Below are 54,589 nucleotides of genomic sequence, written 5' to 3' on the forward strand. Positions count from 1 at the left end.
GAAATGATTAAATCTTATCACGAAGCTAACCCTATTTCAGCTGCATTATATGATTTATTGATGATTGACTTATCTATGCCAAATGAATTTTATAAAAATGTGAAGGAAATGCTGTATGAGCCAGAGTTCTTTTTAACAGAAGAAACGAGCAGTATGATCGATATGATTGTAGCGTTAGATGAAACGAAATGGCCAGTATTAAATGAAGTTCAAAACGATTGGAAGGGGGGAGTTGAATCTTGAACATACTCATGGTTTGTACAGAGAAATTACCTGTCCCTCCTGTATTAGGGGGAGCGATTCAAACGTATATATCTGGAGCCCTCCCCTATCTTCGCAAACAGCATGAAATTACAGTGTTAGGTGTAAATGATGCTAGCTTACCGGATAACGAGACGATGGATGATGTGCACTATGTCCGAGTCCCAGGGAAAGTTTTTGAAGTCTATCGAGAAGCGGTTGCAGCATACGTTGCAAAGCATAATTTTGACCTTATTCATATCTTCAATCGACCACGCCTTGTTCTTCCTATACGCAATGCTGCACCAGAAGCAAAAATCACTTTAAGTATGCACAATGATATGTTTAAGCCAGAAAAGATAGACCCTCAACAAGCAGAATTAGTCGTAGAAGAAGTATCAAGAATTGTAACAGTAAGCGACTATATTGGGGATGTTATTCGAGGCTTCTACCCTAAAGCAGATCATAAAATAAGTACCATTTATTCTGGAGTGGATACGACTCGTTTTCTACCTGGGACTGATCCAGAAATGCGATCTATTCGGAGCCAAATACGAAAAGAGAACCAAATAGAGGATAAAACCGTGTTAATGTTTGCAGGGAGATTATCGAGAAATAAAGGAGTAGATAAGCTCGTTTTAGCGTTACCAGAATTAGCGAAAAAACATAAAGACCTCGCTTTAGTTATCGTAGGAAGTAAATGGTTTAGTCAAGATGATGTCACGGACTACGTTGCATATGTTCGAGCACTAGCAAATCGTTTATCCATTCCAGTTGTTACAACAGGATTCGTATCTCCGGCTAATATTCAGAATTGGTATGCTGCGGCAGATATATTTGTATGTACGTCAATCTGGCAAGAACCATTGGCGCGAGTTCATTATGAAGCAATGGCAGCAGGATTGCCAATTATTACAACAGCTCGTGGTGGTAACCCAGAGGTAATGGAAGAAGGAAAGAATGGCTTTATCGTCCATGATCCCGAAAACCCTGAGCATTTTGCAGAAAAGATAAATCAATTGTTATCAAATCGCTCTTTGCTGAAAAGTATGGGTAGTTATGGTAGGTCACTTGCTGAGTCGAAGTATGAATGGAACCGAGTAGGTGCACAAATTCTAGAAGCCTGGGCTCAAGCGAAACAGGACGATGTTATGTTAGGAGATAGTTCCCATGATGAGGGGGGCGTTGAAACAGTTGAAACAAATGCAGAAGATAACGACGAACAACAGCAAGAACAAGTAATAGAACCCCAAATGCAGCCACAGCAAGAAGAGTCTAAATTAAATAAAATAGTTATAGAACATATGAAAGAACAAAAGATGCCGATAATGGAAGAACAGGTGCAAACAAATGAAATGAAGAAGGAAACGGAAGTTCAATGGACGCTCATGAAAAATAAGGTAGAGGAGAGGCAGAAATCAGCTCATAAGCAAGCAAAACAGCCATCAAAACTGTCTATAGCTAGTGATGTAAATAATGGTAAATTAATTAATATATGGGGAGAACCTATTGATTCTAGAAGTATGGAAGCAGAAGGTGATATATGGGGAGATAATGTAAAAGGAAACACTCCGGTGGTATATGATCCGTTTGAAACAGAATATTCTAACCCTTTCGATTGATAACATTCTAGTAGGAGTAGTAGATTTGTATAATTATAGTCAGTTAAGTTTATAGTGATAACGTTGTGGGGATTTAACGAATCAATAATCCCCTCCCTTCTTTGTAATGGAGTAAGTAGATTTTTTATTTTACAATAGAAACAGAGGAGGTTAGGTTGATGAAACGAGGTATATTATCGTTAGGGGAAGCGTTAGTAGATTTTGTTCCCTTGGATTTAACAAATCAGCAGTATCAAAAGAGTCCAGGTGGTGCACCTGCAAATGTAGCAGTTGGTGTTGCAAAATTAGGGGGAAAAGCGACCTTTATTGGCAAGGTTGGTAATGATGGATTAGGTTCTTTTTTGTATGATACTTTCATGCAATACGGTGTTCGGACTGAGCATATGAAATTTACGAAGGAAGCGAAAACGGGATTGGTGTTCGTATCAAATACAGCAGATGGAGAGCGGAGTTTTGAATTTTTGATAGAACCGAGCGCGGATCAATTGTTTAGCGTTGAAGATTTAGATGTAACGGAAATTAAAGAGCATAAAATCGTACATTTTGGTTCTATTTCATTGATACATAAATGTGCGAGAGCAGCAACGTTGGAAACAATCAGATTAGCGCAGGAGCATGATGGGATTGTGTCATTTGATCCAAATGTGCGTCTTGATTTATGGCCATCAGAGGAAGTCGCTCGTGAAATGATTCAAGCAGTGCTGTCTAAAGTAGATGTATTAAAATTATCGAAGGAAGAATTAGTGTTTCTTACGGGGGATAGGGATATTCAACAAGGTGTAGCCGCGTTGTCTATATATGATATTCCGATTATTCTCGTAACGATGGGAGCTGAAGGTAGTTACGTTTGTATGAAAGATAATGTGCAGTTCGTTCCAGCGACGGCAGTTGAAGCGGTTGACACGACAGGTGCCGGGGATGCATATATGTCTTGTATACTGTATTTACTTGATCAGTATGAGGGGGAGTGGAGTCTTGTATCTATAACAGAACTTGTAGAAATGGCGACGTATGCTAGTGTTTCCGGGGGATTAGCTACACAAGCAAAAGGTGCAATGACAGCACTTCCGTCGTTAGCGGAAATCGAAGAAAAATTAGATGGAAGGTTGTAGAAACCTAACACCTAATATTTTTTGAATTTTTGCAATGATGGCATGTACGTCTGTAAAATAGAATGGTAATCTAGTAGTAGGACAAATAAAATAGAGATATATAGGAAAAGGGGAAAAGTATGACGCCAAATTACGAAGCTCAACTATTGGACTGGTTTCATCACTTCCACAATCATCCTGAAGTAAGTTGGAGGGAAGTTGAAACCACAAATACATTAGCACGCATATTGGATCAGCTAGGCGTTTCGTATCAGCGTTTTGATGATATGACTGGTTTAGTGGCAGAAATTGGTCAAGGAGATGGAGTTATTGCGGTACGTGCCGATATTGATGCGTTATGGCAAGAAGTCAATGGTGTGATGCAAGGGAATCATTCCTGCGGCCATGATGCGAATATGTCCATGGTGCTCGGTGCATTGTTATACGTGCGGGAACATGCCATACATAAGAAGGTTCGATTTATTTTTCAGCCAGCCGAAGAAAAAGGGGAAGGGGCACTCGCGATGATGGAGCGTGGCGTAATGGAAGGGGTCACTCATTTATACGGCGTTCATTTACGCCCGCAAGAAGAGCTGCCTTTCGGTAAAGTTGCACCGTCCATATACCATGGAGCTGGTAATATGCTAGAAGGTAAAATAATAGGTGAAGATGCCCATGGAGCGCGTCCACACCAAGGGAAAAATGCAATCGATGTCATAGTGGCACTGCATCAGCGCTTGAAGTCGATTTATATTTCGCCCTTTGAAGCACACTCGGTAAAGTTAACGAAGTTAGTGGCTGGTGGAGATAGTTTGAATATTATACCAGGTATAGCGTCGTTTGCGTTGGACGTTCGCGCGCAAAAAAATGATGTTCTACATACTATGCAGCATCGTATTGAAGAAGCGCTTACAGGATTGAAAGCGCTGTATGACGTGGAAATTGAGTATGAGTGGAAAGAGTTCACACCAGGTGCTGAAGTGTCTAAAGAAGCAGAAGCAATTACAACGGAGGCAATTCAGCAAGTAATAGGAGAAGAACGCACCGCACCTCCAGTTGTTACTTCAGGTGCTGATGATTTTCATTATTACACCATTCGTTATCCGGACGTGAAGGCGGCCATGATTGGAGTAGGTGCTGATTTAACACCTGGTTTGCATCACCCAAAAATGATGTTTAACACGAAGGCTCTAGACATTGGGGCGAGAATTTTAGCAGAGACGATACAACGTACACCATAAAGGAGAGAAACTGTTATGAAAATTACAGCTGTTCATATTTATGCGATTCGATTACCGTTACGAGTACCATTTGTTATTAGTTATGGCTCATACGATGATATGCCTGCCGTTATTGTTAAGGTAGAAACAGATGAAGGGTTTGTAGGTTATGGAGAAGGAGTGGCTGATGAGCACGTAACAGGTGAGTCTTGGCATAGCATTTATCATGTCCTAAAGCATACACTAGCTCCGGCATTAATTGGTGCAGACCCTATGAACTTGGAAAAAATCCATGATACGATGAATAAAGCGATTTACGGTTGTCCAACAGCGAAAGCGGCACTAGATATTGCTTGTTATGACGTGATGGGTAAAAAGCTAAATCAGCCTGTTTACCAATTAATTGGTGGACGCTACCATGAACAGTTCCCTGTCACGCACGTGTTAAGCATTGCCGAACCAGAACAAATGGTAGATGAAGCAGTAGAAATGGTGGCAAAAGGGTATAGTTCGTTAAAAATGAAAGTCGGAACAGATATAAAGAAGGATGTACAACGCATTCGCGCTGTTTGTGAACGAGTTGGCGACGAAGCAGCTATACGCGTCGATGTTAACCAAGGGTGGCGCAATAGTGCTAACACATTAACGGCTTTACGAGATCTTGAAGGCGTATCGATCGATTGGTTAGAACAGCCTATCGTTGCCGATGATATAGATGGCATGGCATTCATTCACCGACAAACGTCTGTCTCGCTTATGATTGATGAAGGGCTAAAAGGATCAAGGGAAATGCGAGAAGTCATCCAAAAAGAAGCAGCCGATAAAATTAACATTAAGCTCATGAAGTGTGGTGGGATATACCCAGCGGTTAAGCTTGCTCATCAAGCAGAATTAGCAGGTATAGAATGTCAAGTTGGTTCGATGGTAGAGTCATCTGTCGCATCTTCCGCAGGCTTTCATGTTGCTTTTTCGAAAAAGATTATAACAAGCGTTGAGTTAACAGGCCCGCTTAAATTTACGAAGGATGTCGGTAATTTGCATTATGATATTCCATATATTCGTTTAAATGAAGAGCCGGGGTTAGGCATTGATGTAGATGAAACAGTACTTCAACAATTAACTCAATTTCAAGATGTGGTAAAATAGGAGGTAGTTGATGGAGCATTTATATGAAGGTACGTTACAACGAGGAAATGAAGCCTACTACGTGAAACAATTGCAATTGAAAGATGTTGAAGAAGTTCTAGCTTTGCAAAGTGAAGTGGTGGAAGCATTGGAAGTTAAAAGTTCCCTCTCTGCTTTAAGTAGAGAAGAATACCAATACATCTTGAGAGGAAAAGGCGTCATGATAGGTGCATATGTGGAGAACAAGCTAATTGCTTTTCGAGCACTATTAATTCCTCAACTTGATGATGAGCATCTAGGGCGAGACATTGGACTACAGGAAGATGAATTAAAAGAAGTTATCTATCAAGAAATATCGAATGTGCATCCAGCCTATCGTGGCAATCGATTACAGAAAACGTTAGCAGTCATAATCATGCAAGTGTTGCAGCAACAAATGAGTCAATATCGCTATGTTTGCTGTACAGTAGCACCATTTAATATTCCGAGTTTAAAGGATAAATTTGCTCAAGGGATGGAAATTGCTGCGTTAAAGGAGAAATATGGCGGGAAATTGCGTTATATTTTCGTGAAAAAGTTAGATGCAGCTACGCAAGAATATCGAAACGAATTAGTGTCTATCCCGATGGAGGATATTGAACGTCAACAGCAAATGATTGCTCAAGGGTTCCGCGGAATACAAATGGAGAAGCGGGATGAAGCATATTGGGTGAAGTATGTTAAGTAATGGAGGTCTTGTATGAAAAAAGATATTTACGTCGTCGGAGCAGTGATTATCGAAAACGGAAAAATATTATGTGCTCAGCGTGGCTCGTTGAAGTCGTTACCTCTAATGTGGGAATTTCCTGGTGGGAAAATAGAACATGGAGAGTCGCCCCAACAAGCATTGCAACGTGAAATTGTCGAAGAAATGCAATGCAAAGTTGAAATCGGTGAGCAAATTGAACATACAGTACATGAATATGACTTTGGCGTTGTTCACTTAACGACATTTTATTGCACGTTACTAGAAGGAGAACCGATACTTACAGAGCATATTGCGTTTAAATGGTTAGCTGCTCATGAATTACCTTCCTTAGATTGGGCTCCGGCTGACATTCCGGCAATTGAAAAACTGTCTAAAGTTACCTTATAGAAATAGACGAAAAGCCACTCCTTTTACGGGTGGTTTTTCGTTTTAACAAGATGTTCTAGGTTGCGTTGTTTAATTTCATCATAAAGAAGCTCAATAAATTCATCATCGATCTTCGGGTCTATTTTCGCTTTCTGATATGCTTCTATTAATTGTTCATTGGTTAATATATGTAGGGTCATTGGCTTGCTCCTCGATGTTTATTCCGTATTATTATAGGGAAAGTTATAGCACATGAAACGTGGCAAATGAGCCACATAGAAGTTTAATCCAAAGGGAAGTATGAGGGAGTGAGGAAGCAAGTGAAAAAAAGAATATGGTTAATTCGTTTAAGAAATAGAAAAAACTTGACACAGCAAGAGGTTGCTGAGAGAGCATTTATTGATCGTTCTTATTATGCACAAATCGAATCAGGAGAACGTAAACCTAGTATAGATGTAACACAAAAAATAGCTGAAATTTTACATTTTCACTATTCTAGATTTGAATTAGAGGCGAATCCTTTTCGCTTTGCGTTAGAAGACACTCCCATGTCCCTTTCCCATTGTGATAAAGAGTTACGTTATACTTGGCTGTTCAACCCTCATGATGACTTCAATGCTGAAGATGCGATTGGAAAAACCCCAATTGAGTTAGCGGATAATGACGGAACAAGAGAATTGACACAGTTGAAGGTCGATGTATTAAATGGACAGTTTCCGGTTAGAAAAAGAATCCCCTTCCCTTTATCAACCGGTGTTGTGATATACGACGTGTACGGCCACCCTTTACTGAATGAACAAGGAGAAGTGATTGGTGTTGCAACAGCTTCTGTACAAAGCCCTAGTATAGAAAGGAAAGCCAGGTAAATGGGCAAACCTTCTATTATTGCCTATTTTTCTAGTTGGTAGTAAAATTAAGTAAGTTGTATAGGTAATATTGGGGGAAGAGCGTTGGGGTTAAATAGTAATGTACGAATATTGAAGTTAAGAGAAATTCTATTTGAAGAAACCGATGAAATGGTTGAATTAAGTATGGAAGAGATAATAGAAAAGCTTCAGTTCTATTTCGGCGAGGAGTTTGATAAACGAACAATTAACAAAGATATGGAAGTTCTAGAAGAGAGTGGTTTTGACATTGTGCGTAATAAAGGAAGATTCGGGAAACTTTACTATAGTTGTCAAGATCGAATATTTGAGACGTATCAAATCCGGTTGATTAATGATGCGGTTTTGTCTGCGCGTTTTATTACGGAGAAGGAAAAGAAGACGTTGATTAGTAAGGTGAAGCAATTAACGAGTAAGCATATTGCTAGAACATTACCTGATCCGTTGCTGTTCTCCCAATCTTCTAATGAAAGCTATGAAATGGTAAAGCTTAATATAGATCATGTCCATCGGGCGATTACAGACGAAGTCGTTCTACATTATAAATATGGACGATATAATATGGATAAAGAGTTTCAATATAGTCGTGATGGAATGACGTATGAGGTAGAGCCTTACGCTTTAATATGGCAAAATGATTATTATTATTTAATTGGATATTTTCCTTTAACAGAAGAAATGCGCCATTATCGCTTAGATAGGATGAGAGAGGTTCGGTTAACAGATAAACATTTTCGTAAACACCCTTTTCCTATTCAAGATTACGTTGATCAAAGCTTTCATATGTTTGCTGGTCAACAGGACAGAATCAAAATACAATTCCATGTTTCACTGTTAAATGTTGTGTTAGACCGCTTTGGCATGGAGGCATGTATTCAGCGAGTGGATGAGGAGCATTTTCTGTTGTCAACGAAAGCGAAAATGAGTAAGGGGCTCGTTAGTTGGGTTATGCAATGGGGAAGTAAAGCGAAGGTGATTTCACCAGCCAATTTAGTAGAGGATGTGCAAAAAGAGGCGGAAGCGATGTTTCGTTTATATACGTAATGGAAGAGGGTGTGCATAATAGTGTACACCCTTTTTGTTATGCTATTAGTACAACAAATAAGGGAGGAACGAACATTGGCTAAGTCAAAAAAGAGTGTATTTAAGAAATGGTGGTTTTGGGCATTAATGGTTATTGTGCTAATAGCGGTATCACCAGGATATAGTGAGACAGAATCAGAGCAAGCGGATGAGCAACAAACAAATGAAGGTAAAGCACAAACAGAAGAAAAGAGTCAAAAAGAAGAGAAACAGCCTGAACAAGAACAACAACCAAAGCAAGAAACTACCGATAAGGAACAACAATCGAAGAAGCCAGAAAAGCCGACCTACGCTTCTGGTATGTATGAAGTAGGGTCGGATATAGAACCGGGTTTATATCAATCGAGTGGATCTGTTATCTATTGGGAGCGTTTAGCCGGATTTAGCGGGGAATTCGATGATATTATTGCTAATGGAAACCCTCAAGGACAAGAATATGTACAAATTAAACAATCCGATGCAGCGTTCACTAGTCAAGGATCTGGGGAATGGACGAAAGTGGAAGAAGATTACAATCCGAAGCCAAAAACGACCTTCGGTGATGGTACGTATCTTGTAGGGAAGGACATCGAGCCTGGGCGTTACAAAAGTTCTACAGGTGATGGATTAGGCTATTGGGCGCGATTAAGTGGCTTTAGTGGTGAATTAGCAGAAATCATTGCTAATGGCAATCCATCAGGTCCGACGATGATTGAAATTTCCTCTTCAGATAAAGGATTTCAAACGTGGGGAAATGGTGAATGGAGGAAGGTAGATTGATAGAAAAAGTTCAAGGAAAGGGCCGAAACATGATATGGCACTTTCTATGAATTTAGGAGGAGTAGAATGAGCGAGAATGAATGTAAATACGCAAATAAAATGGAAAGTGTAGAGCTGGCTTATCATTCTCAATTGAATTTGGCTACGAATGTCATAGAAGGTTCGGCAAATATCATTCTTAGTAAAGGGAATGAAATAAGGAACACGATTGGGCAAATTCAACTTCGTTATTATGTAACAAAGATTTATAAAGATGAAATAGATCTATTAGATGCAGCTGCTACGTATTCTATGGAAGAAGAGCACGGCATGCTAGTATTAGGGAAGTATTATGGTAAAGCAGTCATGACTAAGAAAATCGTATTACTTTCTCATTTCATCATTGATGATCTGTATCGAAAACAAGGATATGGATTGCAGGCGATGTATGAGTTGCTCAAATATCTCACATTATTTGAAGTAGACGTGATTGCTTTATCAGTATCACATGCAGAACAAGAAAGTAAAAACGATTACAATTTATCAGTAAAACAACTTGAGTCCTTTTACAAGCGCTTCGGATTTCGCTACATACATGAATTGGAAGATGAAAGGGTACATCCCCACTTAATGTTTTTAGAGATGACATTCGATTGTTTTAGTAAAGGGAATCTAGGATAATACTAGAAAAACCGAACAACGCTTAACGTGCGTCGCTCGGTTTTTCTTCTGGTATAATTAAGTTTAGGAATAACGTTGCAAATGCACCAACAGTAATGCCAGAAGATAATATATAATTTGCATAATCTGGTAAACTGTATAGAACTTCCTTAGGTAGAATGGTAACCGCAATGGTTAGTAAAATAGGTACACCGATAACAATCATATTACGGTCATCGATTTGGAATGGTTGAATCACTTTCAAACCATTTGTAACGATGGCTACACAAACGATGCCGAAGATTCCATTAATAACAGACTCTGGAATGCATGTGATGGCGGTAGATAATTTAGGGATGAGTCCTAAGCCAACTAAAATAACCCCTGCTGCCATAATAGCCATGCGACTAGCCACACCTGTAATAGCAATCAAACCAGCATTAGAAGCATATCCTGTCATTGGTGTACTTCCGAATAAGGAACCAATGAAACAGCCAAGTCCTTCTCCAAACGAAGCACGATTTAACCGCTTCTCACCTAAGTCTTTCCCAGTGACAGAAGACACAACAAACCACGTGCCTGTCGTTTCAATTAAAATAATGAAATAAACAAGTACCATCATTATAATTGCCTGTGGATCAAATACCGGTTCACCAAATGGGAATAATGTAGGCAGAGAAATCCAATCCGCTTCTTTTACTGGAGAAAAATCAACAACTCCAAAAAAGCTTGCCGTAATCGTTCCAACTACGATGGCAATAATAACCGAGATTAACCGGAAAAACGTACCTATGTAATTATTTCTTCTCCCTAACAAAATACAAATTACTAACACAGAAGCAGATACAGCTGCAACGGCAACATTTTCCCCTAAAGTCCCTTCCGCATTGTAAATGTTCGTCACTCCTATTGGCATTAAGGCAATACCAACGATAATGATAACTGTTCCACCAACTAATGGCGGAATGAGTTTACGAACGGCCTTGGCAAACACACGAAGTGGATAGCCAATAATGGCGATTAAAATAGCACCTGGAATTAAACTACCGGCAATTGCCCCAAGACCAAGCTTGCTCCCGATTGCACCAATCGCTCCAATCGGCACATACGATGGTCCTTGTACGACTGGATATTTGATACCAAATCCTGTTTGAATGAGTGTTGCAACCCCTGTCGCAAAGAAACACATTTGAATGAAATAAGACGTATTCTCTGTACTTAATGCGAGTAATCCCGCAATGATAATCGGTGCGATGTATAAGTCCATGGCTAATACGTGTTGTAGCCCTAATACGAACGCCTTTCCAATTCCAATCTTGTCGTCTACCCCAATTAGTACTTTGTTATTTTTCTTACTCAATGATTATCCCCCTCAGTGATTCTAAGATGAAAAAACGTATGTTTGAGAAAGATTATAAGCTAATTCATATAAAATGTATACAAAAAACGTACAAATAATATATTTTTTATATAAATGTTCGTTTTTTGCTTGATGAATGCCGTTTGGTCACATACAATATACATAAATAATGATGAAGTGAGGGATAAGTTATGATGAAAGATGAAGCGCTTTTACAACAATGGATGGTTGCCTGTCGTGCTAGTGATGTGACAGAAGAGCCGTTGCAACTTGTCGTTATGGGGGAGAGAGTGGTACTATTTCGTACATCAACAGGCATAGCGGCGTTTAAAGATTTGTGTATTCATAGAGGGGCAGCGTTATCACATGGTAAAGTAGTGAACGACTGTCTTGTGTGTCCTTATCATGGGTGGGAGTATGAACAAGAAGGAGGTTGTGTACATATTCCTCAATTACCGGAAGGACGCGCGATTCCGAAGAAAGCGAAAGCAATTACATATGCATGTGAAGAGAAATACGGATTGGTTTGGGTTCATTTTGGCACGCCAACATCCAATATTTTAGATTTGCCTGAATACCAGGACGCAACGTATCATCATGTTGTGTGGGGAAATAATCAAGTCCATGCGAAACCACCTCGTATAATAGAAAACTTTCTAGATGTGGGGCACTTAGCCGTTGTACATGAAGGATTCCTTGGTGATGAAGAACATCAAGAAATTCCGGATTATAAGGTGCATAAAGAAGAAAATAGAATATATTCTAATGAAATCGCGATATTCCAGCCTGATCCAGATGGAAGTGGTCAAGCGAAATATGTGTATTACACGTATGAAATATTTAGTCCACTATCCGTAAGATTTATAAAGAGAGAACCAGAAACGAATCAGAAAATGAGCATTTTGTTAACGGTGCGTCCGCAAACAGAAGAAACATCTGTTGCCTATGGTCTATTGTCTTTTAATTACGATACAGGTCAAACTGATGAAGAAATCGTTCGCTTTCAAGACATGATTTTTAATCAAGATAAGCCGATTGTAGAAAATCAAAAACCAGAAGATTTGCCGCTTGATCTGCAAGTGGAATTATCGCTCGTATGTGATCGGGTGAGTATTGCTTATCGTCAATATTTACGTCAAATGGGTGTTGAATTAGGAACCAACTAAAGAGAGACAAGCCTTTACGTTTCAAGGAGCGTAAAGGTTTTTTTGTGATAAGAAAAGGGATAGGCTCGATTTTTTGAAAAAATAGGTGGAAATAACTATTAAAATGCCGTTATAATTCTAATAGAAGAAATATTTTGGTTATATTTCATATTAACTAGTGAGTATGACCTTATGTTATGGAGGGGTATCGTGCGTAAAAGTGTGGCCAGTTGGTTCGGCATTGTTATATTATTCGTTATATTTTTCATACCTTATACAGGTAATGCATCTTCTGAAATGGTTCCATTACTTAAGGGACATCATACGATAACAACACCAAAAGAAGAAGGCGAAGAATCAGGTAATAAAGAGGATAGCACTGACATGGATGATGAATCGGAAAAACCAGGCGGTGGCACAGACGCTGGGGATGGATCAGATAGCGCAGGAGATGGCACAGACGCTGAAGGTGGTTCAGATAACCCGGGAGGTGAGACTGACACTGGGGATGAATTAGATAACCTAGGCGGTGGCACAGATGCTGGGGATGAATCAGAAAACTCAGGCGGCGGCACAGACAGTAGTGAAGGCTCGGATAATTCTGATGGTAACGCGAGTAGTGGAGAAGATTCAGGTAACTCCGATGCTGAAGCGGAAACGGAGGAAGGCTCTGGTAATACAAGTGATGGCTCGAATAACGAAGAAAATGCAAGTAACTCTAGTGATTCTGGTAGTACTGACGATTCAGTAAATAATACGAATGGGTCGCAGTTTGATAACTCCTCAGATACCTCTAATCGGAATGGAAGTGGTAATCATTCTTGGGATAGCGACACAACTCCTGCACAGGAAAGGGCGTATGAACCTTCTCAGACTGAAGAAGTAACAGAGGAAGAAATGAAAGAAGAAATCGTTCCAGTTGAAGTCATCAAAGCGGAATTGGATGAGGATGAGGACGAGGAAGGGGATAAAGAAATAGAGGAAGAAAAGGATTATGAAGAAGTCCTCCCCATTATCATTGATCGAAAAACGATTGAACCAGTTCAGCAGGTGAAAGCGCAGCAAACAGTTTTAAGTAGTGATTATGTACAAGAGTGGCGTCAAACCGGATGGGTAGTCTTAGCGGGCTTACTCGGGTTAGCAGCGCTTATATATGGGGGATACTGGCTGTATCGAAGAAAGTAAATGATAACGACAGTGAACGCTAACGCACTGCCGTTTTAGTCAAGAATATTATGGTACTGCTTATACCATGTTATAAAGTGACGGACACCTTCTTCAATGGAAGTTGTTGGTTGGTACTGTATAGCTTGAATTAATGTTTGGAGGTTAGCATATGTTCTTTTTACATCTCCTGGTTGTATAGGAGTATATCGTTTATGAGCTTTTTTATTCAGTTCACGTTCAATCAGCTGAACAATATATTCGATTTGCACAGGGGAGTTGCTGCCAATATTGTGAATCTCATGGAGGGTGTTTCTGGTTTGGAGATGCCCTTTTTTCATTAAGCGGTAAATGGATTCGACAACATCATCGATATACGTGAAATCACGTTCCATCTTCCCGTTGTTGTACAGGGAGATTGGTTCATCTTTGAGAATGGAATTAGCAAATGTGTATAGTGCCATATCCGGTCTACCCCATGGACCATAAACGGTAAAAAAACGTAAACCAGTAGCTCGAAGGTGGTGCAAATGGCTATACGTGTAGGCGAATAGTTCATTAGATCTTTTGGTTGCAGCGTATACACTAATCGGCTGATCAACGCGGTCTGTCGTGCAAAATGGGATCTTATCATTACCACCATAAACAGAACTAGATGACGCGTATAGTAAATGTTGCACGTTAAATAACTGACAGCATTCTATTAGATGCATAAATCCGGTAATATTTGATTGTACATACGCGTGTGGGTTTTCGATGCTATAGCGTACACCGGCTTGAGCTGCTAAATGTAGGACGATTTTCGGTTTGTATGTCGTAAATAGGTGTTGAAGAAGCTCTATATTTTCTAAACTTCCTTTGACAAAATGGAAGGAAGGATTAGTTGTCAAAAGGTGAAGGCGATCTTGCTTTAACGTTTGATCATAGTAGTCGTTAAGATTATCATAACCAATTACTTGATATCCTTCTGTGAGTAACCTTCTAGCGGTGTGAAAGCCGATAAATCCTGCACATCCCGTCACGAGAATCGGTTCGTTCAATATTAAATCAGCCATGAATACCAACTCCTTCATAATGAAAGCCAAGTTGCTTCATATAATGTGGTGAGAGCGCGTTACGACCATCGAACAAATTCGACTCTTTCATGAAGGATTTGGCTTGTTTCCAATCGATATTTACGATCTCTGGCCATTCTGTAACGAGTATGGCTGCGTGTGCGTCATGTAAAGCTTCTAATGGAGTAGTAGCGCAATGAATGGTCGGAAATCGTTTCTTTATATGGGAGGTAGCTTGTGGATCATATACGGTTACCTGTACTTCTTGTGCTAATAGTTGAGAAATGACTAGAATGGAAGGAGCGGATCGAATATCATCTGTTCCCGGTTTAAAAGCGAGACCTAATAGCGTAATGTGTTTGTTGTGTAAAGAGCCTAAGCGTTGAGAAACTTTGTCTAGAAACCAGTTGACTTGTGTATGATTCACGTTTTCCACAGCTTGTAATATCGTCATGGGAGTGCCGTACTTTTGGCCTATTTGTTGTAATGCCTGTAAATCCTTTGGGAAACAAGACCCCCCATAGCCGACTCCCGCTTGGAGAAACAGTGGGCTGATGCGTTTATCCTGGCCCATACCTTCCGTTACAACGGTAATATCAGCATCTACTCGTTCGCAAAGTCGAGCTAACTCATTGACGAATGAAATCTTAGTTGCAAGGAAAGCGTTCGATGCGTATTTAATCATTTCGGCGTTGTTGATGGACGTAAACAGAATGGAATCATTCGTATCGTTATATAATTGTTCCATCACGGCTTTTGCTTTTTTTGAATCATATCCAATCACAATTCGATTTGGATAAAGAGCGTCATAAAGCGCTTTTCCTTCTCGCAAAAATTCAGGATTGGACACGATTTCAAAGGGAATATCGACGTTGCGCCTCGTTAATTCCATTGCGATGATTTCTTTTACGCGTTTACCAGTACCAACAGGGACGGTGCTTTTTATCACAATAGTTTGTTCGTTTTGCATAGTTTGCCCGATTTGTCGTGCTACGGCATTAACAAATGAAAGGTCTGCTTGGCCATTAGCTTGTGATGGTGTACCGACTGTAATGAACACAATCGAGCTATGATGTAATGTTGCTGTTAAATCATCGGTAATGGTAAGGTTTCCGCTGTCTACATGTGTCTGTAGTAACGCTTTCACTCCTTCTTCATAAAATGGTAATTGAGCATTGCTAAGGTGTGCTAGTTTATGAGGGTTATTGTCAACCAAGTAAACACGGTGACCACTATGTGCGAAGGCGACACTCGTTGTAACTCCAACATAGCCACCCCCAATAACAGCGATGTTCATATTAACCCCTCTTTCATTTTTTCTTCAATATATTCCCGTAATTTGTTACGGTAAGACGGATGTTCTAGGCCAAAATCAATGGTTGCTTGTAGGAAGCCAAATTTATTGCCAATATCATATCTTTTTCCTTGGAAAATATATCCGAATATTGCTTTTGATTTACTTAATCGTTGGATGGCATCTGTTAATTGTACTTCACCAGAATAATCTGGTTTAATATGCTGCATGGCGTCAAATAGCTCTGGCCGGAAAACGTACCTTCCCATAATAGCTAGGCAAGAAGGACTTTTTGCTTGTGAGGGTTTTTCGATTACAGTATCTATATTAATCAAGTTTTCTTCGATCGGTTCACCCTTTGGTTTAATCATTCCGTAATTGGATACTTCTTCTTGCTTTACTTGTTGAATGGCGATGACAGACGTATGGTAACGGTTATATACATCGATTAATTGTTGTAGGCATGGCTTTTCTCCTTTCATTAAGTCGTCTCCTAGTAAAACAGCGAATGGTTCATTTCCAACAAAACTTTTAGCATGGTGGACAGCATCGCCTAGCCCTGTCACGTCTTTTTGTCTTACGTAATGAATGGTTGCTAAATTAGAAATGTTTCGGACTTCTTCTAGCAAGTCGTCTTTGTTTTGTTTGGCTAGTGTATCTTCTAATTCATACGATTTATCGAAATGGTCTTCTATAATCCGTTTATTCCGTCCGCTAATGATAAGGATGTCTTCAATCCCAGAAGCAATCGCCTCTTCAACAATATATTGGATGGTAGGTTTATCAATGATGGGGAGCATTTCTTTCGGTAACGCTTTTGTTGCGGGTAATAACCTTGTACCGAATCCTGCTGCGGGAATAATAGCTTTGCGTACCTTCATCGATTTCCCTCCTTCAAATCATTATTTGATATCGTATGTTACATTCGTATCCAATGCTTGTGTACTCGTTTAGTTCGCAAAAAAAAGCCAGCTTATATACATAATTAGAAAGAAGCTCCACCTTAAGCAATAGGTTGTGCGTGCGATATAATATAGAAGTAATTAAAAAGAAGATGTTTATGATTTCTTTTTAATAGGACGAATCGGACGCATTCGTTTAATTAGGACATCTTCCGACTGGCGCGTAGGGTATTTTTTTGTATAAAAATGCGGTTTGTAACGTGTTTGTAATGTGTGAAATGTAATTGTTGCTGTTCTGTTATTGGGCTGTGAAAAGGATATGATATAGTGTCCCCAACGTTTAAAAAAGCGTTATGTGGTGTGTGGTGATTAGCACCACTATTCATAAAGGAGGCTGAATAACATGAAAAAATTAATGTTATCCTTAGTAGCGGCTGTTACGATGCTAACAGCTACAACCGTAGTATCTGCCAGCGCAGAAGAAGTTATTGTTCAAAAAGGTGATACGTTATGGGGCATTGCGCAAGAGAAAGGTGTTTCCGTACATGATATAAAAGAAATGAATAACTTACATTCTAATCGGATTTATCCTGCTCAACGTTTAGCTGTTAGGGTGGAAGAGGAAGTCACTCTAGAAGCTTATACGATTAAAGCAGGAGATTCATTATGGGATATTGGGCAACAATTTGGTGTAAGCGTGCATGCTTTGAAGCAATGGAACCATTTAACGTCCGATTTAATCTATGCAGGTGATAAACTTATTGTTAATGGAGAAAGTATTCCAGTAGAGCCAGCCAGCCAAACTTCAGCAAAGGCAAAGCAGCCAGCAACAAAACAGACAGCAACAGCAGAACCAAAGCAATCAACTACTCAACAAGAAGAACAAAAAGTAACCGCATCTGCATCTAAGGAACAAACTGAAACGGCAGAAGCTAAGGAAGCCACAAGTGCACCTAAACAAACTGCTGATCAACAATCAGGCAACACAATTGCGATGCAGGCGACCGCTTATACAGCGAATTGTTCAGGATGTTCTGGTGTCACTGCTACTGGCATTGACTTACATGCAAATCCTAATCAAAAAGTAGTAGCTGTTGATCCCAATGTGATTCCATTAGGTACGAAAGTGCACGTAGAAGGGTATGGAACGGCAATTGCGGGGGATACTGGTGGCGCCATTAATGGCAACAAAATTGATTTATACATGCAAAGCAAACAAGATGCTCTTCAATTTGGGCGTCAAACTGTTCAAGTAACGATAATCGAATAGCCAATTAGAAAAAGCGGCTGTGACAGAAGTTAAGATATTAAAGAAATTTCTGATTTTCCCAAAATAGAAAGTGCATGAAATCAAAGTATTTAGATTTGATTTCATGCACTTTTTTGATTTCCGCTAGGTTATGTCCCAACCTCTTTTCATTAACAAACATGCAAATAATATTAAATGCATTCGTTCGGATATTCTGTTGTACGAAGCAATGGAGAAATTGGTTTTATAATAAAGCTGGATAAGAAAAACAGATTGAAACGTGATAAGATGAAAGGAAGGAGGTGGGATTGATGAGGAAGAAAAGATTGATAATTACGCTGTTAATAGCGACAATGCTATTAGCAGGCTGTGCTCAAGGTACTGCGCATATTACGGTACATAAAGATGGAATGGTTGATGTTCAGATGGATGTCGTGTTACCAAGTAGTGCTCAAGTAGTAGTTCGCGACAAGATGATACATGGGATTGAAAGAGACTTAGATGGACAAGGAATTCAATTTGAAGAAGTCCCATCAGAAGAAGGGTTGCATTACCGAATGAAAAAGCGCATTGATTCTTCACAACTCGAGCAAAGCAATACGAAAGAAATCGATCTGCTTTCCTTACAAACGGAGGAACATATCTTTACTACGACTTACATTGTAGACGGGGAAGTTGATGTGATGGAAGCATACGGTGGTATTCTACAAACCATTAATACGTACGCTCCTTTCGATATAATGGAGAACATGTTCAAAAGTCTGGATTTTCAAGCAAAATTAACGTTACCTTATGACATTGTAAAAGACCATAATGCTAGCGTGAAAGAAGGGCGCACCTTAACTTGGGATGTGTCGTTAACAGAGCCTAATTCTATATATATGGAGTTATCTGTACCAAATATACGGAATATCGTTATTGCAGCTGTTGGAGTGTTAATAGTATTGATTACTGCTGTTATATGGTGGCTCCGACGTAGAAAAAAAGCCTTAACATGATTCGTTAAGGCTTCTCACATTTAATATGTTCTTCTTGGAAACAGCGAACGGTATTTCTGCCTGCTGCTTTTGCTTTATACAATGCTTTATCGGCATTATTGATTAAGTATTTACTATCAACATCCTTACTAGGTGTGATGGTCGAAATGCCAACACTAATGGTGACAACCGATGAAACGGGTGAATAATCATGTACTAGTGCTGCTTTTTCTACTGCTGAACATATTGATTCTGCGACATTCTTTCCTTCATATTCATTTGTATTGGGTAATAATACGGTAAACTCTTCTCCCCCGAAACGAGCGAGGAAATCATCAATCCTTATAGTTTGTTTCGCAATTTCTGCTACTTGTTGTAAACATTGGTCCCCTTGCAGATGTCCGTAATGGTCGTTATACAGCTTAAAGTAATCGATATCAAAAAGGATAAGCGATACTGGTTGTTTGTTTCGATGTGCATCCTCCCACAGATGGCGAAGCTTATGGTTAAAATAGCGTTTGTTCGCAACCTTTGTTAACCAATCCATATTAGATAAGTACTTTAACTTTTTATTTTTTTCCCCTATTTCTTGTTCTAACTGTATTCGTTTCGTTTGATCTCTAGAGAAACAGAGAATATCCTCCATTTCCATCCCGATTGTATTTACTCTCTTTACGTTCGTTTCTAACCAAATGTATTCCCCATTGAGATGACGAAAACGATAAACGACAGAAGAATGAAGGTCGTCTTGAATCGGAGTTATGTTATTTTCTACATCATCTGGATGCAAGAAGTAGTTTAGCGGTTTTCCGATTAAGTCATTAGCGGTATAGCCTGTGATTCGTTTGCTAGATGGGGAAACGTATTTAAATGTTCCATCTTCATAATGGGAAGATATTAAATCCATTGCGTTATCAGCAATATATTTGTAATAGCGGATGTGTCGATTGTTTACGTTCATTTGCTTAATATATTCTGCCATGTAATAACTCAAAGCTGTACTAATAACAGTAATAAATAAATAATAAATCAATGGAAATTGCGCTTTTGGATTGTCGGCAGTTAGAAGGTAAATAGCACCTATATTTACGATGGTGAACAAAGTGCTTGCAGTAATAAACTGATAAAGTCGAGTTGTAATGTGTTTAATAACAAGCGGTAATAGGAAAGTCATACTAAACAGGATACATATTGAGATGAAGGCAGCCGTACTAAAGCCGTAATAAATAACACGTACGAAACTAATTATGAGACTAGCTATGAAAGCGGAAATTGGACCGCCATATATAACAGCAACGATAATGCTAATTTGTCTAACATCCACAATAATGGTATGCGTAACAGCAATCGTATGCACCATCAACAAGCTCCCTAACAGTCCACTCCCAATACCAGCGTAAATTTTAGTTGATATGGCAGATTTATGGCTAAGTGGTCGATTTTCAAAGAAACGCCCTGCTATAAATAAAAAAGCAACGATAATTGTAATGGTACTTATGAGATCAATAACCATAGAAAAACCTCTTTCTGTATTGTGTTGAGAAGCGGGATGTAGAGATTTTAAACGGGGGTTCCATTTCCTTTATTATACCAATCAGGAGATCCAATTTAAATTTTTTCATGAATTTTTTGTCGAAAGGGTTGCAATAGCACTTATACCTGTATAAACTGTACTATAACAACACGAATATAATATAAATTGTTATATAAGAGAGGTGAGGCAAATGAATCAAGCACAAAAAATGATGACCACTTGTCCTGAATGTGGAGAGCAAATGGACCAAATGAATCAAAAGTTTATGATGGAGTGTGAACGTTGTTTGTCAAAACGGGAGGAGTAAATTTTTTTGCTTATACTGTTATATAACTGATTACTAATGATGATATTGTTTTGTAACAAGGAAGGTGGATGGAACCATGGAAACAAAGCACAGCACTATTCAAGTTCAAGGGGAAATGTACGAAGGATTCGAGCGTATGTTATCCGAAGAGGCACTACAGTTTATTGAACAACTGCATCATCAGTTTGAAGAGCGTCGACAACAATTATTAACGAAGCGCCAGCAAGTGCAACAACAAATAAAAGACGGCCAAATGCCAGACTTTTTACCAGAAACAGAATCGGTTCGGAAGGGGAGCTGGACCATTGCTCCTTTACCGGCTGATTTAAAGGATAGAAGGGTTGAAATTACAGGACCTGTGGATCGGAAAATGGTTATCAACGCTTTAAACTCTGGTGCAAAAGCGTTTATGGCTGATTTTGAAGATTCAAACGCACCTACTTGGTACAACACGATTCAAGGACAAAACAATTTATATGATGCGATTCGTCGCACGATTTCCTTTCAAAATGATAAAGGAAAAGTATATGAATTGAAAGAGGAAACAGCAGTGCTGATGGTGCGGCCTCGTGGCTGGCATTTAGAAGAGAAGCATATTACAGTCAATGGTGAACGAATGTCCGCAGCGTTAGTCGATTTTGGATTGTACTTTTTCCATAATGCGAAAGCGTTAATCCATCGTCAAACGGGTCCATATTTTTATTTACCAAAAATGGAAAACCATCTTGAAGCTCGTTTGTGGAATGATGTATTCGTATTTGCTCAACAACAATTAGGAATTCCTCAAGGTACAATAAAGGCGACTGTGCTTATTGAAACGATTTTGGCTACGTTTGAAGTAGATGAAATATTGTATGAATTAAAAGAACATTCAGCTGGATTAAATTGTGGACGTTGGGATTATATATTCAGTTATTTGAAGAAATTTCGATACAATCCTGGTGTTATTTTGCCAGACCGCTCTCAAGTAACGATGGAATCTCCATTTATGCGTGCGTATAGTATGTTTGTTATTCAAACTTGTCATAAGCGTAACGCACCGGCTATTGGAGGCATGGCTGCGCAAATTCCAATCAAGGGCGATGATGAGGCAAATGCGATTGCTTTCCAAAAAGTACAACAGGATAAAGAGCGAGAAGTGAAAAATGGACATGATGGTACTTGGATCGCCCATCCAGGAATGATACAAGCTGCAATAGATGTATTTGATTACTTTATGCCTGAGCCAAATCAAATTTCTCATAAGCTACTAGATATATCCATCACAGCGAAAGACTTGTTACAGGTTCCAGAAGGGGATATTACAGAAGAAGGCTTGCGCACGAACATAAGTGTTGGCATCCAATACATTGCTTCTTGGCTATGTGGTAGAGGAGCGGCGCCTATTAATCATTTAATGGAGGATGCGGCAACTGCCGAAATCTCTAGAGCGCAAGTGTGGCAATGGATACGCCATCCGAAAGGACAAATGAAAGATGGTCGATATATTACGTTTAAAATGGTAGAGAAGATACAGCAAGAAGAATTGCAAAAGATTGCTGAGCAAGTTGGGGAAGCAACATATAAGCAAAATCGTTATGAGGAAGCGGCGGAACTTTTCACACAGCTTATTCAGGAGGATGAATTTGCAGAGTTTCTAACCATTCCAGCTTATGAGCGTTTGTAAGTCTATATTTATATATAAATGACTAGGGAGGAATTGTTGTGAATCAGGAAAGGGTAGAACAATTAAATAAAGCATGGCAAAATGAAAAACGCTGGGGTGGGGTGACTCGTCCATATAAAGCAGAAGATGTCATCCGTTTACGTGGTTCCATGGATATTGAGCATACGTTAGCGAAGAAAGGTGCAGAAAAGTTTTGGAACCTATTGCAAACAGAAGACTACGTACATTCATTAGGTGCACTGACAGGGAACCAAGCGATGCAACAAGTGAAAGCAGGACTTAAAGCAATATATTTAAGTGGCTGGCAAGTAGCTGCAGATGCTAATCTGTCTGGCCAAATGTATCCTGATCAAAGCTTATATCCAGCCAATAGTGTACCACAAGTAGTAAAACGCATTAACCAAGCTCTACAACGTGCAGACCAAATTCATCACATGGAAGGCGATGACAGTGTGGACTGGTTTGCTCCGATTGTTGCAGATGCAGAAGCAGGATTCGGCGGTCAATTAAATGTATTTGAATTAATGAAAGGCATGATTGAAGCTGGGGCATCAGCTGTACACTTTGAGGATCAGCTTTCTTCAGAGAAAAAATGCGGACACTTAGGTGGCAAAGTGTTGCTTCCTACCCAAGTAGCTGTAAAAAACTTAATTTCTGCCCGTTTTGCAGCAGACGTGATGGGGACACCGACTGTACTTATTGCAAGAACCGATGCGAATGCAGCTGAATTAATTACAAGTGACGTCGATCCATATGATGAGCCGTTTATGACTGGTGAGCGCACACCAGAAGGGTTTTTCAAAACGAAAGCAGGACTCGATCAAGCTATTGCCCGTGGTTTGGCTTATGCTCCATATGCCGATTTAATTTGGTGTGAAACGTCTGAACCAAACTTAGAAGAAGCACGGCGTTTTGCGGAAGCAATACATGAACAATTTCCTGGTAAACTGTTAGCCTATAACTGTTCCCCATCATTTAATTGGAAAAAGAAATTAAACGAAGAAACGATAGCAACATTCCAAAAACAAATTGCACAGATGGGCTATAAGTTCCAATTCGTTACTTTAGCAGGGTTCCATGCATTAAATCATAGCATGTTTGAATTGGCCAAAAATTACAAAGATGAAGGAATGGCAGCATACTCTGCTTTGCAGCAAGCAGAATTTGCGAATGAAGAAAAAGGGTACACAGCAACTAGACACCAACGTGAAGTAGGAACTGGTTACTTTGATGAAGTTGCTCAAGTTATTACAGGCGGAACTTCTTCTACAACAGCATTGAAAGGCTCAACAGAAGAAGAACAATTTGAAGAGCAAACGATCCATTCATAACAGGAAAATCCTCCTTTTGTATTAAACAAAAGGAGGATTTTTACTTTTTGTTACAATTTTGTGTACAGTGATGTAAATGTTTTGTGAACTTTTGAATGATAATGGGGAGTCTTAACGAATTAAAGAGCTTATCGTGTATAATGAGATAGGTATATCGTTCTACTTTTTGCGGAGAACTACTTAAGTACGCAACTAATTATTTACAAGTTGGGGGGATAATTTTGTTTAAACCACTCATGCCCAAGATAAAACGGCAATATTGGCTAGAGAAGTCCAAGACTGTGTCTGTAACTCTAATCGAAGGAAATGCAGCATTAAAAGATAAACTCAAAATCATTCAAATGGATGCAACAGATTTACAACGTATGAAAGTGATTCAACCTATAGTAGAGGAGCATATCGATAAAGTTGTGGATCAGTTTTATGCAACCATTATAGAACGGTCTCGTTTAAAAGCGATGATAGAAGAAAATAGCTCTGTAGAGAAATTAAGAAAAACCTTAAAAGTGCACGTTATTGAACTGTTTTCAGGAGTAATTGACGAATCGTTTCTAGAAAAGCGTAAACGCGTGGCAACGAGACACTATCAAATCGGATTGACACCATCTGCCTATATGGGGGCATTTCAAAATTTACAGAACGCGCTCATGTATGTCATTGGCAAGGAGCTAGAAACGAAAGAAGAAGCCTACGCCATCATTGCATCGGTGATGAAACTATTGAGCCTTGAACAACAAATCGTTCTAGAACATTATGAAGAATTAAATCGTATTCGTATTATGCAACAATTTGATGAAGGCAAGCAATCACTTAAGGAACAAATCGTATCGATTGCAGAAGAATTATTATACTTAGTACAACAAACAAATCACTCGATGGCGTCATTAATAGAGTATAGCGATGATGCGAAACATCAAACTAATGCCTTTTTGGAACAGTCGAATAATATGCAACAAATCGTGAAAGAAGGACAATCTAAGCTAGAAATAATGGATGGTCGTATTTATGATGTCACAACAGATGTCGAGATAATGAAGACTTCAGTTCATGAATTAGTAAAATCTACACAAAATATAGAGAAAGTCGTCCACATAGTTTCAGATATTGCAGAACAAACTAACTTATTATCATTAAATTCAGCCATAGAGGCAGCCAGAGCAGGTGAGTATGGAAAAGGTTTTTCAGTCGTAGCAAACGAAGTAAAGAAATTAGCTCATCAAACGAAAAACGCTATTGGACAAATCGGTTCATTCGTTCATCAAACGACAGAAAAGACAGAAGAAGTATTACGTACGTTAGATCGTGTAGAAAAAACGATTCATTTCGGTATACAATCATCTAAGGACAATAAACAAGCATTTGGACGTATTCGTTCTTCCATTGAGCAGAACACAGCTTCTTATGAGAGCATTGATCAGCAAATGAATGAATTGATTCACGTGATTCAAGATATCGGATCTGCTACGAAAAAAGTATCAGAAAGTGCTGAACACCTGAAAGAGTCAGCTGATATTGCGAAATAGTTTGTAAGAGCATTAGTGGTTCCCTTGCCATCGTTTTCGGACATATTATAACCGATCCGTCCTATCACCTTTTTGGATAACTTTACGAGTTATGGCATACACTTAGTACATAATATGGTTGAAGGAGGACAAAACGTGCCGAACCCTTACTTATGTCCCAATTGCAAAACGAACCGAACTCGCTTCAATTTAATTGAACAAAATGCAAGGGCAATTAAAAAACATCCGCAAACAGGAGAGGTTACGGAAGAATGGATAGGTGAAAATTTGGAGCCAATGCATTTATCGTATCAAGGTCCAAATATCCGAGTTCAATGCGCTACTTGTGGCGTAATTGAAGATGAAATATCTTTCGTAAAGCGAGCGGAGTATAGTAAAAAAAGTCTCTAAGTGTTTTTAGAAGCGTATACCTATATCCGTATGTTATACTTTTTCTATTCATGATAGAAAGGATGGATAGAATGGACGGATTGCAGGAAAAACGTACTCAAGTCGTCAATTTCTTAATGGATTTGACAGAAGAAGAGGCGAAGTATAAACCGGATGAAACGAAATGGTCCGTACTAGAAATTGCTGAGCATTTATATTTAATGGAGATTGTTGTGCATAAACAAATTCATTATGCAATAGATAATTTAGAAGCGGTGGAGGTATCTGAGAAGCCAATCAATCAAACGACAGATCGCTCTAATAAAGTAGAAGCTCCTGAAGCATTACAACCACAAGGTCGCTTTCATTCCACGGAAGAAGCGTTATCAGCGTTGAAAGAATCACGAGAAGGAACACTATCTATCTTGAAGCAATACGATAAACAATTGCTAGCATCTAGAGCTATTCCTCATCCTGCATTTGGGAATATGAGTGGTTTACAATGGATAGAGTTTATCGGTTGGCATGAACTTAGACATCTAGAACAAATGAAAGAAATAACTGCATAATGAAATGAAGAATCTTGGCATAGTAGCTAAGGTTCTTTTTTGATTGCTTTTATAAAATGATATTAAAGAAAAGGGATTTATGTGTGTTGTCACGAAACATAATATTAATGAAGAAATGCGGAGTTAAAAGGGGGATGTTATGAGTAAAGTAGAACGTATCCTATCTGTGAAAGACCAAGCATGTAAAGCACACAAAGCTTCCAAAAAATTAGCTGTTCTTGAGACCGCAGAGAAGGATCGAGCATTACAAGTAGTAGCAGACCGTTTAGAAGCGGAATATAAGACTATTTTGCAAGCGAATGAATTAGACTTAGAAGCAGGACGGCGTAATCATTTTGATGATGCATATATGGACCGCTTAGCTTTGACGAAAGAGCGCATAGCCGAATTTGCTCAAGGGCTCCGAAATGTAATTGCACTACAAGACCCATCTGGGGTTGTGAAATCAGAATGGACGTTAGAGAATGGGCTGCACGTGCAACAAGTTTCTGTCCCATTAGGTGTTATCGGTATGATTTACGAAGCGCGCCCTAATGTAACGGTCGATGCGACAGGACTTGCTTTAAAATCAGGAAATACGATTATTTTAAAGGGAGGGTCTTCAGCAATCTACTCGAACCAAGCAATTGTAGAGATTATGAGATGCGCTTTGGAAGAAACAAAGATACCGAAAGAAGCAGTACAGTTCATTGCCAGTACAGACCGCGAAACAACGAAACAGCTATTCACGATGAAAGAGTATATTGATGTATTGATTCCTCGAGGTGGAGGTCAACTTATCCAAACCGTTGTGGAAAATGCAACGGTACCAGTGCTCGAAACAGGCGTTGGTAATTGTCACATTTATGTGGATAAAGAAGCTGACGTGGAAAAAGCCATTCAAATTATAGTAAATGCGAAAACAGACCGACCAGCAGTTTGTAATGCCGCCGAAACGTTGCTCGTTCATAAAGCGTGGTTAGATTTGCATCATGACCGGCTCATAAACGCTTTTCAGCAGCATGGTATTCATGCATTTGCTGATGAATATGCCCTCCCATTCATTCCTAGAGCCGATAAAGCTACAGAAGATGATTGGGCAAATGAATTCTTAAGTCGAGATATTGCAGTGAAGACAGTGGATAGTGTACTAGAAGCAGTAGAGCATATCGAACGCTATGGAACGAAACATTCCGAAGCAATCGTTACAGAAAATGAGCAACATGCAGAAATATTTATGAAACTAGTCGATGCCGCTGCTTTGTATCATAATGCGTCTACTAGATTTACAGATGGAGGAGCACTTGGTTTTGGTGCTGAAATCGGCATCTCTACCCAGAAGCTTCATGCAAGGGGACCAATGGGCTTACATGCATTAACAACCGTCAAATATATAATGAGAGGATCGGGACACATACGATAAGGAACTACATAGGGTTATGGATGGAGTATACCATTCTTAACCCTTTTGTGTGCGTTCATATACTTATTATTGATATATTGTTAAATATGACTTAAAATGGTATGTGTAACTTTTTATTTCCAATTACTAGAGGTGCAATCATACCTTGCATTTAAGAAGGAGCTAATTCTATGAGCCAAATGTGGAAAGAATATAAGACGCCATTTTTATTAACGGTTTTAATAGGTTTATTGATTAATTGTGTCTCAATATATTTTGTTTCAAATAGTTATACATTGCAGTATGAAATGGATGCTTGGGTACAGGGATCAGGTTTAATGGATTTTGTTTTTCCGTTATTCGCTTCAGCTCCCTTTGTTTGGATTTTATTTTATAAGTATAAGAATGATTTTATCAAATATATTTCGCTACGTATTTCCGAGAAAGAGTTTGTAATAAAAGAAATAGCTTTTATGTGCATGCTTTCAGGAATGAGTATAGTAATTATTTATTTTGTATCCTTGTTAGTGACGTTATTTGCTCCGTTTAATTTTTTTCTAGTAAATGAGGGGGATTTGAGTACGCATTTATTTGGAGAAATGCAAATAAAACGTCCAATAGTATTTGGATTTTTGTATTCTTTGTTTAAAGGAGCTATCGCATCATTATTCACTCTATTTGGAGCGGTATTTGCAATGCATGCAAAGAACTTGTTCGTTGTCCTTTTCGCTCCATTTTTATACGCTTTTATAGAAAATTTTGTAACAGGCATTTTAAGAATTCCGCAATTTAGTATTTATACTAGCTTCATCGTGAACCGCATAGACCCTAAAAGTATGGAGGTAATCTATTTATTTGTTGGTCCAGCAGTGTTGATGCTTGCTATATTTATAACGTGGAAAAAATATAGAAGTAATGAAGGGCACATGAACGTATGAATAAAATAGAACAATTAAAAGTAAAAGAGTTTTTATTTTCTCCGCTACTATTAATACTATTATCCATATACATATTTAACATTTTTAGTTATGGTGTACCAATCTCGCAGATGACATGGGAAACGATTTTATGGGGCTTAACAGATCATTATTATTTGCTTTATATGTTGCTTCCAGTTTATATGTATTTAATATTAAAGATACAACAAACACATGAACATTTTAGTGTTATTCGTCATCGAACTTTTTTCCATTACTTTCGTATCCATTTAATGACTGGATTTGTTAGTATTACGAGTTTTATAATATTGCATGTCCTTATTTTGTTACCGGTGCTTATAATAAATGGACAATTATTCGATGTTCATTTTAACTATACCGACTATACACATACTCTTTCACCTCTGTATGCTGCAATATTTCCTAATACGTTTATTTCTGTTATAGCCACGCTTACATACATGATAATGGGGCTATTCTATATTTATATCATCATCAGCGTATTTTCTTTATTTTTTGGTCAACGTAACACATATTATTTCGTCATTTTCCTGATTATTTCTATGATTTTTGCATTAAGAAGTGGATTAGATGACATTTTATATCCTTTTTTCTTGAATAATTATTATATTCTACATCATACATTTGATCAGGCACATCAGTATATCCAATTAATGGTGTTAATGATTGTTGTCATTATCGTCCTATTATACGTTGTAAAACATTATTGGTATAAGACGATTTATTTTCAAGGCATTACGATGAAGAATTGGTTCATTTCTTTTTTTGTTAAACCTAAAGTATTGTTAGTCATTCTTTTATTCATTTGTGTGAACGTAGTATTGTTTGACTTACGTGAAGCAGAATATACGTTTATCCAGTTGTTGCTTAATGATTTTATAGGATATGGCTATGGATATTTTGATATTACTACATTTATGAAATATGTATTCGTAATAGGAATACCGCTATATATGATAGGTATGTATATAGATCAAGAAGTAAGCGGAAGGTCGTCTATTATAGTTGTGCGTTTTCACTCGTATAAACAACTTTGGTTTCAAATGCAAAAAGCGATAACTACATTTATTGTGGTATATTGTACTGGCTATGTATGCATTAGTATGTTATCTGCGCTAATGATTGGAGGTTCATGGACGAATGCCCCCTTGGAGAATTTTGTGGGAACTTCTACGAATCTATCATTTCTAGTCGGTATAATGATTAGTTTCTTCATAATGGTATTGGAAATTAATTTGTTGCAGCTGTTGATGAATGTGCTAATGGCGATAACGAATAACTTATATGTAGCTTTTCTAATTATCGCATTTGGCTATGGTTTATTGTTCATGTCGGCAAATGTCATTCAATATGTACCGTGGGGTATTTCTAGTATCGTGCGTATAGATCAATTTACAGGGGATTTTGTCTTTAGCGGACTAATCGTTATGGTGGTTATGCTTGCGTTAAATGTTTGTTTGTATTATCTCATAGAGAAACGATTGTTAAAGCAGTTCTAGTCATGTGCGTAAAGGAGAGGGTTTCTTGATGGAACAAAACAATATGATTGAGTTAAATGGAGTGACGAAGCGTTTAGAAGGAAGATTATTGTATGAGAACATTACTTTGACTGTACAACGAGGGGAAATTGTTGGTTTTGTTGGGTCAAATGGATCTGGTAAGTCGGTTTTATTTAAATTAATATGCGGTTTGATGAGAGCAGATGAAGGTACAGTTTATGTTAATGGAGAACGACTAGGAGACAAGAATGATTTTCCGAAAGATACAGGTGTGTTAATTGATTCACCTGGATATATTGAACTTTACTCAGGCTTTCAAAACTTAAAAATGATAGCCTCGATATTAAATAAAATTGATGATAAACAAATTGAAGAAACGATGAAGCTAGTTGGCCTTGATCCGTATAATAAAACGAAAGTGAAGAATTATTCATTAGGAATGAAGCAAAAATTAGGAATTGCACAAGCCATTATGGAGAATCAGCAGTTACTCATTTTAGATGAACCGTTTAATGGGTTAGATTTTAAAACAATTAAGGAATTACAGCAAATTATAAGGCGATTAAATGAAGAAGGAAAAACAATACTATTAACGAGTCACGAACATGAATATTTAGAGAAATTATGCAATCGAATGTATATGATTGACGAAGGAAAAGTGATGCCGTTTACAGATGAAATAAAACAAAAATATTTTACATTGTAAAGGTGCAGAAAGGACAAGGAGTGATATACCTTGTCCTTTCTGTTTGGATAAGCAGTTAATAGCGCAAAGAAAGATGCCTTTATGCTCGGATATTGAAAAATTCTTAAATAAAACAATTGAAAATTTCAGAATATTTGTTATGATGAGAATTATTATATTATACATTACGAAGAATATTTATTCGGTTGTCGCTAAGTGGACGGAATGGCTTGGTTAGAAGTAATAGTAGAAGGAGTGAAGGAATGGTACAAACAAAGAACACTAAACGAGTCGTTATCAAAATTGGTAGCAGTTCGTTAACGAGTGCTCAAGGGGAATTAAGTAGACGTAAATTAGAGAAATTAACAAATGAAATTGTTCGATTAAAAGACGAAGGATTTGAAGTCGTTATTGTTTCTTCTGGGGCGGTAGCAGCTGGCTATCGTAAACTTGGTTGTTTGCACCGTCCGACAACATTACCTGAAAGGCAAGCGGCAGCATCCATAGGTCAAGGGTTATTAATGGAAACGTATGCTGAATTATTTACGTCTCACGGATATGTCGCTTCTCAGCTTTTACTTACAATGAATGATTTAGCGGAAGAAGAACGGTATCATAACGTATTAAATACGCTAAACATGTTATTAAAGCGGGGAATCATACCAATAATCAATGAAAATGACACAGTAACGATCGATGAGTTGAAATTTGGTGATAATGATACGTTATCTGCTAAAGTAGCAGCTTTAGTTGATGCAAATCAGTTAATTGTGTTATCAGATGTGGACGGATTGTATGATTGTGACCCTTCCCTTTATACGAACGCCAAGGTGATTGAGCAAGTGGATGTTATTTCCCAGGAAATTGAGCAGCTAGCAGGGGAGGCAAGTAGTAAAGTGGGTACAGGAGGTATGAAGTCTAAATTGATTGCCTTTAAAATAGCCATGGCTGCCGGTATAAAAGCCTTTCTAGGAAGAGCCACGACGGAGAACATTATTTATGATGCTGCTTATGAAAATGCAAAAGGGACTTATTTTTCCCCGAATGATGCGTTTGGATCACTTGATGTGCATCATAAGTGGATTGCGTTTCATTCCAGTCCTAAAGGTGTTCTGATTATAAAGGATGAATATGTATCATTAATAGCAGAAGGGAAACATGCTATTAATCGTCACCATATCAAGCAAGTATTAGGTGAGTTTCCTAAGCAATCAGTTGTGAAGCTTGTTGATACTAGCAATGTGAAAATCGGCTTAGGACTTGTATCGGTTGCTTCAAGAATGATAGAGCAACATACTTCAATATTAAACTTAACGGTGGTTGATCCTGAGCAAATAGTACAATATCAGCATTATCCTGTTTTATTAAAATGAATAGCAACAAAACACGTTGTCAAACGAACGAAGAGTGATATAATATATGTAAATGTATTACATTTCTCCTCGTTTTTTTGTGTGTAAAAATATTTGAATTTACAAAAAAATCACGGGTTGATTATTTTTGTAGTATTATATAAAAGCATGCGTTAAAAAAGCAAAAAAATATAGGAGGGATTCTATTGCAGGTATGGGATTTTGCAATTGATTTAGGGCTCATTTCAATGTTGTTATTAATTGGAGTTATGTTACGAGCCAAAGTCACCGGGATTCAAAAACTATTCATTCCAGCAAGTATTACAGCTGGTATTCTAGGCTTAGTATTTGGACCGAACGGATTGGACAAGTTGCCATTTTCCGAAATGATGAGTTATTATCCAACCATATTAATAGCTGTTATTTTTGGTGCAATACCAATTGGAGCTGCTAAAGTAAATTGGAAAAAAACTTTTGGAAGAGTTCGCAATATGTGGGTTTATTCCATGTTACTCACGCTACTTATGTGGGGTGGCGGTGCGCTATTTACATTACTATTGATTAATGCTGTATGGGATGTTCCAAATGGATTTGGTCTCGTTTTAGGAGCCGGTTTTCTTGGGGGACATGGAACGGCAGCAGCGGTAGGTGAAGCGTTTAGTGGTTTAGGTTGGGAAGATGCAACAGCACTTGGATATACTTCTGCAACAATAGGATTAGTTTGTTCTATTTTAGGTGGATTGTTAATTATTAAAAGAAGCACCAAGAATAACCAAGCGAATTTTATATCAGATTTTGAAGAATTGCCGAACGAATTAAGAACAGGTTTAGTGCCAAAGAGCAGGCGTGTCTCGACTGGGGACGACACTGTTTCAAGTAATACTGTAGATCCTCTATTTTTTCACATGGCAATAATTGCTGTGGTAGTGATGGTAAGCTATTTCCTACAATCATGGATTCAATCCATCTTCCCAAGTATTAGTATTCCTTTATTAAGTTTATCCTTCGTCGTTGGATTACTAGCACAAACAATTTTAAATATCACAAAAGCAAACGAATATGTAGATAAAAGAACGATAGATCGTATTAGCGGAACAGCTACGGATTTAATTGTAGCCTTCGGAATTGCGTCCATTAATATTTCTGTTGTGATGTCATATGCGGAGCCTTTAATTATCCTATTTGTATTTGGTGTTATTTGGGCTTATTGTATTTACCGTTTTATAGCTCCACGAGTATTCCATGACCATTGGTTTGAGAATGGTATTTTTGGATGGGGCTGGAGTACAGGGACAGTTGCAATGGGAATCGCATTATTGCGCATTGTAGATCCGAAAAAAGAAAGTTCTACTCTAGACGATTACGCACTCGGATATGTCGGAATGGTACCGGTCGAAATAGTAATTATTACATTTGGACCAATGATGATGATGACAGGTCTCGGTTTTCCGTTTTCACTAGCTTTATTAGGTGGAGCTGCCGTACTTTTTGTAATCGCAGCGAAAACAGGATGGCTCGTTTCAAAACGTACCCCATCTATGATGGAAAAAGATTCTGCGTAATAGTTGGTAATGTTTGAATAAAAAAGACAGCCGTATTTGGCTGTCTTTTTTTTGCTATATATGATCAATACTAGCGTATATCTAACTAATAAGTTAAAGGTAGAGCTGTTAGAATGAACGTAAAGACTCTGAGCCACGGGATTTTATTCATACTCGCACCTCCTCTCTATGTAACATTCGTGATTTGAAAGTTATTTTACTAGTTCTCCTTTTGATCTACAGGAGACCATCTTTCCTTTTTTAAACATTTCTATTCATTCGGAGATTAAATACAAGTTTATTTATCTTTACTGAGGATATTCTTCTTTATCACCATTATAATATTATATGATTGTCATACAAATTTTTGTGGTGTAAACTATACACAGAGAAGATCTTACAAATAGAAAAGAGGCCATAGTATTTGATGAAAATTGTTCGTAAAAAAGTTTCACTACAAGTATTCGATCGCATTAAAGAGATGATACAAGAACAAGATTTAAAGCCCGGTGATAAATTGCCAACGGAGAAGGAGTTAACGGAGTTGTTTGGCGTTAGCCGTACACCTGTCCGTGAAGCGTTAAGCATTTTAGAAGCAAGTGGAATAACTGTCCCGAAGCAAGGAGGGGGAAGTGTAATTCAGCCTGTTTCATTAACGAATATGTTAGAGCAAATTCAATTGGAGTTTGTCGATGAGGAAGAAGTGCTTAATTTGCTAGAGACGCGAATTATTTTAGAGTCAGAGGCAGCAAGGTTAGCTGCTAGCCGTCGTACGGAAGAAGACCTCGTACTATTAGAAACAGCGCTAGATCGATTGAAGCAGTCACAAACAGATACTCAAATCGGCCATAAAGAAGATATAGCTTATCATACGGCTATTGTACAAGCAACGCACAATCCTATTCTTATTCGCACGGTGGATAGCATCAATCATTTATATGAGAAAGCTATTTTTTATTCGTTATTGCAGTACATGAAACTTGCAGAAAACCGTGCGCAAATCCTTGCAGAGCATGAAAAAGTGTTAGATGCGATTAAGAAGAGGGATGAAGAACAAGCGAAGGAAACGATGTATCACCATTTATTGAACTCAATGAAGAAATTTAAACGATCAATGGAAAAATAATGAGGAGGATGGAGATGGAGAATTGGATCTCAGCATTACAATTAAACATTTCAGAGACACAAATTTTAACAGAGGTAGCTGATCGATATAGTTATAGCTTCGATGCATCTTTCGGTGAGTATTTACCAGAAGTAGTTGTTCAGGCGAAGAGCAAGGAAGATGTCATTCACGTCCTTAAAGTAGCTAATCAACATAACGTGCCTGTATATCCGAGAGGGCAAGGTACGTGCTTAAGTGGAGGGCCTTTGCCTGTGCATGGTGGGATTGTATTGGATATGTCTAAATGGCCAGAGAAGATTGAAGTAAGCCCAGATGACTTAATTGTAACGGTTTCTCCGAGTGCAATCACCGCTAACATTAACAGTGCAGCAGAGGAGCACGGTCTAATGTATGCACCAGATCCAAGTAGTAGTAAAGTGTCTACGATAGGCGGGAATTTAGCAGAAAACTCAGGTGGACCACGTGGATTAAAATATGGTGTAACGAAAGACTTTGTACTTGGTTTGGAGCTCATAACACCAGAAGGAGAAGTTATTCGAACAGGCGGAAGAACGATTAAAAACGTAACAGGTATGGATCTAACGAAATTAATCGTTGGATCAGAAGGAGCACTTGGTGTAATTACAGAAGCTACATTGAAACTCATGCCGAAGCCTCCTGCCGTTCAAACTATCATGGCAGTTTTTGATGATGTGCGTACAGCAGGTAAAGCAATTTCCAAAACGTTAACTTCGGGCATTTTACCTTCTAAGATGGAATTTATGGATCAAGCATGTATTCGTACTGTTGAAAACTTTAAACCTGCTGGCCTTCCAGTTGATGCCGAAGCAATCGTTATTATTGAGTTAGACGGTCATAAAGAAGCTTTAGCTATAGAGAAAGAACAAGTACAGAAAATCATGGAAGAGATTGGTGCAACAGATACAATATTACCAAAAACGCAAGAAGAAGCGGACAAAATTTGGTATGCCAGAAAACAAGTTTCTCCAGCCATTGCAAAAATTAAGCCTACCATCGTATCAGAAGACGCAACCGTGCCACGAAGCAAAATTCCTGATATGATGGACCGTATTTTAGAAATTAAACAAAAGCATAATGTAGAGATTGTTGTATTCGGTCATGCAGGTGATGGAAATCTACACCCGAACGTATTATGTGATAAGCGTGATAAAGAGGAAATGAAACGAGTAGAATTGGCGGTAGAGGAAATGTTCCAAGCAGCTATTGATCTTGGAGGAACGCTTTCAGGAGAACATGGCATAGGAACGATGAAATCCCCGTTCATGGAGCTAGAACTTGGGGAGGTAGGTTTAGACATGATGAAGCGAATTAAAGATGCTTGGGATCCAAACAACATTATGAATCCAGGCAAGATTTTCCCTGAAAAAGGACAGAAGCTGGTGTTAAGTGATGAGTAGTTTACAAGAATTACAGCAAAAAATCAACTATGAAAAAACAATAGATTGTGTGCAGTGTGGGTATTGTTTACCGGTATGTCCAACGTTTGAAACAATGGAGCGTGAAACCCATTCACCACGCGGACGCATCAACTTGGTCAAAATGGTAGCAGAAGGAAAAGCAGACATTGACGTATTAGAAGACCCGATAGAGAAATGCTTAGGATGCATGGCTTGTACTACTGTTTGTCCGAGTAACGTGCAATACGGACAAATTTTAGAGGGGGCTAAAGACGTCGTTGAACAAAATAAACAGAAATCGAAACCACAAAAAGGCGTAGAAAATTTCTTATTCGATTCTTTCTTCCCCTCGAAAGGGTGGATGGATACACTAGGAAACGCTACATGGCTGTATCAAAAGAGTGGCGTACAGAAAGTAGCAAGAAAGCTTAACTTAACGAAAATTGCTCCATTAAATATGGAACATTTTGAGAAGGTGATTCCTGATTTACCATCACCTAAGGAAAGAAAGAAACGTGCTAATCGCTACATTAGTAAGCGCCCTGCAACTGCGAAAATAGCGTTCTTTACCGGTTGTGTTATGGATAGCATGTTCTTTGAAACGAACAAAAATACAATCCATTTACTTGTGAAAAGTGGAGCAGAAGTTATTTTACCAAAACAACAAACGTGCTGTGGTGCTTTACATGCACACTCAGGAAAAGTCGATGAATCAATTGAGCTAGCGAAAGCAAATATAAAAGCATTTGAAGAAGAGCAAGTCGACTATATTATTAACAACGCGGGCGGCTGTGGAGCAAGATTGATCGAATACCACCACCTATTTGAAGAAGGTAGTGAATGGCATGAACGTGCGAAAAAATTCGTGACAAAGGTAAAAGATATTACACAAATATTAGTAGAACTTGATCAAATTGAGTATACGAAACCCGTTCATAAAACTGTGACCTATCAGCCATCTTGTCATATGACTAACGTTCAAGGAGTTATCGAACCACCAAAGCAGTTGTTGAACAAGATTCCAGGTTTAACATTAAAGGAATTAAAGCGACCAGAATTTTGCTGTGGATCAGCAGGAACATACAACATGCTACAATACGATGAATCTATGAAAATACTAGACATGAAAATGGAAGACGTCTGCTCAACAAAAGCATCAGACGTTGTCACAACCAACCCAGGCTGTTTACTACAAATGAAGCTAGGAATTGAACGTGAAGGTACAACCGGTGAAATGGAAGCCGTTCACATTGTCGACCTACTAGCCCAAGCAGGACCAGTCGGGAAATGGGAAAAAGAGACAAGGGGTTAATCCCTTGTCTCTTTTTCTGCGGAGCAGAGAATTCGCTCGCGTACGGAATAAAGTCGCTCGCGTGCGGAGGAAATTCGCTCGCGTACGGAGGAATTCGCTCGCGTGCGGAGTAAAGTCGCTCGTGTACGGAGGAATTCGCTCGTGTACGGAGGAAGTCGCTCGTATACGTAGTAAAGTCGCTCGTATACGTAGTAAAGTCGCTCGCGTACGGAGGAATTCGCTCGCGTACGGAGGAATTCGCTCGCGTACGTAGTAAAGTCGCTCGCGTACGGAAGGAATTCGCTCGCGTGCGGAGGACAGTCGCTCGTGTACGGAGGAATTCGCTCGCGTGCGGAGTAAAGTCGCTCGTATACGTAGTAAAGTCGCTCGCGTACGGAGGAATTCGCTCGCGTACGGAGGAATTCGCTCGCGTACGTAGTAAAGTCGCTCGCGTACGGAAGGAATTCGCTCGCGTGCGGAGGACAGTCGCTCGTGTACGGAGGAATTCGCTCGCGTGCGGAGTAAAGTCGCTCGTATACGTAGTAAAGTCGCTCGCGTACGGAGGAATTCGCTCGCGTACGGAGGAATTCGCTCGCGTACGGAGTAAAGTCGCTCGCGTACGGAGTAAAGTCGCTCTCGTACGTAGTAAAGTCGCTCGTGTACGGAAGGAATTCGCTCGCGTGCGGAGGAATTCGCTCTCGTACGTAGTAAAGTCGCTCGTGTACGGAAGGAATTCGCTCTCGTGCGGAGGAATTCGCTCATGCCCGCGAAAAAAAGAGTTCCGTTCATCAAAAAAAGGTTCACACAAAAGAGGTGGTGAACCTTTTTATTGATATTTTATAAAATAGGAGATAACAAACGGGAAATGGATTCTTTTAATTTGATTAACGTTGATCGGTTTTTATACACTTCTTTTGTTATTTCTTGACAATCTTCTAAGTCTTGCTCAAATACTTGGTGCAATGATTGCGCAACCTCGTGATCATATACAATCGCATTTACTTCAAAATTCAATTTGAAACTTCTCACATCAATGTTAGCCGTGCCAACAGAAGCGACTTTTCCATCCACGACGAGTGTTTTTGCATGCAGGAAACCATTCTCATACGTGTAGCTGCGGACACCGGAGTCGATAAGTTGACCGATGTGTGAGTAGGTGGCCCAATAAACAAAAGGATGATCTGGCTTATTTGGAATCATGATGCGGACATCGACACCGCTTAAGGAAGCAATGTTTATCGCATCCATTAAGCTGTCGTCTGGAATGAAATAAGGCGTTTGAATATAAATGCTTTCTTTTGCGGATAATATTAATTTAATATAAGCATTTTTAATTTGTTGCCATTCTGAATCGGGTCCACTCGTAATAATTTGCATACCAGAATTTCCGTGTGGATCCATCTCAGGAAAGTACTTAGGAGAAGGTTGTAATTTATTGCGTGATGCATGGTTCCAGTCCAAATAAAAACGTGTTTCTAATGCGTATACCGAGCTCCCGTGAACTTTGAAATGTGTATCTCTCCAGTAACCGAATTTATGATCTAATCCGAGGTATTCGTCACCAATATTAAATCCTCCAACAAAGCCAATCTCTCCATCAATGACAACGATTTTCCGGTGATTACGATAGTTTAATCGTAAATTGATATAGGGTATCCGTGAAGGAAAAAACGCTGCCACATGTCCACCGGCATCAATCAATGGCTTTAGCGTTGAACGTCTTAACCCTCGCGACCCCATTTCATCATAGAGGAAGCGCACTTCGACACCTTCATGAGCTTTACGAGTTAATGCTTCAATCAACCTTTTACCAGTAGCATCATTTTGTACAATATAATATTGAATATGAATAAAATAATTGGCTTCTTCAATGGATTGGATTAAATCATCCATTTTTTCATGCCCATCAATAAATAGTTCAACCTCATTATCTAATGTAAGAATCGATTCATTATTGACAAGGTTCATATACATAAGATCCTGGTATTCAAATTCTGTCTCTTTATGTAATTGCAGCATTTCTGTTTGTTTTTTCTTTAACGCTTTAAAGAAGTTTTCCGCTTCAGATGATAACTGAAATATTTTTCTTCTGCTTAGGTTTTGGCCGAATAACAAGTATAGAATAAATCCGAATATAGGGATAAAGAAGAGAACCATCAACCAAGCCCAAGTAGTACTAGCTTGTTTACGTTCAAGAAAGATAATAGCGATTCCCATTAAAATGTTAATGATAAGTCCTAGTATAGCAAGTATAGCGAAAATATCCATAAGAACCTCCTTTTAAAAGAATAACCATTGTAATCATAGCCCATTTTATTGTAAAAGTGAATAGGTTACATAGTTTACTTTACCCTATTAAGGAAGGCTTAAGCACAAAAAATAAGCCCTTTCCTAGAGAGAAAAGGAGAAAGGGCGTTCGTTTATTATTGTTTATGTTGCTTTTTTCCAAAAATGAAATAAATACCGACAGCGATTAGAGCGATTGGCCAAAGTTCTAGTAAAATTGCCAAGAAAGCTTGCGCATAAAAGAGCGCAGCAACAATCGTTAAAACGCTAATCGGAACCCAAAGTCCTTTATTGCGTCCACCAAAATACCATAATTCAAATAATCCAAAAGCAGGGGCTAGAATGATGGTAGGCCACGTATAGGTTGTGTATTGATAGTTTGTTAATATATCAATATAGAAATAAATGCTAAGTATAAGCAAAATGCCACCTGGAACGAGTAAACCTGCATTTTCTGGTCGTTTCCCGGTTAGGAAAAATGCTATATGAAAGCCAAGTGACGTAAGAAGTAATGTGATTGGCCAAGAGATAAAACCGTAATGAATAAATCCGAAGTTTTCTAATAAAAGTATAGAGCCAATGACAATAAAGAGTATGCCTAAAATACTATTTTGAAGTTTCTGTTTCAAGATGAGTAACCCCCCTACTATTGTAATAAATGCCTCTACGTTTATAATATGCGTATTTTAGGTGTGTGGCAACTATATTATAGGGTTATTTCGTATAACGGTTCGCATAACTAGAAGCGGCGTAAGCGTCTGGTTTAATTTTCACTTCAATTCCCATTTGGCGGGTGCGTTGCGTCATTTCGGTTATTAAATGGCGTGTAATCCCTTTGTGGCCTATATCCAAATGAATTTCAAACGTGAATGAAGCACCTTTTTCCTCGAAAGGTTGGATAATACATGCTAATTCTTCTAAATAGTCTGGTGTAAAGTAAAAGGCAATTTCTTGACTTAGCCATGTTTCTGTTGAAATTTTTTCCCGAAGACTTTGCACAGGACGACGAACGGTGTGATTACGTAAACAGCCCCAAGCCCCTTTGCCAATGCGATGAATATGAATTGCTGTAATGAAGCGCGTGTATACACGATGTACGTGGGAATCCGTTCCTATCGACAGCCGATATGAAGCGGCAGGATCCTGTTGCACAAACGTCCGAATCTGATTGCGCACGTCTTCCATCGTCATATGATGCTCACTCTGGTTATAAAAAGAAGGATTCTCAATCATCTATTCGCCTCCATTGTTCATAAAGTGGTGTTCAACTCATGTTAACTTATTTACGAGAAGTGCTGATGCTTGACGATAGAAAAAAACTGTACTTATAATAAATACGTTACAACTCATAAAAGTTATGACAATATAGAGGAAAAAGGGTGATTTCATGGCTTCAAAACAACAAAAAGGAAGCAATGCATGGATTTATTGGATGATTGCCGTTGTCGTCGCTGGAGCAATCATTATGGTTGTGTTAGATAACAAAATGTCCGGAAATGATACAAATACGGAGGAAGCAGTGACAATTGATTACGAAAATCAACCATATATAGGGGATGAGGAAGCACCAGTAAGCATTATAGAATTTGGTGACTACTTATGTCCAGCATGTAAAAATTTCAACGAAGGTGCAATTCCTGAGATCCAACAAGAACTAATCGATTCAGGCCAAGCAAAATTATATTTCATGCATTTCCCAGTAATAAATAACGATTCAACGAAATCAGCAACATTTGCAGAAGTTGTCTACCAAGAACTGGGCAATGAAACGTTTTGGGAGTTTCATGATGAGCTGTATAGTCGCCAGCCTAATCATGACGAACTAGAACAAACTCCTTATACAGATGAATTTTTACAAGATACATTAACTACTGTTGTTGACGATCAAGAAAAAGTAGAACAAGTCATGACAGCGTATGAAGAATCATCAGATGAAATTATTGCAAGCGACATACAACTTGCGAAAGACTTAAGCGTCATGTCCACACCAACAATGGTCGTAAACGGAAAAGTATTTAAAGGCGAATCCTTTGAAGATTTAAAACAAATGGTAGAAGAAGCCGCTAACGAATAATTTATAATATGGATCCGTTGGTATTGATGCGCGGAATTCGAGATTTTGTAATTTAATACTGAAAATAGCAAAGAAAGCAGGCTGTTCAAAGAACGAGCCTGTTTTCTTTATGCGTATTGAATGATTTTTGGTTGCTCCTTTAATTGTTGAATCATTGGGAGTTTGGACACGTCCATGTTGCCGCCGCTAATGACAATACCGATGTTGTGTGTGTTTATGTGCCGGTGATGAGCCAAAAGTCCAGCCAAGGCTGTTGCGCCTGCACCTTCAACAAGGCTTTTGTGACGTTCGAGCATATACAACATGGCGTTCGCGATATCGGTTTCGGTTACCGTAATGATTGTATCCACATAGCGTTGGATGTAAGGGAACGTTGCGATGCCTGGTTGCTTTACAGCGATGCCATCTGCAATGGTGTCAACTTGCTGTAATGATTTTTGGTTGATTCCATAAAAACGGTTGTAGGTTGCACTTGCTCGTTCTGCTTGTACGCCAATGATTTGGATGCTTGGTTTTCGCCATTTTGCTGCAAAGGCGATGCCACTAATAAGTCCGCCGCCTCCAATTGGTACGAGAATGGTTTGTAAATTGGGGTTTTGTTCAAGCATTTCGATTGCTATTGTCCCCTGACCAGCCATGACGTCAATATCATCAAATGGGTGGATAAACATTTTGTTAGTCGTGGCTTGTTCTGCTCGAGCTGCTTCGTATGCTTCTTGAAAAGATCCTCCCGTTTTTACAATAGTAGCACCGTATGCTTTGGTGGCGGAAACCTTTGCTTCTGGTGTTCGTTCTGGCATGTAAATGGTTGCTGCGCCGCCACGTTTAGCTGCAGCAAGAGCAACACCTTGAGCATGGTTACCAGCAGAAGCGGTAATAACACCATTTTGTAATTGCTGTTTAGTTAATTGTGATATTTTATAGCTAGCGCCTCGTATTTTAAAGGCTCCAGTTTTTTGTTGGTTTTCCATCTTAAAGTAGACGCTTTTCCTCGTTTGTTCATTGATAAATGTTGATGTTGTTAGTGGTGTTTCATGTATCACCGATTGTAAGTGATCCACGGCATCTGTAATTTTCGTTCCAGTTAAGCAATTCCCAATGTCTTCACACTCCTAGCGTTTGGTTTTCATAACTTGTTATTTTGTCTTCATATGTTAATGTAACGGCAATCTCGTCCCAGCCGTTCATGAGCATTTGCTTATGATAGTCGTTTACTTCAAAGGAAATGCGCCAATCATCATCGTCATATAGTCGTTGGGTAGCTAAGTCCACGTGTAATTGGTACGTCGTTTGCTCTGCTTGCTGCATGATGTGTTCTACTTGTTCTGCTGGCAATTGAATAGGTAGAATGCCGTTTTTTACACAATTATTGTAAAAAATATCAGCAAAGCTTGAGGCAATGATAACTTTAAATCCGTAATCTTCGATAGCCCACGGTGCATGTTCTCGTGAAGAACCACAGCCGAAGTTATCACCGGCTACTAAGATAGATGCCCCTATATATTTATCGTTGTGTAAGTTAAAGGAATCTTTCTTGCTACCATCTTGATGAAAACGCCAGTTGTAAAATAGAAATTGCCCGAATCCTTTGCGCTCGATTCGTTTGAGAAATTGTTTCGGTATAATTTGGTCTGTATCAACGTTCGTTCGATTAAGTGGATAGACTTTGCCTGTATGGTGTCGAATCGCTTCCATATGAATAAAACCTCCTTTGATTAAACAGGTTGCTTGACGAAATGACGGACATCAATGAAACGCCCCTCTACTGCTGCCGCTGCTGCCATTTCTGGACTTACTAAATGGGTGCGGGCATCTGTTCCTTGGCGCCCTTCAAAGTTCCGGTTAGATGTAGAAGCGCAACGTCCACCTGGCGGGATGATATCATCGTTCATTGCAAGGCACATGCTGCAACCAGCTTCTCTCCATTCAAAGCCTGCTTCTTTAAAGATTTGATCAAGACCTTCTGATTCTGCTTGTAATTTCACTGATAATGACCCTGGAACGATTATGGCAGAAACAGAAGGGTGTACTTGTTTGCCTTCAATGATTTTGGCTGCTTTTTGTAAATCAGAGAGTCGTGAGTTCGTGCAAGATCCGATAAAGACGTGATCAATGTCAATCGAAGTAATTGCTTGGTTCGGTTGCAGGTCCATGTATGCTAACGCGTGTTGGATTTCTTGTTGTTCATTTTGGTTTAGTGCTTGCTTTGGATCTGGAACATGGGCACTTATTGGTAAACACATGGCTGGATTAGTACCCCATGTCACTTGCGGTTCAATTTCTGAAGCGTCGATTTCAACTGTTGCGTCGTATTTCGCTCCTTCATCTGTTGCAAGGGATTTCCACTTTCTAACGGCAGACTCAAAGCATTCACCTTGAGGGGCATGTCGTTTCCCTCTTAAGTAGGCAAAAGTGGTTTCATCAGGGCTAATTAAGCCAGCACGCGCTCCTGCCTCAATCGACATATTGCACACCGTCATTCTTTCTTCCATGGAAAGGGAGCGGATCGCATCACCTGTATATTCAATCACATAACCAGTTCCAAAACGTACGCCGTATTTCCCGATTATAGCTAGTATTAAATCCTTTGCTGTTACGCCCACTGGTAAATTTCCATTAACTTGGACGTTTAATGTTTTTGGTTTCGCTTGCCATAACGTTTGCGTAGATAAAACGTGTTCCACTTCACTTGTACCAATGCCGAATGCTAATGCACCAAACGCCCCGTGTGTCGATGTATGACTATCACCACACACAATCGTTTTACCAGGCTGCGTAAGACCTAATTCAGGACCAATGACGTGAACGATGCCTTGGTCAGGGTGGTTAATGTCTGCTAATTCAATCCCAAATTGTTGGCAATTTTCTTGTAAAGTTTCCATTTGCTTCTTGGATACTTCATCTCTCACTTCTTGCCGGTTTTTCGTCGGTACGTTATGATCCATCGTAGCAAAGGTTAGTTCAGGACGGCGCACAAAGCGATTTTTGCTACGTAGCGCTTCAAAAGCTTGTGGTGATGTAACCTCATGAACAAGGTGCAAATCAATATAGATAAGGTCAGGTTTCCCGTGTTCTTCCGTAACGACATGATTATGCCAAATTTTTTCGACAATCGTTTTTGGTTGGCTCATTTGCTTACTCCTTTCAATCTGTTAAAGGGGGGAGGGGATTCCTCCCATTTAGGCGTAACATCTCATAATGCTTCTCGTTGCATCTTTAGAGGTAACGTGTTCAATTACGTGTTGCGTCATTTGTTTTGTGTTGACAATAGTACCACCTGTAACGTTTAAATCAGCTGTGTGATAACCATCAGCTAGCACTTGTCGTACTGCTTCTTCAATAACGTTCGCTTCCTCTTCCATATCAAATGAATGGCGAAGCATCATTGCGGAAGATAGAATCATTGCAAGAGGGTTAGCGACACCTTTTCCAGTAATATCAGGTGCTGAGCCGTGTACTGGTTCATAAAGCCCGAGTCCATCTGCTCTTGTACTTGCAGAAGGAAGCATGCCAAGGGATCCAGTTAGGACAGAGGCTTCATCACTTAGAATATCTCCAAACATGTTCTCGGTAACGATGACGTCAAATTGTGTAGGGTTCGTAATTAGCTTCATCGCTGCTGCATCAACGAGTTCGTGTGTTACGATTACGTCAGGATACTCGGTCTTCTTTTGTTCAACGACTTCCCGCCATAGTTTACTAGATTCTAGTACGTTCGCTTTATCAACAGAAGTAAGATGCTTCCGGCGTCGCCTTGCGCTTTGAAAAGCAGTATCTACAATTCGTTCTATTTCGTCGCGCTCATAATACAACGTATCAACAACAGATTTATCGTTCTGGCTTCTTTCACTTGGTGTTCCGAAATATAGTCCGCTCGTCAGCTCACGAATAATAAGCAAGTCACTACCTTCTATTACTTCTCGTTTCAGCGGGGAGGCGTGAAGCAATTGAGGGAAGCCTTTTATTGGGCGTAGGTTTGCAAATAAGCCTAACGCTTTGCGAATACCTAGCAGTCCTTTTTCAGGGCGGAGATGGGAAGGGTTATGGTCCCATTTCGGCCCACCAACAGCGCCTAACAAAATAGCATCCGCTTCTTGACATGCTTGGAGCGTATCGTGGGGGAGGGGAGTGCCGTGTTGATCAATAGCACAACCTCCAATATCGTGCGTATGGAATGTAAATGAATGGTTGAATCGTTCTGTTACAGCCTCAAGCACTTGTTTAGCAGATTGAACGACTTCATGACCAATTCCGTCACCAGGGAGCAATATGATTTGTTTTTTCATGTTATTTTCCTCCTTTACATTTGGGCGTGTTGTTTTTGTTTAAGATTTGGTTGCATGAACACTCGATTCACGCTATTAATAAAAGCATGTGCGGATGCTTCTAACACGTCTTGAGCTGATCCACGACCGTTCATGGTGTAGCCGTTTACTTTTAGACGTATGTGTACTTCTGCGAGAGCATCTCGTCCGGCACCGACGGAGTTAATGCGATAATCTTCAAGTTGTATGTCTTCATGCATTAAAGCTTCGAGTGTATTGTAAATCGCTTCTACACTTCCTTTTCCGGTACCAGCCATTTCAAGGTATTCACCGTTAGGGTTTTTCATCGCAATAGTTGCTGTTGGGATATTTGTTGAACCGTATTGTACTTGAAAGGATTGTAAAGTATATTTCGGTGCACGAGTCGAAACGGTTTGTACATCTGTCAATAGCGTAAACAAATCTTCATCAGTAATTTCTTTCTTACAATCTGTTAAGCTTTTGAACGCTTGGAATGCTTCTGTTAATTTTTCTTCTGAAAGGGTGTAGCCAAGTGATTGTACATGATTAGAGAATGCGTGTTTACCAGAATGTTTACCTAGTACAAGATCGCTTTCATGAATGCCAACCATTTCAGGAGTGATAATTTCATAGGTGGACGCGTTTTTAAGCATTCCATCTTGATGTATGCCTGATTCATGGGCAAATGCGTTCTTCCCAATAACGGCTTTATTCGCTGGCACGACCATCCCGGTTAGTTTACTTACAAGGTCACTCGTCCGTTTAATCTCATTTAGAACAAGGTTCGTATGATAAGGATAGACGTTGTTGCGGATTGTAAGGGCTACTGCAATTTCTTCTAAACTAGCATTACCAGCCCGTTCGCCGATGCCGTTAATCGTACCTTCTATTTGCGTGGCACCATTTTCGATAGCGGCGATCGTATTAGCAACCGCCATGCCTAAATCATCATGACAATGGGCGGACAAGGATACTTGATGGATGTTCGGCACGTTTTCCTTCATATAACGGAATAGAGCTCCATATTCTGCTGGAGTCGTGTAGCCGACCGTATCAGGTAAATTAATGACTGTTGCACCAGCGTCAATGACCTTTTCGGTAATTTCTGCAAGAAAGGCTAAATCGGATCGCGAAGCATCTTCAGCAGAAAATTCAATTTGTTGAAATTTTTCCTTTGCGTAAGCGACCATGTCACAAGCTGTTTCGATTACTTTCTCCGGAGACATTTGTAATTTGTGTTGCATATGAATAGGGGAAGTGGCGAGAAAGATATGCAAACGTGGCTCTTTTGCATATTGTAATGCTTCCCATGCACAATCAATATCGGATTTTTTGGCTCGTGCTAATCCTGTTACGGATGCGTTTTGAATCGTTTTTGCGATGGCTTTTACTGATTCAAACTCGCTTTGGGAAGAAGCAGGGAATCCTGCCTCCATCCGGTCTACACCAAAGCGCTCCAATTGTTTCGCAATCTCGATTTTCTCCAATTGATTCAAGTTCACCCCTGGCGACTGTTCACCATCACGAAGTGTCGTGTCAAAGACTTTAATGCGTGCCACCTGGGACCACTTCCTTTTCAGATTTTGCTTTCTCTGATTCCTGAACGAACGGCATTAGTTGGCGAAGTTCCCTACCTACTTGTTCAATAGGATGCTTGCTTTCTTGGGCGTTAATAGCTGTAAATTCTGGACGATTTGCTTGGTTTTCAAGAATCCATCCTTTCGCAAATGTACCTGATTGAATGTCGGCAAGCACTTCTTTCATTCGCTCTTTCGTACTTGCATCAACAATGCGCTTACCAGATACGAAATCTCCCCATTGAGCAGTATCTGAGATGGAATAACGCATATTCTCTAGTCCACCTTCATACATCAAATCGACGATAAGTTTTAGCTCGTGTAAACATTCAAAGTAAGCTACTTCTGGTTGATAACCCGCCTCTGTTAATGTTTCAAATCCAGCTTTGACAAGGCTAGAAAGTCCACCGCATAGAACAGCTTGCTCTCCAAAAAGGTCTGTTTCAGTTTCTTCTTGAAAGGACGTCTCAAGCACTCCAGCACGACCAGATCCGATCCCTTTAGCGTAGGCTTTCGCGATAGATGCGGCTTCGCCTGTATAGTCTTTAAATACCCCGTAAAGTGCTGGAACTCCAGCGCCTTCTGTAAAAGTGCGTCGTACTAGGTGTCCAGGTCCTTTAGGTGCTACGAGGAAAACGTCCACATCTTGCGGGGGTACCACTTGATTGAAATGTACGTTAAATCCATGAGCAAAAGCTAATGCATTACCAGGTTCTAGATTCGGTTTGATTTCATGTTGATACACGCTAGGTTGATGCTCATCTGGCAGAAGCACCATCACAACATCAGCGTGAGCTACTGCTTCTGCCACACTTTTTACTGTCATGCCATCTTGCTCTGCTTTACTCCAAGATTTCCCTGCACGTACACCAACAACGACATCATAACCACTTTCTTTTAAATTTTGAGCATGTGCATGACCTTGAGAACCATAGCCGATAACTGCGATTCTCTTTTGTTTTAATACCTCATCTTGAATATCGTTGTGATAAAGAACGTTTGCCATTTTCCATCATCCTTTCGATTATTATTGAATTAAAGAATAGTGGTGAAACTCTGTTACTTGAGGCTGTTGTCCTCGTTGGAAAGCTGTTAACCCGGTTCGAGCAATTTCTTTAATGCCATATGGTTTAAGCAATTCAATAATGGCTTCTATCTTTTCGGATTTTCCTGTTGCTTGAACGGTAATACTATCTTTACTGACGTCGATAATATGAGCGCGAAATGGTTCAATAATTCCGTTTAATTCTGCGCGTTGTTGCGAATTACAACCTATCTTCACAAGCACAAGTTCTCTCGCAACAATGGCTTTATCGGTAATGTCTGAAACCTTTAACACGTCGACTTGCTTATGAAGCTGCTTCGTTAATTGTTCGAGTTTACGATGATCTTCTACTTCCACAACAAACGTCATCTTTGATATGCCTTCCGTTTCGGTTCGACCGACAGAGATACTTTCAATGTTGAACTGGCGACGCTGAAGTAAGCCAGTAATTCGATTTAAAACACCACTTCGATTTTGTACCGTAGCAGTTATAATTCGTCTCATGGTTTCACCCCAATCATTTCATGTATTCCTTTGCCTGGGGCAATCATCGGGTAAACATTTTCTTGTTGCAGTACGCGACAATCCAACACGTAAGGATGATCATCTGCAAAAACATCTGGCAAAACGTTTTCTAAATGCTGTTGCGTATCGATACGGATTGCTTTTACATTGTAGCTTTCGGACAATTTAACAAAATTAGGTTGTGTGTGTAATAAGGATTCAGAATAGCGCTTGTTATAAAACGTTTCTTGCCATTGTCGCACCATTCCGAGTGCTTCATTATTGACGATAATCACTTTGATCGGGTACCTTTTTTCTTGAAGTAGGGAAAGCTCTTGCATCGTCATTTGAAAGCCACCATCTCCGACAATGGCTACAACGCGTTTGTTTGGGTTCGCGATATAGGCGCCGATAGCAGCAGGGAAGCCAAAGCCCATAGTTCCAAGTCCACCTGATGTGACCCAACGATTCGGTTGACTAAATGTGAAATATTGGGCTGCCCACATTTGATGTTGGCCAACGTCTGTTGTAATGATAGCGTCCCCTTTTGTAATGGTTTGAATTTGTTTCATTAACCATTGGGGAATCAACTTTTCTTTTGGTTTGTTGTACCAAAGTGGGTATTCTTGTTTGTATTGTTGTAACTGTCGAAGCCAGTCTCCATGATGCTGGGCGTTGACTTCTTGATTTTCAAATGCTTTTAACACTTCTTTGGCATCTGCCACGATGGGAATGTGTGTATTGATGTTTTTTCCAATTTCAGCTGGATCAATATCAACATGTGCAACGGTAGCATTCGGTGCAAAGTGTTCAATTTTCCCAGTTAAGCGGTCATCGAAGCGTGAGCCAATGTTGATGAGAAAGTCACATTCATGCAGCGCCATATTTGCTGCATAAGTTCCGTGCATGCCAGCCATTCCTAGAAATAACTCATCATCTCCTGGGTAACTTCCAAGACCAAGCAATGTATTCGTAACAGGGATACCGTGCTTCTTCGCGAATGATTGTAATAGATCGGAAGCTTGCGCATGAATGACTCCTGCTCCACTTAATAGCACTGGTTTTTTAGCTTCTTTTAATGCTTCTTTTAGCTTTTTTATTTGTAGTGGATTCGGTTTTAAGTTTGGTTGATAACCAGGCAAATAAAAGGTTGATTTGTAGTTATCCTCACAAGGTGCGGAAGAAATGTTCTTCGGTATATCAACTAACACAGGACCAGGCCGACCGGTTGAAGCAATGTGAAAGGCTTCTCTAACGATGCGCGGTAAATCCTCAATGGATCGAACTTGATAATTGTGCTTTGTAATCGCGGTCGTAATGCCCATTACATCTGCTTCTTGAAAAGCATCTGTTCCAATGACGGTTGTGGCTACTTGGCCTGTAAAAATAACGAGCGGTAAAGAATCCATCATCGCATCTGTTATCCCGGTAACTAAGTTCGTAGCGCCTGGACCAGATGTGGCAAGGACAACACCTGGCTTACCAGATACACGAGCGTATCCTTCTGCTGCATGAATCGCTCCTTGTTCATGGCGCGTTAAAATGTGTTCAAACGCCTTTTCGGATCGATAAATGGCATCATAAATTGGTAAGACAGCGCCACCTGGATATCCAAACAGAGTATCGACATTTTCTTGTACCAATGCTTCCACAAATAGGTCAGCACCGGTTTTTTTGTGGGACTGCTCTGCATCTTGAATAGCGTCCGCCTTTGTTTCTACCTTCAACTCAAACCCTCCAATTCTTTTTTCGTAAAGTGTATAGTTTTCGTTCCACAATGGTCGAAACGTACCAATCAATAATTAATAAATTGAAAAATCAGACTTTTGTAAAGGGAAATCGCCGAAAAAAATACCAAGATTTCTCTCCCTTATAAAACCACTCCACAAAGAGAAGCGGTTGAATAGGGGCGAGAAAGTCTTGGCTTTTCGCGGTACCACCCTAGTTTATAGCATTCATTCGAATACTACCTTATGAGACGGCCCACGAAAAGAGATGGGGTCTCTTTTGATAACAGGTGTTTAGTGACACCTGGCTAGGCCTACTAAACGAATCGTTCAGCCTAACACTCAGGGATGATGTCGGATTAAGGTGTATTTCCGGGCTTCCAGCAACCCCGGCTCTCTGTGAATACAGTATCTTAAACCTTTACTCCCGTCATAGAGTTCAAATATTGACGTTGTTCTAGCTCACTTCAGCGCCACGTTTTTCTGGATAACATTGCACGCCATCTTTCGTTACTAAATTACGGAATGAATCAAGTAATTCGTTCGTTACAGCTCCAGGTTTCCCATCGCCTATGGTTCGCTGGTCTACTTCAACTGCCGCAATGACTTCTGCTGCTGTTCCTGTTAAAAATACTTCATCTGCCACATAAACATCATGACGAGTAAATGGCTGTTCTTTCACTTCGAAACCATGGTCTTTCGCTAAATCGATAATCGCGTTGCGGGTGATTCCTTCTAATGCTCCTAGGTAAACAGGAGGTGTATAAATGACGCCATTTTTCACTATGAAGATATTGTCCGCCGATCCTTCGGTTACATATCCTTGATCGTTTAACATTAATGCTTCGTCGACACCAGCTTGATTGGCTTCTAGCTTTACCAAAATATTATTTAAATAGTTAAGTGATTTAACTTGTGGGCTTAACACATCCGGTCGATTTCGTCGTGTGGAAACAGAACCGAGCTTTAAACCACGTTCATATAGTTCTTGTGGATAGAGAGCGAGTGCTTCAGCAATCACGACAACGCGTGGCTTTGAGCAGCTTGCAGGATCTAAGCCAAGATTGCCAGCTCCTCTAGAAACAATAACCCGAATATAAGCATTATCCAATTGATTGTGCTGAATCGTATCAACAATAATTTGCTGCATTTCCTCCTTTGTGTGTGGGATGTGTAGCATAATTGATTGTGCAGATTCATACATGCGGGTAAGGTGTTGATCTAATCGAAATACATTCCCACTATATGCTCGAATGCCTTCAAACACCCCATCGCCATATAGAAAGCCATGATCATATACAGATACAACAGCTTCATCTTTCGTTACAAACTGGCCGTTTAAATAAATCCATTGACTACTCATACATGCACTCCTTTCTTCCTCATTTATCTTCCTCGTTTATACTTAATTAAAATAGGGGCCCTTGAAGGATTAAAAAGGGCCGAAATCAAATTGTTGCAAATGAATGTATGGTAGGTGTTTGCATTCATTTGTTTGATTGAGAACTATCATAAGCCCCTTTTGGAAAACGGTCAATAGGATATTATTTATTTTTTCAGATAATTAAGAAAATGAATCCCTTTAGGAAACGCTTACATACGCGAGATGACTACATATTGCTCTCATTAAAGAAAAAAAAGAAAAAAAGTAAGGGCATTAGGCTATGTACCCAAACAATGAAATGACCCATGACATACATTGAGGATAAGTCAACAACATGAGAGGAGAGAGGATTAATGTCAACACATGATTCAAAGAAAAATCGAAGTTTGTTTGATGATTTATTTGATGTAACGAGAGGAAACTCTATCTTTCGAGCTATGGATCAATTATTTGCGGATGCGTTTAGCGATGGTATTCAATTGAAACAATATGAAACGAAAACAGATTATGTAATTGAGACAGCTTTACCAGGCGTATCGAAAGAAGAAATTCATTTAGAACTAGTAGAAGACTCACTCAGAATGATGATTGACCACCACGAAAAAGCATCGAATGATACGACAGGACAAACGAAGGAAATGAGATCGTTTCGAGAAAGAACGATTTCTTTACCGGCAAATATATCGAAGCGAGAAATGCGTGCTACGTATCAAGATGGGGTGTTAAGCATTACATTTCCAAAACGAAGAGGGAAGAGAATTGAAATAGAGTAAATAAATTATTCTTATAAATCATTTGTTTAGCACTGTCATATGTGCTAAACGTATTTTTAAATTAGGGACAAGCCTTCAGGGAAATATGGAAAAGAGAAGGTTATTATTCAACAAAAATAGTAATCTTCTTATTAAAAAACGAATGATGCAGAAAGAGGATCAAATATGTTACAATAAAAACAAATTGTTAACTATAAAATTATAGGTTAACATTAAAGTGAAAGAGGGGGAAATGAGCATGAACAAGAGAATATCAGCGTTAGATATTACGTTAGGAGGGATGTTTGTTGCGTTAATGGCAGTAGGGGCTAATATTACTGCGATTGCTCCATTTATGGAAATAGGTGGAGTGCCGATAACATTGCAAACGTTTTTTGCTATATTAGCTGGTTTACTTTTAGGAAGTAGATTAGGGGCATTTACATTGACAGTATATATGGCTTTAGGATTAGCAGGAGCACGTATTTTTGCTCAATTTAGTGGGGGACCGTCACAACTAATTTCCCCTACATTTGGATTTATTCTATCATTTATTTTAGTAGCCTATGTAGTAGGGAAGATAGTTGAACGGAAACGTACATTACCGATGTATATTGTTGCCGCATTAACGGGGCTTGTAATTAATTATGTGTTTGGAACGAATTGGCTGTATATGGCTTATATATTTTGGTTTGAGGCGCCGGGAAACTTTTCTTATTCTGTGGCATGGGCTTGGATGTTAGTCCCTCTACCTAAGGATATAGTATTATCCATTATTGCAGCTGTATTTGGATATCGGTTAGAGAAAAGCTTTGTAGCAAATAGCTCCTTTCGTAAACAATCATCCTCACAAAAATCAGCGTAATGTAATATAGAATGTAGAAAAGACACCAAAATTTTGGTGTCTTTTCATGTCTGCAATTAATCTATTCGACGTTTGGAGAAGTAAAATAAGCCAAATCCAATAACGAGAATAATGGAACCTAGCAACAACCAGTTAAACATATTGGTTGCGGTATTAGGTAATTCTGTATTCGGATTTGATTGATTGTTGTTTTCATAATCATTGTCGTGATGATCATCGTTGGAATCTGTAATTGTTGATTCAGAATCTTGATCATCAGATGGATTTTCTACTTCGTCTGTTCCTATTTTGTTTTCAAATGTCAGCGAAAGCGCTTCTGACATACCCTTATCAATCGTAAATTCGATAGGTGTGTTATCTAGTTCATAACCGAACGGAGCTTTTGTTTCAACGAAAGCGTACTGACCAGGCTTAAGGTCTGCCTTGATAAGTCCGTCTTCATCGGTAGTAAGCCCTTCGTGAACGATGTTGCCTTTTTCATTTACAATGTTGAACACAGCACCTTCAAGTGTCATTTCGTTGTTGTCTGCATCAACTTTGGTAAGCGCTACTTGGGCAGTGGAAATCATGTTTTCCGCAGTTAAAGTTACTGTTTCTTGTTGCCCTTTATCAATC

51 protein-coding genes (1 of these 51 running past the window's edge) are annotated in these 54,589 nt (G+C 39.3%); 32 read left to right on the forward strand and 19 right to left on the reverse strand.

What is annotated here, in order from left to right:
* The 7 genes from N784_RS07595 to N784_RS07625 all read left to right on the forward strand — a co-directional run.
* A protein-coding gene (locus N784_RS07595; protein ID WP_036833912.1) for a CotS family spore coat protein crosses the window boundary here: on the forward strand, positions 1-243 show its end. Its footprint begins 849 nt before the window's first position; only the last 243 of its 1,092 coding nucleotides appear in the window; the start codon falls outside the window, past its left edge; its stop codon occupies positions 241-243.
* A complete protein-coding gene (locus N784_RS07600; RefSeq protein ID WP_084600179.1) occupies positions 240-1,862 on the forward strand; it encodes a glycosyltransferase family 4 protein in 1,623 nt (540 codons plus the stop codon). The genes N784_RS07595 and N784_RS07600 overlap by 4 nt, the downstream gene beginning before the upstream one ends.
* Before the next feature lie 158 nt (positions 1,863-2,020).
* Positions 2,021-2,974 (forward strand): aminoimidazole riboside kinase, encoded by a 954-nt coding sequence (locus N784_RS07605; RefSeq protein ID WP_036833830.1) that lies wholly within the window; start codon positions 2,021-2,023, stop codon positions 2,972-2,974.
* A gap of 119 nt (positions 2,975-3,093) precedes the next feature.
* On the forward strand, positions 3,094-4,194 hold the full coding sequence (locus N784_RS07610) for an amidohydrolase (protein ID WP_036833832.1): 1,101 nt from the start codon (positions 3,094-3,096) through the stop codon (positions 4,192-4,194).
* A gap of 15 nt (positions 4,195-4,209) precedes the next feature.
* The gene (locus tag N784_RS07615) at positions 4,210-5,319 is read left to right on the forward strand and encodes a mandelate racemase/muconate lactonizing enzyme family protein (RefSeq protein ID WP_036833833.1); all 1,110 of its coding nucleotides are present in this window, start codon (positions 4,210-4,212) and stop codon (positions 5,317-5,319) included.
* A gap of 10 nt (positions 5,320-5,329) precedes the next feature.
* On the forward strand, positions 5,330-6,025 hold the full coding sequence (locus tag N784_RS07620) for a hypothetical protein (RefSeq protein ID WP_036833834.1): 696 nt from the start codon (positions 5,330-5,332) through the stop codon (positions 6,023-6,025).
* A 12-nt stretch (positions 6,026-6,037) separates the two neighbouring features.
* Positions 6,038-6,433, forward strand: coding sequence for a (deoxy)nucleoside triphosphate pyrophosphohydrolase (locus tag N784_RS07625; protein WP_036833835.1), 396 nt, complete (start codon positions 6,038-6,040; stop codon positions 6,431-6,433).
* Between the two features lie 23 nt (positions 6,434-6,456).
* Here N784_RS07625 and sda read toward each other — a convergent pair whose 3' ends face one another.
* Positions 6,457-6,612, reverse strand: a complete 156-nt coding sequence (gene sda / locus N784_RS16270; protein WP_084600180.1) for a sporulation histidine kinase inhibitor Sda — start codon at positions 6,610-6,612, stop codon at positions 6,457-6,459.
* A 120-nt stretch (positions 6,613-6,732) separates the two neighbouring features.
* Between sda and N784_RS07630 the strand changes: the two genes are divergently transcribed.
* The 4 genes from N784_RS07630 to N784_RS07645 all read left to right on the forward strand — a co-directional run bounded on the left by N784_RS07630 (position 6,733) and on the right by N784_RS07645 (position 9,798).
* Positions 6,733-7,278: a helix-turn-helix domain-containing protein gene (locus tag N784_RS07630; protein ID WP_036833914.1), complete on the forward strand. Its 546-nt coding sequence runs from the start codon at positions 6,733-6,735 to the stop codon at positions 7,276-7,278.
* Positions 7,279-7,362: 84 nt separating this feature from the next.
* Positions 7,363-8,340, forward strand: coding sequence for a helix-turn-helix transcriptional regulator (locus N784_RS07635; protein ID WP_036833836.1), 978 nt, complete (start codon positions 7,363-7,365; stop codon positions 8,338-8,340).
* 75 nt (positions 8,341-8,415) lie between these two features.
* Positions 8,416-9,138: a hypothetical protein gene (locus tag N784_RS15955; protein WP_052127199.1), complete on the forward strand. Its 723-nt coding sequence runs from the start codon at positions 8,416-8,418 to the stop codon at positions 9,136-9,138.
* A 66-nt stretch (positions 9,139-9,204) separates the two neighbouring features.
* Complete coding sequence (locus N784_RS07645) at positions 9,205-9,798, forward strand: N-acetyltransferase (RefSeq protein ID WP_036833837.1); 594 nt, start codon at positions 9,205-9,207, stop codon at positions 9,796-9,798.
* Between the two features lie 22 nt (positions 9,799-9,820).
* Here N784_RS07645 and N784_RS07650 read toward each other — a convergent pair whose 3' ends face one another.
* Positions 9,821-11,137: a uracil-xanthine permease family protein gene (locus N784_RS07650; protein WP_036833839.1), complete on the reverse strand. Its 1,317-nt coding sequence runs from the start codon at positions 11,135-11,137 to the stop codon at positions 9,821-9,823.
* Positions 11,138-11,328: 191 nt separating this feature from the next.
* On the opposite strand from N784_RS07650, the gene N784_RS07655 reads away from it, so the two are divergent.
* A complete protein-coding gene (locus N784_RS07655) occupies positions 11,329-12,303 on the forward strand; it encodes an aromatic ring-hydroxylating oxygenase subunit alpha (protein ID WP_036833842.1) in 975 nt (324 codons plus the stop codon).
* A gap of 189 nt (positions 12,304-12,492) precedes the next feature.
* Positions 12,493-13,467, forward strand: a complete 975-nt coding sequence (locus tag N784_RS07660) for an ICP22 family protein (RefSeq protein WP_036833844.1) — start codon at positions 12,493-12,495, stop codon at positions 13,465-13,467.
* A 35-nt stretch (positions 13,468-13,502) separates the two neighbouring features.
* On the opposite strand, the gene N784_RS07665 is transcribed toward N784_RS07660, so the two are convergent.
* The 3 genes from N784_RS07665 to galU are packed head-to-tail and all read right to left on the reverse strand — an operon-like array spanning position 13,503 to position 16,676.
* A complete protein-coding gene (locus N784_RS07665) occupies positions 13,503-14,501 on the reverse strand; it encodes a GDP-mannose 4,6-dehydratase (RefSeq protein WP_036833846.1) in 999 nt (332 codons plus the stop codon).
* Positions 14,494-15,798, reverse strand: a complete 1,305-nt coding sequence (locus tag N784_RS07670) for a UDP-glucose dehydrogenase family protein (protein ID WP_036833848.1) — start codon at positions 15,796-15,798, stop codon at positions 14,494-14,496. The genes N784_RS07665 and N784_RS07670 overlap by 8 nt, the downstream gene beginning before the upstream one ends.
* Complete coding sequence (gene galU / locus N784_RS07675) at positions 15,795-16,676, reverse strand: UTP--glucose-1-phosphate uridylyltransferase GalU (protein WP_036833849.1); 882 nt, start codon at positions 16,674-16,676, stop codon at positions 15,795-15,797. Before galU ends, N784_RS07670 begins: the two co-directional genes overlap by 4 nt.
* A gap of 424 nt (positions 16,677-17,100) precedes the next feature.
* Here galU and N784_RS07680 point away from each other — a divergent pair, with 424 nt between their 5' ends.
* Together N784_RS07680 and N784_RS07685 are read left to right on the forward strand one after the other, a co-directional pair.
* Positions 17,101-17,967, forward strand: coding sequence for a 3D domain-containing protein (locus N784_RS07680; protein WP_036833850.1), 867 nt, complete (start codon positions 17,101-17,103; stop codon positions 17,965-17,967).
* A gap of 290 nt (positions 17,968-18,257) precedes the next feature.
* Positions 18,258-18,944 carry a YajG family lipoprotein gene (locus N784_RS07685; RefSeq protein WP_036833852.1) on the forward strand — a complete coding sequence of 229 codons (687 nt, stop codon included), beginning with the start codon at positions 18,258-18,260 and terminating at the stop codon, positions 18,942-18,944.
* Between the two features lie 4 nt (positions 18,945-18,948).
* On the opposite strand, the gene N784_RS15960 is transcribed toward N784_RS07685, so the two are convergent.
* A complete protein-coding gene (locus N784_RS15960; RefSeq protein WP_052127200.1) occupies positions 18,949-20,436 on the reverse strand; it encodes a diguanylate cyclase domain-containing protein in 1,488 nt (495 codons plus the stop codon).
* Positions 20,437-20,840: 404 nt separating this feature from the next.
* On the opposite strand from N784_RS15960, the gene aceB reads away from it, so the two are divergent.
* From aceB to N784_RS07760, 14 genes are all read left to right on the forward strand, one after another.
* On the forward strand, positions 20,841-22,430 hold the full coding sequence (gene aceB, locus N784_RS07695) for a malate synthase A (protein WP_036833854.1): 1,590 nt from the start codon (positions 20,841-20,843) through the stop codon (positions 22,428-22,430).
* 38 nt (positions 22,431-22,468) lie between these two features.
* Positions 22,469-23,761: an isocitrate lyase gene (aceA, locus tag N784_RS07700; protein ID WP_036833857.1), complete on the forward strand. Its 1,293-nt coding sequence runs from the start codon at positions 22,469-22,471 to the stop codon at positions 23,759-23,761.
* Between the two features lie 221 nt (positions 23,762-23,982).
* Entirely contained in the window at positions 23,983-25,284 is a 1,302-nt protein-coding gene (locus tag N784_RS07705; protein ID WP_052127201.1) for a globin-coupled sensor protein, read from the forward strand.
* 135 nt (positions 25,285-25,419) lie between these two features.
* Entirely contained in the window at positions 25,420-25,674 is a 255-nt protein-coding gene (locus tag N784_RS07710; protein ID WP_156965205.1) for a DNA alkylation repair protein, read from the forward strand.
* A gap of 71 nt (positions 25,675-25,745) precedes the next feature.
* A complete protein-coding gene (locus N784_RS07715; protein ID WP_036833861.1) occupies positions 25,746-26,222 on the forward strand; it encodes a DinB family protein in 477 nt (158 codons plus the stop codon).
* 139 nt (positions 26,223-26,361) lie between these two features.
* The gene (locus N784_RS07720; RefSeq protein WP_036833862.1) at positions 26,362-27,624 is read left to right on the forward strand and encodes a glutamate-5-semialdehyde dehydrogenase; all 1,263 of its coding nucleotides are present in this window, start codon (positions 26,362-26,364) and stop codon (positions 27,622-27,624) included.
* A gap of 170 nt (positions 27,625-27,794) precedes the next feature.
* A complete protein-coding gene (locus N784_RS07725) occupies positions 27,795-28,541 on the forward strand; it encodes a hypothetical protein (protein ID WP_036833863.1) in 747 nt (248 codons plus the stop codon).
* Positions 28,538-30,061 (forward strand): hypothetical protein, encoded by a 1,524-nt coding sequence (locus N784_RS07730; protein WP_036833865.1) that lies wholly within the window; start codon positions 28,538-28,540, stop codon positions 30,059-30,061. The genes N784_RS07725 and N784_RS07730 overlap by 4 nt, the downstream gene beginning before the upstream one ends.
* A gap of 28 nt (positions 30,062-30,089) precedes the next feature.
* Positions 30,090-30,767, forward strand: a complete 678-nt coding sequence (locus N784_RS07735; protein ID WP_036833868.1) for an ABC transporter ATP-binding protein — start codon at positions 30,090-30,092, stop codon at positions 30,765-30,767.
* Positions 30,768-31,009: 242 nt separating this feature from the next.
* Positions 31,010-32,119 carry a glutamate 5-kinase gene (gene proB, locus N784_RS07740; protein ID WP_036833869.1) on the forward strand — a complete coding sequence of 370 codons (1,110 nt, stop codon included), beginning with the start codon at positions 31,010-31,012 and terminating at the stop codon, positions 32,117-32,119.
* A gap of 185 nt (positions 32,120-32,304) precedes the next feature.
* On the forward strand, positions 32,305-33,660 hold the full coding sequence (locus N784_RS07745; protein WP_036833870.1) for a sodium/glutamate symporter: 1,356 nt from the start codon (positions 32,305-32,307) through the stop codon (positions 33,658-33,660).
* Positions 33,661-34,066: 406 nt separating this feature from the next.
* The gene (locus N784_RS07750; RefSeq protein ID WP_036833924.1) at positions 34,067-34,765 is read left to right on the forward strand and encodes a FadR/GntR family transcriptional regulator; all 699 of its coding nucleotides are present in this window, start codon (positions 34,067-34,069) and stop codon (positions 34,763-34,765) included.
* A 14-nt stretch (positions 34,766-34,779) separates the two neighbouring features.
* A complete protein-coding gene (locus tag N784_RS07755; RefSeq protein ID WP_036833871.1) occupies positions 34,780-36,183 on the forward strand; it encodes an FAD-binding oxidoreductase in 1,404 nt (467 codons plus the stop codon).
* On the forward strand, positions 36,176-37,495 hold the full coding sequence (locus N784_RS07760) for a (Fe-S)-binding protein (RefSeq protein WP_036833873.1): 1,320 nt from the start codon (positions 36,176-36,178) through the stop codon (positions 37,493-37,495). The genes N784_RS07755 and N784_RS07760 overlap by 8 nt, the downstream gene beginning before the upstream one ends.
* 816 nt (positions 37,496-38,311) lie before the next feature.
* Here N784_RS07760 and cls read toward each other — a convergent pair.
* The 3 genes from cls to N784_RS07775 all read right to left on the reverse strand — a co-directional run bounded on the left by cls (position 38,312) and on the right by N784_RS07775 (position 40,993).
* Positions 38,312-39,742, reverse strand: a complete 1,431-nt coding sequence (gene cls / locus N784_RS07765) for a cardiolipin synthase (protein WP_036833874.1) — start codon at positions 39,740-39,742, stop codon at positions 38,312-38,314.
* Positions 39,743-39,897: 155 nt separating this feature from the next.
* Positions 39,898-40,389, reverse strand: coding sequence for a hypothetical protein (locus N784_RS07770; protein ID WP_036833876.1), 492 nt, complete (start codon positions 40,387-40,389; stop codon positions 39,898-39,900).
* Between the two features lie 85 nt (positions 40,390-40,474).
* Positions 40,475-40,993 carry a ribonuclease H-like YkuK family protein gene (locus tag N784_RS07775; RefSeq protein ID WP_036833879.1) on the reverse strand — a complete coding sequence of 173 codons (519 nt, stop codon included), beginning with the start codon at positions 40,991-40,993 and terminating at the stop codon, positions 40,475-40,477.
* Positions 40,994-41,147: 154 nt separating this feature from the next.
* Between N784_RS07775 and N784_RS07780 the strand changes: the two genes are divergently transcribed.
* Positions 41,148-41,834, forward strand: a complete 687-nt coding sequence (locus tag N784_RS07780; protein WP_036833881.1) for a DsbA family protein — start codon at positions 41,148-41,150, stop codon at positions 41,832-41,834.
* A 107-nt stretch (positions 41,835-41,941) separates the two neighbouring features.
* Here N784_RS07780 and N784_RS07785 read toward each other — a convergent pair whose 3' ends face one another.
* The 9 genes from N784_RS07785 to ilvE form a co-directional block, all read right to left on the reverse strand.
* Entirely contained in the window at positions 41,942-42,895 is a 954-nt protein-coding gene (locus tag N784_RS07785; protein ID WP_036833883.1) for a threonine ammonia-lyase, read from the reverse strand.
* 43 nt (positions 42,896-42,938) lie between these two features.
* Positions 42,939-43,529 carry a 3-isopropylmalate dehydratase small subunit gene (gene leuD, locus N784_RS07790; protein WP_036833884.1) on the reverse strand — a complete coding sequence of 197 codons (591 nt, stop codon included), beginning with the start codon at positions 43,527-43,529 and terminating at the stop codon, positions 42,939-42,941.
* 20 nt (positions 43,530-43,549) lie between these two features.
* Positions 43,550-44,965 (reverse strand): 3-isopropylmalate dehydratase large subunit, encoded by a 1,416-nt coding sequence (gene leuC / locus N784_RS07795; protein ID WP_036833885.1) that lies wholly within the window; start codon positions 44,963-44,965, stop codon positions 43,550-43,552.
* Between the two features lie 48 nt (positions 44,966-45,013).
* On the reverse strand, positions 45,014-46,120 hold the full coding sequence (gene leuB, locus N784_RS07800) for a 3-isopropylmalate dehydrogenase (protein ID WP_036833886.1): 1,107 nt from the start codon (positions 46,118-46,120) through the stop codon (positions 45,014-45,016).
* A gap of 14 nt (positions 46,121-46,134) precedes the next feature.
* Positions 46,135-47,679, reverse strand: coding sequence for a 2-isopropylmalate synthase (locus N784_RS07805; protein WP_036833887.1), 1,545 nt, complete (start codon positions 47,677-47,679; stop codon positions 46,135-46,137).
* Positions 47,666-48,703 carry a ketol-acid reductoisomerase gene (ilvC, locus tag N784_RS07810; RefSeq protein WP_036833889.1) on the reverse strand — a complete coding sequence of 346 codons (1,038 nt, stop codon included), beginning with the start codon at positions 48,701-48,703 and terminating at the stop codon, positions 47,666-47,668. Before ilvC ends, N784_RS07805 begins: the two co-directional genes overlap by 14 nt.
* 21 nt (positions 48,704-48,724) lie before the next feature.
* Positions 48,725-49,246: an acetolactate synthase small subunit gene (gene ilvN, locus N784_RS07815; protein ID WP_036833891.1), complete on the reverse strand. Its 522-nt coding sequence runs from the start codon at positions 49,244-49,246 to the stop codon at positions 48,725-48,727.
* On the reverse strand, positions 49,243-50,973 hold the full coding sequence (ilvB, locus tag N784_RS07820; protein WP_036833893.1) for a biosynthetic-type acetolactate synthase large subunit: 1,731 nt from the start codon (positions 50,971-50,973) through the stop codon (positions 49,243-49,245). Before ilvB ends, ilvN begins: the two co-directional genes overlap by 4 nt.
* A 457-nt stretch (positions 50,974-51,430) precedes the next feature.
* The gene (gene ilvE, locus N784_RS07825) at positions 51,431-52,336 is read right to left on the reverse strand and encodes a branched-chain-amino-acid transaminase (protein ID WP_036833895.1); all 906 of its coding nucleotides are present in this window, start codon (positions 52,334-52,336) and stop codon (positions 51,431-51,433) included.
* 374 nt (positions 52,337-52,710) lie between these two features.
* Here ilvE and N784_RS07830 point away from each other — a divergent pair, with 374 nt between their 5' ends.
* Both N784_RS07830 and N784_RS07835 read left to right on the forward strand, forming a co-directional pair.
* Positions 52,711-53,130, forward strand: coding sequence for an Hsp20/alpha crystallin family protein (locus tag N784_RS07830; protein ID WP_036833896.1), 420 nt, complete (start codon positions 52,711-52,713; stop codon positions 53,128-53,130).
* A 238-nt stretch (positions 53,131-53,368) separates the two neighbouring features.
* Positions 53,369-53,974, forward strand: a complete 606-nt coding sequence (locus N784_RS07835) for a biotin transporter BioY (RefSeq protein ID WP_036833898.1) — start codon at positions 53,369-53,371, stop codon at positions 53,972-53,974.
* Positions 53,975-54,030: 56 nt separating this feature from the next.
* Here the strand turns inward: N784_RS07835 and N784_RS07840 are convergent.
* The coding region (locus N784_RS07840; RefSeq protein WP_036833902.1) for a SpaA isopeptide-forming pilin-related protein at positions 54,031-54,589 on the reverse strand (559 nt) is incomplete at its 5' end.

It is taken from the genome of Pontibacillus litoralis JSM 072002 (genome assembly GCF_000775615.1).
GTDB classification, from domain to species: domain Bacteria; phylum Bacillota; class Bacilli; order Bacillales; family BH030062; genus Pontibacillus; species Pontibacillus litoralis.

Bases quoted from the DNA above. Each gene is read 5' to 3' on its own strand.
- sda (WP_084600180.1), bottom strand. From the start codon at position 6,612: ATGACCCTACATATATTAACCAATGAACAATTAATAGAAGCATATCAG.
- cls (WP_036833874.1), bottom strand. From the start codon at position 39,742: ATGGATATTTTCGCTATACTTGCTATACTAGGACTTATCATTAACATT.
- N784_RS07610 (WP_036833832.1), top strand. From the start codon at position 3,094: ATGACGCCAAATTACGAAGCTCAACTATTGGACTGGTTTCATCACTTC.
- N784_RS07670 (WP_036833848.1), bottom strand. From the start codon at position 15,798: ATGAACATCGCTGTTATTGGGGGTGGCTATGTTGGAGTTACAACGAGT.
- N784_RS07665 (WP_036833846.1), bottom strand. From the start codon at position 14,501: ATGGCTGATTTAATATTGAACGAACCGATTCTCGTGACGGGATGTGCA.
- N784_RS07685 (WP_036833852.1), top strand. From the start codon at position 18,258: ATGAGGAAGAAAAGATTGATAATTACGCTGTTAATAGCGACAATGCTA.
- leuD (WP_036833884.1), bottom strand. From the start codon at position 43,529: ATGGAAGCGATTCGACACCATACAGGCAAAGTCTATCCACTTAATCGA.
- N784_RS07830 (WP_036833896.1), top strand. From the start codon at position 52,711: ATGTCAACACATGATTCAAAGAAAAATCGAAGTTTGTTTGATGATTTA.
- N784_RS07775 (WP_036833879.1), bottom strand. From the start codon at position 40,993: ATGATTGAGAATCCTTCTTTTTATAACCAGAGTGAGCATCATATGACG.
- N784_RS07760 (WP_036833873.1), top strand. From the start codon at position 36,176: ATGAGTAGTTTACAAGAATTACAGCAAAAAATCAACTATGAAAAAACA.
- N784_RS15960 (WP_052127200.1), bottom strand. From the start codon at position 20,436: ATGGTTATTGATCTCATAAGTACCATTACAATTATCGTTGCTTTTTTA.
- ilvE (WP_036833895.1), bottom strand. From the start codon at position 52,336: ATGAGTAGTCAATGGATTTATTTAAACGGCCAGTTTGTAACGAAAGAT.
- N784_RS07780 (WP_036833881.1), top strand. From the start codon at position 41,148: ATGGCTTCAAAACAACAAAAAGGAAGCAATGCATGGATTTATTGGATG.
- proB (WP_036833869.1), top strand. From the start codon at position 31,010: ATGGTACAAACAAAGAACACTAAACGAGTCGTTATCAAAATTGGTAGC.
- N784_RS07715 (WP_036833861.1), top strand. From the start codon at position 25,746: ATGGACGGATTGCAGGAAAAACGTACTCAAGTCGTCAATTTCTTAATG.
- leuC (WP_036833885.1), bottom strand. From the start codon at position 44,965: ATGAGCCAACCAAAAACGATTGTCGAAAAAATTTGGCATAATCATGTC.
- N784_RS07605 (WP_036833830.1), top strand. From the start codon at position 2,021: ATGAAACGAGGTATATTATCGTTAGGGGAAGCGTTAGTAGATTTTGTT.
- N784_RS07620 (WP_036833834.1), top strand. From the start codon at position 5,330: ATGGAGCATTTATATGAAGGTACGTTACAACGAGGAAATGAAGCCTAC.
- N784_RS07725 (WP_036833863.1), top strand. From the start codon at position 27,795: ATGAGCCAAATGTGGAAAGAATATAAGACGCCATTTTTATTAACGGTT.
- ilvC (WP_036833889.1), bottom strand. From the start codon at position 48,703: ATGGCAAACGTTCTTTATCACAACGATATTCAAGATGAGGTATTAAAA.
- N784_RS07625 (WP_036833835.1), top strand. From the start codon at position 6,038: ATGAAAAAAGATATTTACGTCGTCGGAGCAGTGATTATCGAAAACGGA.
- ilvN (WP_036833891.1), bottom strand. From the start codon at position 49,246: ATGAGACGAATTATAACTGCTACGGTACAAAATCGAAGTGGTGTTTTA.
- N784_RS07755 (WP_036833871.1), top strand. From the start codon at position 34,780: ATGGAGAATTGGATCTCAGCATTACAATTAAACATTTCAGAGACACAA.
- N784_RS07655 (WP_036833842.1), top strand. From the start codon at position 11,329: ATGATGAAAGATGAAGCGCTTTTACAACAATGGATGGTTGCCTGTCGT.
- aceB (WP_036833854.1), top strand. From the start codon at position 20,841: ATGGAAACAAAGCACAGCACTATTCAAGTTCAAGGGGAAATGTACGAA.
- N784_RS07735 (WP_036833868.1), top strand. From the start codon at position 30,090: ATGGAACAAAACAATATGATTGAGTTAAATGGAGTGACGAAGCGTTTA.
- N784_RS07730 (WP_036833865.1), top strand. From the start codon at position 28,538: ATGAATAAAATAGAACAATTAAAAGTAAAAGAGTTTTTATTTTCTCCG.
- leuB (WP_036833886.1), bottom strand. From the start codon at position 46,120: ATGAAAAAACAAATCATATTGCTCCCTGGTGACGGAATTGGTCATGAA.
- N784_RS07835 (WP_036833898.1), top strand. From the start codon at position 53,369: ATGAACAAGAGAATATCAGCGTTAGATATTACGTTAGGAGGGATGTTT.
- N784_RS07720 (WP_036833862.1), top strand. From the start codon at position 26,362: ATGAGTAAAGTAGAACGTATCCTATCTGTGAAAGACCAAGCATGTAAA.
- galU (WP_036833849.1), bottom strand. From the start codon at position 16,676: ATGAAGGTACGCAAAGCTATTATTCCCGCAGCAGGATTCGGTACAAGG.
- N784_RS07615 (WP_036833833.1), top strand. From the start codon at position 4,210: ATGAAAATTACAGCTGTTCATATTTATGCGATTCGATTACCGTTACGA.
- N784_RS07645 (WP_036833837.1), top strand. From the start codon at position 9,205: ATGAGCGAGAATGAATGTAAATACGCAAATAAAATGGAAAGTGTAGAG.
- N784_RS07750 (WP_036833924.1), top strand. From the start codon at position 34,067: ATGAAAATTGTTCGTAAAAAAGTTTCACTACAAGTATTCGATCGCATT.
- N784_RS07680 (WP_036833850.1), top strand. From the start codon at position 17,101: ATGAAAAAATTAATGTTATCCTTAGTAGCGGCTGTTACGATGCTAACA.